A 54786-nucleotide genomic window follows, 5' to 3' on the forward strand; every position below is an offset into this window, starting at 1 on the left:
AGCCCGGGTCGCCAGGGTGGTGGCGACTGAGCCACCCTGGCACGTTCACCGGTCATGTCGTTACAGAGTAGCAAGGAACATAAAGTGAACGGAATGACCGCCACCGCCGTATGTTCCCCTCACCCTAACCCTCTCCCCGGAGGGGCGAGGGGATTGCTCAGTGCCGCGTCAGCCCGGCGGGAGGGGACAGCTTAAGTCGCCCTCTTCACACTGCATCAGCGTGGCCAGAAACGCTTCGCGCTCCACGGTTTTTTCCGCCAGACACTGGTTCACAATCATTGGCTGAACGCTCCCGCCTTCCGTACCCGAACCGATAAACGCACAGTCCGCGTCGCGCAGGCTGATCCACGCCTGCTGCGCCTTTTTCAGCAGATCGCGCTGAGGTGCAGCCGCACGTTTGATGGCGGCCTGATAGGTCTCGTTGAGCTTTTTATCGGCGGCCTGGTACTGCTGCGCGCTACAGGTGTTCAGTTCAAGCTGGGTGGTCGCGTTATCGCACTCGTCGGCCAGCGCGCTGGCGCTCATGAGCAGGGCTGCACCTGCGAGAAATACTCTTTTCATCATCCCCTCCATGTAAAAAAGCCGGATACGCTGTGCTTATCCGGCCTGGGCTATTTTGTAGCCCCGGTAAGCGTAGCGTCACCGGGGAAAGTTTACACGATTAACCGATTGTCATCAGGCTGGCGTTACCGCCTGCCGCCGCGGTGTTGACGCTGAGCGAGCGCTCCACGTACAGACGCTCCAGCAGCAGGTTGGTTTCCCCGCGCGCAAAGCCCTGCACGGAAACGATGGCACCGCTGCGGGCCGCAACCTGCTCACACAGTTCGCGCAGCTGGTCGGAATCACCGTGGTAGATCACCGCGTCAAACGGCTGGGTCAGCAGGGCATCGGCCTTCGCAAAGCGAATGCGAGCCGAGACCGCTTTTGGCAACTGTTTGGCGAGGTCGCGATGCAGCGCATCTTCCGGCCACAGCACCTCACAGCCCGTTGCTGTAGCGGCTGCCAGCTGCACCAGCGCATCCTGCTCGTCATCCGCCATGCACAGCACACGCTCGCGCGGCATCAGCGTCCAGGTGTTGCGCTCACCGGTTGGACCCGGCAGCAGACGCTGTGTTCCCGCCTGTGCCAGTTCGCCGTACTGCCGGGCGACGGCACGCAGTTCAGGACGTTTTTCCGCCCAGGCGATCAGCGCCTCCAGCGGCTGGGTCAGCACGGTTTTCACCTGCGTATCCACCGGATAGTGTGCGTCCTGACGCGCCAGGGTCACGCCCAGGGCGTTCTCCGGACGGTTAGCCAGCAGACGGTACAGGTAGAGCGGGCCACCCGCTTTCGGACCGGTGCCGGAGAGGCCTTCACCGCCGAACGGCTGCACGCCCACGACTGCGCCGACCATATTACGGTTGACGTACAGGTTGCCGACTTTAGCATTGCCGGTCACCTGGGCAATGGTTTCGTCGATACGGGTATGCACGCCGAGCGTCAGGCCGTAACCCGAGGCATTGATCTGATCGATCAGCTCGTTGAGGTTGTTACGGTTGTAGCGCACAACGTGCAGTACCGGGCCGAAGACCTCTTTTTTCAGCTCGTCGAAGCTTGCCAGCTCAATCAGCGTTGGCGGCACGAAGGTGCCGGTCTGCCACTCGCGGGCATCTTCGCTGTTCTCACGCACCGCCTGGAACACCGGACGGCCTTTGGCACGCATGGTCTGAATGTGGTTTTCGATGTTGGCTTTGGCTTCCGCGTCGATCACCGGCCCGATATCGGTGGTGAGACGGCCCGGGTTGCCCATGCGGCATTCCGCCATCGCACCGCGCAGCATCTTCAGCGTGTGGTCAGCCACGTCATCCTGTAAGCACAGCACGCGCAGGGCGGAACAGCGTTGACCCGCGCTGTCGAAGGCAGAGGCCAGCACGTCAACGACGACCTGCTCAGTGAGCGCGGAGGAGTCCACGATCATGGCGTTCATGCCGCCGGTTTCAGCGATCAGCGGCGTTGGACGGCCCTGCGCATCCAGACGGGTGGCGATGTTGCGTTGCAGCAGGGAGGCTACTTCGGTCGAACCGGTAAACATCACGCCGCGCACGCGGTTATCGGAGGTCAGTTTGGCACCCACCGTTTCACCGCGCCCCGGCAACAGCTGCACCACGCCCGCCGGTACGCCCGCTTCCAGCAGAATGTTGATGCCCTGAGCGGCAATCAGCGGAGTCTGCTCTGCCGGTTTTGCCAGCACGCTGTTGCCTGCGGCAAGGGCCGCGGCAATCTGGCCGGTGAAGATTGCCAGCGGGAAGTTCCACGGGCTGATACAGACCACCGGGCCGAGCGGACGGTGCGTTTCGTTGTCGAAATCATCACGCACCTGACCGGCGTAGTAGTGCAGGAAGTCGACCGCCTCACGCACTTCGGCGATGGCGTTGCTGAAGGTTTTACCCGCTTCACGCACCAGAATGCCGATAAGCTGCTGCATCTGATCTTCCATCAGCACCGCCGCGCGTTCCAGAATGGCGGCACGCTCCTGCGGCGGGGTGGCAAACCAGATTGGCGCGTTGTTCACCGCGCTCTCCAAAGCCTGATCCACTTCCGCTTCTGTGGCTTCGCGCACGTAGCCGACGATATCCTTCGGCTCTGCCGGGTTGATCACCGGCTGCATTTCACCGTCTTCAACGGACTGCTCAAGGATCGGTTTGGCCTGCCACTTCTGCAATGCGCTGTTAAGCAGGGCAGAAGAGAGCGACGCCAGACGGTGTTCGTTGGCGAGATCCAGACCCGCCGAGTTGACGCGACCTGCACCATACAGCTCGCGCGGCAGGGCAATCTTCGGATGCGGCAGACCAATCTGGCCTTCCTGTGCCGCCATCTTCTCTACGGCCTGTACCGGATCGGCCACCAGTTCGTCCAGCGGCAGGGTGGTATCGGCGATGCGGTTAACGAAGGAGGTGTTCGCCCCGTTCTCCAGCAGACGACGCACCAGGTAGGCCAGCAGGGTTTCGTGAGTACCTACCGGGGCATAAATACGGCACGGACGGTTCAGCTTGCCGTCGGCCACTTTACCGGTCACCTGTTCGTACAGCGGTTCACCCATGCCATGCAGACACTGGAACTCGTACTGGCCCGGATAGTAGTTCTGACCCGCAAGGCTGTAGATCGCCGCCAGGGTGTGGGCGTTGTGGGTGGCGAACTGCGGATAAATCAGGTTCGGCACGCCGAGCAGTTTTTTCGCGCAGGCGAGGTAAGAGACGTCGGTGTAGACCTTGCGGGTATAGACCGGATAGCCTTCCAGTCCTTCCATTTGGGCGCGTTTGATTTCGCTGTCCCAGTAGGCACCCTTCACCAGACGGATCATCAGGCGGCGACGGCTACGGCTGGCCAGGTCGATCAGGTAGTCAATGACGAACGGGCAGCGTTTCTGGTAGGCCTGGATAACGAAACCAATCCCGTTCCAGCCCGCCAGCTCCGGCTCGAAGCACAGTTTTTCCAGCAGATCGAGGGAGATCTCCAGACGATCCGCCTCTTCGGCGTCGATGTTGATGCCGATGTCATACTGGCGCGCCAGCAGGGTCAGGGACTTCAGGCGCGGATAGAGTTCTTCCATCACCCGGTCGTACTGCGCGCGGCTGTAGCGCGGGTGCAGGGCGGAAAGCTTGATAGAGATGCCTGGCCCTTCATAAATACCGCGACCGTTGGACGCTTTACCGATGGCGTGGATCGCCTGCTGGTAAGAGACCATGTAGGCCTGCGCGTCGGCGGCGGTCAGCGCCGCTTCACCCAGCATGTCGTAGGAGTAGCGGAAGCCTTTGTCTTCCAGCTTACGGGCGTTCGCCAGCGCTTCGGCAATGGTTTCCCCGGTGACGAACTGCTCGCCCATCAGGCGCATCGCCATGTCCACGCCCTTGCGGATCAGCGGCTCGCCGCTCTTGCCGATAATACGGTTCAGGGAGCGCGACAGGTTGGCTTCGTTATGGGTGGAGACCAGCTTGCCGGTAAACAGCAGGCCCCAGGTGGCGGCGTTCACAAACAGGGACGGGCTGCGGCCAATGTGGGAGTGCCAGTTGCCGTTGCTGATTTTGTCGCGGATCAGTGCATCGCGGGTGGCTTTATCTGGGATACGCAGCAGCGCTTCCGCCAGACACATCAGCGCCACGCCTTCCTGCGAGGAGAGGGAGAACTCCTGCAACAGACCCTGCACCATACCGGCGCGTCCGCTGGCGGTTTTCTGATTACGCAGCTTGTCGGCGAGCTGATACGCCAGGCTGTGCGCCTGAGCGGCAACGGCTTCCGGCAGGCGCGCCTGCTCCAGCAGCATCGGCACGGCGTCGGTTTCGGCACGGCGATAGGCGCCGGTAATGGCGGCGCGGCTGACGGACTGCGGCAGGATCTGCTCGGCAAATTCCAGGAACGGCTGGTGGTTCTCATCAGCGGCCGTCGCGGCCTCTTCGCCTTCGTTCGCAGCGCCCGCCAGCAGGGCAGGCAGCTCCGGCAGACCTTCTTCACTCTCCAGTCTTTCCAGATAGTTAAAAATCGCCTGCTTGATTAACCAGTGCGGCGTGCGGTCGATACGGGTCGCAGCGGTTTTAATCCGTTCGCGGGTAGCGTCATCCAGCTTAACCCCCATGGTGGTCATCCCCATGCCAAAACTCCTGTTGTTCTGTAATAGCGTTCTGTTGATAGCGTGAAATATCCACCATGTTGCAACTTTGTGCAACCGTGTTAAATGTGACCTGGTCTGCAAGCTGGAAAATGAATGGATTGTTAACGATTAGTTAGCTGTGAAAAAGAACGCACGGCGGTTTCTGAGCCCAGTTTTTATGCGGTGCTTAACACTTTTTAAAGGTGCAACCCATAAAAGCGTGAGCGAGTGCAACCTATAGGAAAGACGTATAAAGCCAGGGATGAAATTCATGTAAATGCAGTGTTAAATCGTTTGTCAGTGGGATGCGTATACGGCAGGATAGCGCGCCCAACGGAAACACATACACACATCACTACGTTCCGGTGATGACATAACAAGGCAACCCGGACGGTTGTCGCTCGACATTTTGGAGAATTTGAATGGCTATTAGCACACCGATGCTGGTGACATTTCTCGTTTATATTTTTGGCATGATCCTGATAGGGTTTTTGGCATGGCGTTCCACTAAAAACTTTGACGACTACATCCTCGGCGGGCGCAGCTTAGGCCCGATGGTCACCGCGCTCTCAGCGGGCGCTTCCGACATGAGTGGCTGGCTGCTGATGGGGCTGCCGGGCGCGATTTTCATCTCCGGTATCTCCGAAAGCTGGATCGCCATCGGCCTGACCGTTGGCGCGTGGATTAACTGGAAGCTGGTAGCAGGCCGTCTGCGTGTGCATACCGAAGCCAACAACAACGCCCTGACGCTGCCGGATTACTTCACCGGACGCTTTGAAGATAACAGCCGCATATTGCGTATTATCTCTGCGGTGGTGATCCTGCTGTTCTTCACCATCTACTGTGCCTCCGGCATTGTGGCGGGCGCGCGCCTGTTCGAAAGCACCTTCGGCATGAGCTATGAAACGGCGCTGTGGGCCGGTGCGGCCGCGACCATCCTCTATACCTTCGTGGGCGGATTCCTGGCGGTAAGCTGGACCGATACCGTGCAGGCGAGTCTGATGATTTTCGCCCTGATCCTGACCCCGATAATTGTGATTTTTACCGTCGGCGGCTTTGGCGAATCGCTGGAAGTGATCAAGCAGAAGAGCATCGAAAACGTCGATATGCTGAAAGGGCTGAACTTCGTGGCCATCGTCTCCCTGATGGGATGGGGCCTGGGCTACTTCGGTCAGCCGCACATTCTGGCGCGCTTTATGGCGGCGGATTCTCACCACACCATCGTTCACGCGCGTCGCATCAGCATGACGTGGATGATCCTGTGTCTGGCGGGGGCGTGCGCGGTCGGTTTCTTCGGTATCGCCTACTTCAACAACAACCCGGCGCAGGCGGGCGCGGTGAACCAGAACGCCGAGCGCGTGTTCATCGAGCTGGCGCAGATCCTGTTCAACCCGTGGATTGCCGGTATCCTGCTCTCCGCGATCCTGGCGGCAGTCATGTCCACCCTGAGCTGTCAGCTGCTGGTGTGCTCCAGTGCCATCACCGAAGACCTCTACAAAGCGTTCCTGCGTAAGGGCGCGAGCCAGAAAGAGTTAGTGTGGGTAGGGCGTTTTATGGTGCTGCTGGTGGCGCTGGTGGCGATTGCGCTGGCGGCTAACCCGGAAAACCGCGTGCTGGGGCTGGTGAGCTACGCGTGGGCGGGCTTTGGCGCCGCATTTGGTCCGGTGGTGCTGTTCTCCGTTCTGTGGTCACGCATGACCCGCAACGGCGCGCTGGCGGGGATGATCATCGGTGCGGTTACCGTTATCGTCTGGAAACAGTTCGCGTGGCTGGGCCTGTACGAAATCATCCCGGGCTTCATCTTCGGCAGCCTCGGTATTGTGGTGTTTAGCCTGCTGGGTAAAGCGCCGTCTGCATCTATGCAGAAGCGCTTTGCGGAAGCGGATGCGCATTACCACTCAGCGCCGCCGTCTAAGCTCCAGGCTGAGTAATTTCCCCCTCACCCTAACCCTCTCCCCGGTGGGGAGAGGGGATAGTCCTTTCACCTATGTGAGTCTTCATCAATGAGAATTAAAACAGGGCTAATGGTGGCAGCATGCGTGATGCTGGCGGGCTGTAACGCACCCGCGCAGCATGCGGCGGTGGAAACCTGCAAAGCCGAAAATCAGATGCAGCAAACCACGCTCTATTTCGGCTTAAACCGTCCTGCCGGGGCGCAAATTACAGGCAACGAATGGCAGCAGTTTGTCGACCAGGACGTGACGCCGCGCTTTCGCGATGGCTTAACGGTGTTTGATGCCCGCGGTCAGTGGCTGGGCAACGACGGCAAGGTGGCGCGCGAGCCGAGCAAGGCGCTGATGCTGATCCACGGCAAAGACGCGCAGAGCGAGAAAAACATTGAGGCTTTACGCGGTATTTATAAATCCCGCTTCGCACAGGAGTCGGTGATGCGGGTCGACCAGCCGGTGTGCGTACAGTTTTAATAAAAAACGGCGGGAAATCCCGCCGTTGTTGTATCGTAGGCCCGTGTAAGCGAAGCGCCGCCGGGCATTAACCGCACAAAACTTACAACACCAACCCCGCAAAGCTCGCCGACAGCAAACTCACCAGCGTTGCCCCGTATACCAGGCGTAAACCAAACCGCGACACCACATTACCCTGTTGCTCGTTCAGACCTTTTATTGCCCCCGCCACAATACCAATGGAGGCAAAGTTAGCGAACGACACCAGAAATACGGATAAAATGCCCAGCCCGCGCGGTGACATTTGGTGGGCTATTTTTTGCAGCTCGATCATCGCCACAAATTCATTCGCCACCAGTTTGGTTGCCATAATACTGCCCGCGCTTAAGGCATCGCTCAGCGGAATACCAATAAGCCACGCCAGCGGATAAAACACGTAACCCAGAATCTGCTGGAAGCTCAGGCCAAATACGCTGGAGAAGAGGGCATTAACGGCGCTAATAAGGGCGATAAAGCCAATCAGCATCGCCAGAATAATCATCGCCACCTTAAAACCGGCCAGAATATATTCGCCCAGCATTTCAAAGAAGCTCTGGGATTCATGCAGCTTTTCCAGTTTGATATCGGATTCGGCTTCCGGGCGGGCCGGGTTAATGACCGAAAGGATAATAAAGGTGCTGAACATGTTCAGGATCAGTGCCGCGACGACAAATCTGGCGTCGAGCATGGTCATATAGGCACCGACAATCGACAGCGAAACCGTCGACATCGCCGTTGCAGCCATCGTAAACAGGCGGCGTGAGGAGAGATCGCCCAACACGCCCTTGTAGGCAATGAAGTTTTCAGACTGACCGAGTATCAGTGAGCTCACCGCGTTAAAGGATTCCAGCTTGCCCATGCCGTTCAGTTTAGACAGCAGCGTCCCGATAACCCGAATAAAGATCGGCAGAATACGCCAGTGCTGCAGAATACCAATCAGCGCCGAGATAAAAATAATGGGGCAGAGCACGCCAAGGAAAATGAACGCCAGCCCTTTTTCACCCATCCCGCCAAAGACAAAATTCGTCCCTTCGGCAGCGAATTTAAGCAGTGATTCAAAGAAACCGGAGACATGTTTAATAATGAACAGGCCGCTTTCTGCATGCAGAAAAAAGAATGCCAGCGCGATTTCAATCACGATCAGCTGTAAAACGAAACGAATGCGAATTTTTCGGCGGTCGAAACTCACCAGCCAGGCAAGCGCAAGAATAATCACCAGCGCCAGCAGGAAATGGACAATTTTAAACATGGTTTATTTTCAGTTGGTTTTCGAGGCGGACATTTAGCCACAGCCCCGGTTAACCGTAAATGGGCATTTTCGTTATACCTTATAAACGCAACGGTTACTCAGGCAATTATTATTCCGCAATGCGTTTACATCTGGTCATCAAAACTCCACATATTTCGCTTGTTTTTCTTGTAGCCGTAATGATAATCACTATCACAAGAATTTACCTTTCTTTGCATCAGTTGACCGCGATAAACATTTAAGGTGTCTGCATGTTTGTTCCTTTTCTCATTATGTTACGTGAAGGCCTTGAAGCGGCCCTGATTGTTAGCCTTATCGCCAGTTATCTGAAGCGCACCCAGCGTGGACGCTGGATCGGCGTGATGTGGGTTGGCGTCTTCCTGGCCGCGGCGCTCTGCCTGGGGCTGGGTATTCTTATCAACGAAACCACCGGAGAATTTCCTCAGAAAGAGCAAGAGCTTTTTGAAGGCATTGTTGCCGTAATAGCGGTGGTGATCCTCACCTGGATGGTGTTCTGGATGCGCAAGGTCTCCCGTAACGTGAAGGTACAGCTGGAGCAGGCGGTGGATAACGCCTTGCAAAAAGGCAACCAACACGGCTGGGCGCTGATCATGATGGTTTTTTTCGCCGTGGCGCGTGAAGGCCTGGAGTCAGTGTTCTTCCTGCTCGCGGCTTTTCAGCAGGACGTGGGCATCTGGCCGCCGCTGGGCGCGATGCTTGGGCTGGCCACGGCGGTTGTGCTTGGCTTCCTGCTCTACTGGGGCGGAATTCGTCTTAACCTGGGCGCGTTCTTCAAGTGGACCAGCCTGTTTATTTTGCTGGTGGCCGCGGGGCTGGCGGCAGGGGCGATCCGCGCCTTCCATGAAGCGGGCCTGTGGAACCACTTCCAGAACGTGGCGTTTGATCTTAGTAACGTTCTCTCCACCCACTCACTGACCGGCACGCTCCTTGAAGGTATCTTCGGTTATCAGGAAACGCCGAGCGTCAGCGAGGTGGCGATGTACTTTATCTATCTTATTCCGGCGCTGGTGCTGTTCTTCATGCCATCGCGCCCCAGCGCTCAGCCGTCGCGTACTGCGCCGTGAAGCGCTTTGTTTAGTTACAACATACTTTAAAGGGAAGAGACATGGCTATTCAATTCCGTCGTAGCGCGTTACAGGTTGGTGTGGCAGCGCTGTTCGCGTCTGCCTTCGCCGCTCAGGCAGCAGATATTCCGCAGGTAAAAGTCACCGTCAACGATAAACAGTGCGAGCCGATGACCATCACGGTTAACAGCGGTAAAACCCAGTTTATTATTCAGAACCACAGCCAGAAGGCGCTGGAGTGGGAGATCCTGAAAGGCGTGATGGTGGTAGAAGAGCGTGAAAATATCGCGCCTGGCTTCAGCCAGAAAATGACCGCTAATCTTCAGCCGGGGGAATATGACATGACCTGCGGCCTGCTGACTAACCCGAAAGGTAAGCTGATCGTCAAAGGCGCAGCGACGGCGGACGCGGCCAATGGCACCGCGCTGCTGAGCCTCGGTGACGCCATTACCGCCTATAAAGCCTACGTCACCAAAGAGACGGCTGACCTGGTGGCAGGCACCAAAGCCTTTACCGACGCGGTGAAAGCGGGCGATATCGAAAAAGCGAAATCCCTGTATGCGCCTACACGTCAGCACTACGAGCGCATCGAGCCGATTGCCGAGCTGTTCTCTGACCTCGATGGCAGCATTGACGCCCGCGAAGATGACTACGAGCAGAAGGCCGCCGATCCGAAATTCACCGGCTTCCACCGCCTGGAAAAAGCCCTGTTTGGCGATAGCTCCACCAAAGGGATGGAAAAATACGCCGATCAGCTCAATAGCGACGTGCTGGAGCTGCAAAAACGCATCAGCGAGCTGGCCTTCCCGCCGTCGAAAGTGGTGGGTGGTGCAGCGGGTCTGATTGAAGAAGTGGCCGCGAGCAAAATCAGCGGTGAAGAAGATCGCTACAGCCACACCGACCTGTGGGACTTCCAGGCAAACGTCGACGGCGCACAGAAAATTGTCGATCTGCTGCGGCCCCAGCTGCAAAAAGAGAACGGCGAACTGCTGGCGAAAGTGGATGCCAACTTTAAGAAAGTTGACGCCATCCTGGCGAAATACCGTACCAAAGACGGGTTCGAAACCTACGACAAGCTGACCGATGCTGACCGTAACGCGCTGAAAGGCCCGATTACGACGCTGGCGGAAGATCTCTCCCTGCTGCGTGGCGTTCTGGGTCTGGACTAAGCGATGAACAAGCATGATGAGTACGACGTGGCGGAACCTTCCCGACGTCGGTTGTTAAAAGGGGTAGGGGCGCTGGGCGGCGCGTTTGCCCTGGCGGGCGGCTGTCCGGTGGCGCATGCGGCAAAACCGCAAAGCGCCCCCGGGACGCTCTCCCCGGATGCGCGTATGGAAACGCAGCCATTTTATGGTGAGCACCAGGCAGGAATCCTGACGCCGCAGCAGGCCTCGATGATGCTGGTGGCTTTCGATTCGCTGGCGAGTGAAAAGGCAGACCTTGAGCGTCTGTTCAGGCTGTTGACCACGCGCATTGCCTTCCTTACGGCGGGCGGTCCGGCACCGGAAACACCGAATCCGCGCCTGCCGCCGATGGATTCCGGGATCCTCGGGGCGTTTATCGCTCCCGATAATCTGACCATCACCGTGTCGGTGGGGGAATCGCTGTTTGATGATCGCTACGGTCTGGCGAAGCAGAAGCCGAAAGCGCTGCAAAAAATGACGCGATTCCCGAATGACTCTCTCGACGCGGCGTTGTGCCACGGCGATCTGCTGTTGCAGATCTGCGCCAATACCCAGGATACGGTGATCCACGCCCTGCGCGATATCATCAAGCACACCCCGGATCTGCTCAGCGTGCGCTGGAAGCGGGAAGGTTTTATCTCTGACCACGCCGCGCGCAGTAAAGGGAAAGAGACGCCGGTCAACCTGCTGGGCTTCAAAGACGGTACCGCCAACCCGGACAGCAGCAATACCGTGTTGATGAAAAACGTGGTCTGGGTGACGGCGGATCAGGGCGAACCGGCCTGGGCGGTGGGTGGCAGCTATCAGGCGGTGCGTATCATTCAGTTCCACGTGGAGTTCTGGGACCGCACGCCGCTGAAAGAGCAGCAGACGATCTTCGGCCGCGATAAGCAAACCGGCGCACCGCTCGGCATGAAGCACGAGCACGATGAACCCGACTACGCCCGCGACCCGAACGGAGATGTCATCGCGCTGGACAGCCATATTCGTCTCGCCAATCCTCGCACCAAAGAGACCCAGTCCAGCCTGATGATGCGCAGGGGCTACAGCTACTCGTTGGGGGTGACCAATTCCGGTCAGCTTGATATGGGACTGCTGTTTGTCTGCTATCAGCACGATCTGGAGAAAGGGTTCCTCACCGTGCAGAAGCGGCTCAACGGCGAAGCGCTGGAGGAGTACATCAAGCCCATCGGCGGCGGCTATTTCTTTGCCCTGCCCGGCGCGCGTGACGCGAAGACCTGGCTCGCTCAGGGTCTGATAGAAGCCTGATAATCGTCCCTGCGACAGTTCGCGGGGACATTATTTTTCCATATGACTATCTTGTTGTTATATTTCTGTAATATTCATATATGAGACTGATTCCGCTGCAGGAGCAGTCTTAAAGGTTGCATCTAGGTAAAATAAATGTTGCATTTATGATAATTCCTGATGTACTTAAGATAAGACAGCGGTAGTTCCCGGCAGTGATATTGACTCACTATGGAGATCGCGAATGGTTGCGTCCTGTACTGGACAAGGTAAACACATCAACCGCAGCACCCGGCGCGGAGGCTCAGACTCCGGCAGCGATTTCCTCACCACAAAATTCTCCCCTCCACCTCTAAATACGATTTCTACCGACGTGCATAACGGTGCGCGTAGCCGTTCTGTATCGTCATCCGGTAATGCAAGCAATGGCTTACAAGGAAGCCAACCCTCTGATGTTCGTGCGCATAATCGTGCCGATGCTGGCGCGTGTGATGAATACCAACAACTCAAGGTGCTATCCATGGGAAGACAGAAAGCAGTGATCAAAGCTCGTCGCGAAGCAAAACGTGTGCTGAGACGGGATTCACGTAGCCATAAACAGCGTGAAGAAGAATCGGTCACCTCGCTTGTGCAGATGAGCGGCGTAGAATCCATTGGCATGGCGCGGGACAGCCGCGATGCATCGCCAATAGTGGCGCGGAATGAAGCTCAGGCGCACTACCTGAATGCTATCGAGAGTAAACAGCTCATCTTTGCAACCGGGGAAGCCGGATGCGGGAAAACCTGGATCAGTGCCGCCAAAGCGGCGGAGGCGCTGATTCATAAGGACGTGGAAAGGATCATCGTTACCCGTCCGGTACTGCAAGCGGATGAAGATCTGGGCTTCCTGCCTGGCGATATTTCTGAGAAGTTTGCCCCGTACTTCAGGCCCGTCTATGACGTGCTGGTGAAGCGGTTGGGCGCTTCCTTTATGCAGTACTGCCTGCGACCAGAGATTGGCAAGGTGGAAATCGCGCCGTTCGCCTATATGCGCGGACGTACATTTGAAAATGCGGTCGTTATTCTTGACGAGGCTCAGAACGTGACCGCTGCGCAAATGAAGATGTTTTTAACGCGCCTCGGGGAGAACGTGACGGTTATCGTCAACGGCGATATTACCCAGTGTGACCTGCCGTCGGGCGTGAAGTCTGGCCTGAGCGATGCCATGTCACGTTTTGAGGAAGATGAGATGATAGGGGTGGTCCGCTTCACAAAAGAGGACTGCGTCCGCTCAGCGCTGTGTCAACGAACGCTGGAAGTGTACTCCGACTAAGATCATTTCACATTTTAAGTCATTTCTTCCCGGCGTCATGCCGGGAAGCTTCTTTTATTCCCTCTGCTCGCATGGCTTTTTTTAAATCATATTTATTTCCTATAGCATTCAACGGCATTTACGCACCGTTTTGCGGTAATAATAATATTACTGTTAATTTGCTGCGAACGCTTTTTATACAGTTAGAAAAAATGTGATATGTATTTACAATACCCACAAAATACCTGTGAATATAATGATCGCGCTAATTGTTAGGTGAAAATTAAACGTGAATGTTGTCACAGAACATGACTAAGCAGTAAAAATTAAGTTGGTGTCTTTTGGGTAATTATCTATGTTTCGTACTTCTTCAAATTAAATTCTAAGAAGAAACACACCAGGGGATCGTTTCCTCTGGAACATCACGCTGAGGGTCATACATGAACGAACTGGTTAGTGCAATTAACGGTGTTATCTGGAGCCCTGCGTTAATATTTTTATGTCTGGGTGTCGGTCTCTATTTCTCTCTGCGTAGTCGTTTTCTGCAATTACGTCATATAAAACATATGATTACCCTGATGTTTCAGGGCGGGGCTACCGATGCCGGCGTATCATCTTTTCAGGCGTTGACGATGACGCTGGCGGGCCGCGTAGGGACAGGGAATATCGCCGGTGTGGCGACCGCCATTACCTTTGGTGGCCCCGGTGCGCTTTTCTGGATGTGGGTAGTGGCATTTTTAGGCGCCAGCTCTGCTTTTGTTGAATCCACGTTAGGTCAGGTTTATAAAGAAAAAATTAACGGCGAATATCGTGGGGGACCTGCCTTTTATATTGAAAAAGGGTTGGGGGTGAAGTGGTACGCATGGTTATTTGCTATTGTGACCATTTTCTCCTGCGGTTTATTACTTCCGGGCGTACAGGCAAACTCAATTGCCGCCAGCCTGGATATTGCCTTCGGTCTTAACCCAAACGTTACGGCGGCAATACTGGCTGTACTGTTAAGCTTCATTATTTTCGGTGGTGTAAAAAGGATCGCCAGCTTTAGCAGTATGGTCGTTCCGTTTATGGCGCTCGGCTATATTATTGTTGCCTGCGTTATTATCGCGATCAATATTGAAAAACTGCCTGCTGTTATCCTGCTGATCTGGAAAAGTGCTTTTGGCCTTGAAGCGGGATTTGGCGCTATTCTGGGCCAGGCTATCATGTGGGGCGTTAAACGCGGCGTCTATTCCAACGAGGCGGCGCAGGGCACCGGGCCACATGCATCCTCGGCAGCAGCCGTAAGTCATCCGGTGAAACAAGGGCTGGTTCAGGCGTTCTCCGTATATATCGACACGCTGTTTGTCTGCTCCGCGACCGGGTTTATGCTGTTGATCACCGGGCTTTATAATGTTCAGGGCGTCGACGGCGCAGCCCTTTATACCGGTATTGCAGGCGTGGCGGCGGGTCCTGGCTATGTGCAGACAGCGATGGAAAGTATGATGCCGGGCTTTGGTAATTACTTTGTCGCCATTGCGCTATTCTTCTTTGCCTTCACCACCATCATTGCCTATTACTATATCGCTGAAACCAATATCGCCTACATCAACCGTAAAATTCACCGTCCGTGGCTGACATTCCTGCTTAAATTATGTCTGATGGCTTCCACGGTATATGGCACAATCCGCACCGCGGATCTGGCATGGGGATTAGGGGATATCGGGGTAGGGCTGATGGCCTGGCTCAACATTATTGCCATTGTCCTCTTGCATAAAAAAGCCTTTGCCAGCCTGAAGGATTATGAAACCCAGAATGCGCAGGGAATTGATCCACAGTTTGATCCGGTTCGGCTTGGGATTAAAAATGCGGATTACTGGCTGGGGGAGCGCAGAGATGAAGAGGGGGGATTGCCGGGGCAGGTTTCTTCTCCTGAAGGAAAGCAGCCGGCGGGGAAGTTGAATAACTGAGGAATAGTTTAAAACGGGCCCGTGCTTATGCGCGGGCTTTTTTTATGGGTGAGGCGGTATCACCCGCACCGGCGGGGATTGACTCGCTTCGCTCTCAGTCTGTCCAACTGGCTGCGCCAGTTGTCGAACCCCGGTCGGGGGTTCTCATCCCCCCGCAGACGTGCAACATGCGAAAAAAAAGCCCGCATTTTCATGCGAGCTCTTCTTAAAATATGGCGGTGAGGGGGGGATTCGAACCCCCGATACGTTGCCGTATACACACTTTCCAGGCGTGCTCCTTCAGCCACTCGGACACCTCACCATATTGTTTTGCTGCCTGACCGCTTGGGGGGCAACGGGGCGCTACTATAGGGAGTTGCGCGAAAGCGGTCAAGCAGATTTTCTCCATTCGTGCCTGTTCGGTTAAGCCTTAATCAGCTTATGGCGCACCGCGCAGGATCAACGCTGCGAATCGAGCACTTCGCTGTTTTTCACGACGTCCTGCGCTTTGCTGTAACTTTCGATCAGCAGCTGGTAGGCAGGGAAGATGTGTGTGTACACCTCTGCCCATTCTCCCGCATCTTCACGGTTCCACGTGCGCTGGATCTCTGAGGCCACTGCCGCTGTGTCCATCGGTACCACGCCTGCCTGCACCACGCGCGCCAGGGTGATCTCTTGCGCCATTTTGCTGTAGGTGCCGGAGGCATCAATCACCGCAAACACTTTATATCCGTCCGCCACCGCGCTGATGGACGGGAAGGCCATGCAAACGCTGGTAATCGTCCCCGCGATAATCAGCGTTTTGCGTCCGGTGGCTTTCACCGCCGCCACGAACTCCGGATTATCCCAGGCGTTGATCTCACCCTTGCGTGCCACATACTGTGCGTGCGGCGCATTGGCGTGGATCTCCGGGATAAGCGGGCCGTTCGGTCCCTGTGGAACCGACGCCGTGGTGATCACCGGGATCTTCGCCAGCGAGGCGATCTTTGCCAGCGCTGCTGCACGAGCGCGCAGCTCAGGCATTGGCATGTCTCCAACAGTCTGGAACAATCCGCTCTGGTGATCGATAAGCAGCATAACGGCATCATTGACGTCAATAACGGGACGTGCACCGTTGAAGTTTGCAGGGGTAGACATAATGCGCTCCTTTATTACGTTTAGATTTGGCCAAAGCGGCCGGAGTTGAAATCGCGAATAGCTTCGGCGATTTCAGTTTTACTGTTCATCACAAACGGGCCATAGCCCACGATGGGTTCATTCAGTGGCTCCCCGGCCATCAGCAACACTTTGGCATCGCTGCTGGTTTCGAGATGCAGCTTGTCGCCGCTCTGACTCAGCACGACCAGCTGCGCCTCACCCGCAGGCGTGGTGCCGTTCACTGTCACGCTGCCCTCAACAACAACCAGCGCCGTGCTCCAGCCTTCGGGCTGATTGAGCGTCAGGTGGCTGCCCTGGTGCAGCGCGAGATCCCATACGTTAAGCGGTGAGAAGGTATGCGCCGGGCCGGTTACCTCTCCAAAGCGGCCAGCAATCACGCGCATTGTTCCGCTGTTATCCGGCAGGGTGACCACCGGGATATCCGCCTGAGTGATGCTCTGGTAGCCAGGCGTCGCCATTTTGTCTTTGGCGGGCAGGTTGACCCACAGCTGCATCATTTTCAGTTCACCGCCTTTCTGCGAGAACGCGCTGGAGTGGAACTCCTCGTGCAAAATGCCTGCGCCTGCCGTCATCCACTGCACATCGCCTGGACCAATAACGCCGCCTCTGCCGGTGGAATCACGGTGCTCAACTTCGCCTGAGTAGACGATGGTCACCGTTTCAAAACCGCGATGAGGATGCTCGCCCACGCCGCGTTTTGCGCCATCCGCCGGGAAGGTATGTGGTCCGGCGTAGTCAAGCAGCAGGAACGGGCTCAGCGGTTCGCCGTGCGTCTGGTAAGAAAACATCGAACGAACCGGAAAACCATCACCGACCCAGTGCGGACGAGGTGCGGTATACACGCCTGTTACGTTTTTCATGATTAACTCCTGATGTCCTGTTGATGTAATTAGCTTATATTCAAGGTTAATATCCCGGTAGATAGCAAAAATGACATTCACTGTTCCTTAAATAGAACAATGGGGGCGTATGCAGGATCTCAATGATTTCGTATGGTTTGTGAAGGTGGTGGAGCATGGCGGCTTTGCGGCGGCGGGGCGGGCGCTCGATCAGCCAAAGTCGAAACTGAGCCGTCGGATTGCGCAGCTGGAAGAACGCCTGGGTGTTCGGTTGATACAACGTACCACGCGGCAGTTTGCGGTGACTGAAGTGGGGCAGACGTTCTATCAGCACTGTAAAGCCATGCTGGTGGAGGCTGAAGCTGCGGAGGAGGCGGTGGCTGCTTTACAGGCTGAGCCGCGCGGTATGGTCAGGATCACTTGCCCCGTAACCCTACTGCACGTTCACGTGGGGCCCATGCTGGCGAGGTTTATGGCGCGCTATCCGGGGATCAACCTCCAGCTTGAAGCCACCAACCGCCGGGTCGATCTGGTGGGGGAGGGGGTGGATGTGGCGATCCGCGTTCGTCCGCGCCCGTTTGATGACAGCGATTTGGTATTAAGGGTGCTGGCGGACAGGGGTCACTGTCTGGTTGCCGGGCCGACACTGATTGAACGGATGGGCAACCCGGCGATGCCTTCTGAGCTCAGCGAATGGCCGGGTTTAAGTATGGGCGCTGGTAAACACCTGCATAAGTGGGAGCTGAGCGGGCCGGAGGGGGCGAAAGCAGACATTCACTTCACGCCGCGCCTGGTGACTACCGATATGCTGGCGCTGCGGGAGGCAGCGATGGCGGGCGTGGGCGTGGTACAGTTGCCCATTTTGATGGTGAAGGATCAGCTGGCTTCAGGTGAGCTTGTTCGGGTGCTGAATGCCTGGGAACCCAGAAGGGAAGTGAACCATGCGGTGTATCCTTCCCGGCGCGGCCTGCTGCCATCGGTCAGGACGCTGGTGGATTTTCTAACCGAAGAGTATGCAAAGATGGTTGAGGACTAGCTTTTCGTAGGTCGGGTAAGCGTAGCGCCACCCGACATAAAGAGCGCAGGGAGCGAATAGAATATAAAAGAAAAAAGCCCGCATTTTCATGCGAGCTCTTCTTAAAATATGGCGGTGAGGGGGGATTGACTCGCTTCGCTCGCCCTGCGGGCAGCCTGTTCGCTACGCTCACAGTCTGTCCAACTGGCTGCGCCAGTTGTCGAACCCCGGTCGGGGGTTCTCATCCCCCCGCAGTCGTGCAACATGCGAAAAAAAAGCCCGCATTTTCATGCGAGCTCTTCTTCAAATATGGCGGTGAGGGGGGGATTCGAACCCCCGATACGTTGCCGTATACACACTTTCCAGGCGTGCTCCTTCAGCCACTCGGACACCTCACCATATTGTCATCCCGTTGTTGTCGGGACGGGCGCTAATGTAAGGAAAAGCCGTACTGCCGTCAACCCACTTTTTCAGTAATTTAGCGTGTTTAGACAAACTTCAGGCAACCTGATTTCGAAATGTGCGAAAAGCGCCTCTTTTATCAGCAACGCGGTTTAGCGATAAATTTGTTATGCTGACAAGCCAGTTGAAAATGAAAATAAAACAGCGCACTAAAAGGCAATGACTATGGATATTATCTTCTATCACCCCACTTTTGATACGGCTTACTGGATTAAGGCGCTCACGGCGGCATTGCCTGGCGCACGCGTTCGCGAATGGAAACAGGGCGATAATGAACATGCCGACTACGCGCTGGTCTGGCATCCCCCGGTCGAAATGCTTCAGGGACGCCGTTTGAAGGCGGTGTTTGCTCTTGGTGCGGGGGTGGATTCCATTCTCAGTAAGCTGAAGGCTCACCCTGAAATGCTGCCGGAAGATATTCCCCTGTTTCGTCTGGAAGATACCGGTATGGGGGAGCAGATGCAGGAATACGCCGTAAGCCAGGTGCTGCACTGGTTCCGCCGCTTCGACGATTATCAGGCGTTTAAACAGCAATCCCACTGGGAACCGCTCCCGGATTATCAGCGTGAAGATTTCACCATCGGCATCCTCGGGGCGGGTGTGCTGGGTTCGAAAGTCGCCGAAGCGCTCGCCCCGTGGGGCTTCCCACTGCGCTGCTGGAGCCGGAGCCGTAAGGATTATCCGGGCGTCGAGAGCTTTGCCGGAACGGACGAACTCCCGGCGTTCCTGAAAGGGACACGCGTTCTCATTAACCTGCTGCCGAATACGGCGGAAACGGTCGGCATTATCAATGGCACGCTCCTCAACAAGTTGGCAGAAGATAGCTACTTAATGAACCTGGCGCGCGGGGTACACGTTGTGGAAGACGATCTGCTGAAAGCGCTGGATAGCGGTAAACTGAAAGGTGCAATGCTGGATGTGTATAGCCGCGAACCGCTGCCGACAGACAGCCCGCTTTGGGCACATCCACGCGTGGCGATGACGCCCCATATTGCGGCCGTGACGCGACCGGCGGAGGCCGTGGCGTATATCTCGCATACCATCAGCGAAATAGAGAAGGGCAACGCGGTGACCGGACAGGTCGACAGACAGCGAGGCTACTGAGAGAAACCCGGCGTTCGCCGGGTTTTTGCTAATATTCGCCGCTGATAACTGCTATCCTTTGGAAAAACCGCAGAGGAGAGAAAGATGTATCCCGTTGACCTGCATATGCACACCGTCGCCAGTACTCACGCTTACAGTAACCTCCATGATTATATCGCTCAGGCGAAGCTGAAAGGCATCAAGCTGTTTGCGATAACCGATCACGGTCCGGATATGGCGGATGCGCCGCACTACTGGCATTTTGTGAATATGCGTATCTGGCCACGTCTGGTTGACGGTATCGGGATACTGCGAGGCATCGAAGCGAACATCAAAAATACCGACGGTGAAATTGACTGCACCGGCCCGATGCTGACCTCGTTAGATCTGATCCTCGCCGGCTTCCACGAGCCGGTCTTTGCGCCCCAGGATAAAGAGACCAACACCGCGGCGATGATTGCCACCATTGCCAGCGGCAATGTGCACATTATCAGCCACCCGGGAAATCCGAAATACCCGATCGATATTCAGGCCGTGGCACAGGCCGCAGCGAAGCACCGCGTGGCGCTGGAGATCAACAACTCCTCGTTCGTGCATTCGCGTAAGGGCAGTGAGGCCAACTGCCGCGACGTTGCGGCGGCCGTGCGTGACGCGGGCGGAATGGTGGCGCTGGGCTCTGATTCACACACGGCCTTCACGCTGGGTGATTTTAGCGAGTGCCTGAAAATATTGCGGGACGTGAATTTCCCGGAAGAACAGATCCTGAACGTCACGCCGCGTCGTATGCTCGACTTCCTTGAGTCGCGCGGCATGGCGCCGATTGATGAATTTGCCGATCTTTAATTAATAACGGAATAAAAACATGAATGAGTTTTCCATCCTTTGCCGCGTGCTGGGCACCTTATATTACCGCCAGCCGCAGGATCCGCTGCTGGTTCCGCTGTTTACCCTGATTCGTGAAGGTAAACTGGCGCAGAGCTGGCCGCTGGAACAGGATGAGTTGCTGGAACGCTTGCAAAAAAGTTGCGATATGCAGCAGATTTCAACGGATTACAACGCGCTGTTCGTGGGGGAAGAGTGTCGCGTGTCGCCGTATCGTTCTGCCTGGCAGGAAGGTGCGACCGAAGCGGAAGTTCGGGCGTTTCTTTCAGAACGCGGCATGCCGCTGACGGATATGCCTGCCGATCATATCGGTACCCTGTTGCTGGCGGCCTCATGGATTGAAGATAAAGCAGGTGATGATGAGAATGAGGCGATTGAAACCCTGTTCGAAACGTATCTGCTGCCGTGGGTCGGAACCTTCCTGGGTAAAGTTGAAGCCCACGCCACCTCTCCGTTCTGGAGAACGCTGGCTCCGCTGACGCGTGACGCTATCGCTGCCATGTGGGATGAGCTGGAAGAAGAGAGTGAAGAGTGATTTTAATCACAAAAATCCTGCAACGATACATTTCAACTTGCACGTAACGTGCTTCTGATCTCATTTCTTGGGTGCGCATCTGCTAAGATGCGCACCATGAACATATTACTTTGTATTGCAATAACGACTGGCATCCTCTCCGGCCTCTGGGGTTGGGTGGCGGTATCTCTCGGTTTGTTGAGCTGGGCCGGTTTTCTTGGCTGCACGGCCTATTTCGCCTGTCCGCAGGGTGGTTTTAAAGGGCTCTTTATTTCAGGCAGCACGTTACTGAGTGGCGTGGTCTGGGCGCTGATCATTATGAAGGGCAGCGCGCTGGCGCCGCATGTGGAAATCCTGGGGTACGTCATGACTGGTATTGTGGCTTTCCTGATGTGCGTTCAGGCAAAACATCTGCTGTTGTCCTTTGTGCCCGGCACGTTCATGGGTGCCTGCGCGACCTTTGCAGGCCAGGGGGACTGGAAGCTGGTGGTCCCTTCGCTCATGCTGGGATTACTGTTTGGCTACGCTATGAAGAACAGCGGTCTCTGGCTTGCAGCCCGACGCGAGAAGAGCCAGAACGTTCCTGTGGTAAGTAAATAAAAAAAAGGCGAGACGAAAATCTCGCCTTTTTATACGCCGCCAATCATGACTCCGGCGGAACCGACATCTCACGGTATTTCACCAGCACCGCATTACTCACGTCACTTTTATTCTGAAGATCCCACAAGCCGCGATCGATGCCGTCATTAATCAGGAAAATCACCCCGGTTTCGATGGCCGACATCAGACACAGCATGACCGGCTCGTTAGAGGTATAGCCAATTTCAGCCTCCAGCAAACGCTGGTAGTCGATAAAGCGGAATACCCCCGCCTGCACTTCATATGAGAGAATCGTTTTGCTGGTGGTCACGGAGGATAAAATTTCACCCGTGCTCACGTTAACCACGCGCAGGTTGACGGCAATCTGATCCAGCTGATACTGCGTGTCGGCCCCGATACCAAAGTAACGGGCACCCGCGCCGCCCGATTTCACGTTACTTTCGTAGCCGATAATCGAGCCTTCCACCATGATATTGGCTGCGGTGAGAGACTGTAGCGGCATGCGGTTATTGACGCCAACGGTACCATTCTCCTGTGCAGCACGAATGATTTTTCGTTCGTTAAGCAGGTTTTGCAGCCCCTGGCGTTCCAGCGGGATAAACCAGCGCGAATCTTTCAGGGCGGTAACCAGCATCGCGGTGGCGCTCTGCGGTACGGCCGTGGAGAAGTTACTGGCCGGATACGGTTTGAACTGGCCCGTCTCATCCTGAATGTTATAGACCGAGACGAATATCTTCCCGGTAGGGCCCGGCAGATGCGTCAGATCCCGATAGCTCTGGGCACGGGGCATTAGGGTGGGTTTAGCGGCTTCTTTTGGCGGGGCAGTTAAACAACCGCTTAATAAGCACACTGCAACTAAAATAAAAAAGCGCTGCATAATAATTGTCCTTATTTCGGGGTTGTTTAGAAATCAGTTGAACTGGTCTGCAAACCGGAAACCTGGATTGTCGACGTCTTACCGGTTTTTCGGTCTGTCACATTTAACTGAAGCTGCCCGTCTTTATTGGCAATATCGACGATAAAGTCATTAGTGACCATCCGGCCGGGTTTTCCGGTATTAATGTTGGTTAATAAGCCACCTAATATTTGCGACTGGATGGCCTGAGTAAAATTATCCAGAGCTGACGGGGTCTCGATACCGAAATCATCGTCATAGCTGGGGTCTTTATAGGAATTTTGAGCCTGCGCCTGGTTAAGCATAAAGGCTCCGTTATTCGGGTTGCCGCCAAAATTAGGGTTGCGGAACTGGAATGTCATATTTCCGGCCCAACTCAACGGCGCAATGAGCATTAACGAAATCACTGTGTGTGCGAGACGCATTACAGCCTCCGAAATAGGTGTCGTTGCTAGAACTCATCTTTTGCTAAATCGCCTGTGCTCAAAAGGGCTTTATCTAACTGTAGGCGGTTAATAGCTTCTTCTGTTTGTGCCAGTGCGAAAGCGACGTTCTGATCGAAGTCTCTTTTCGTTGGGAATAAAAAAGTCTGGTAAATAACGTCCTGATTAGCGGTTATTGTGATCCAGCTTCCCCACCGCGCACTGGGCCGTTCGTTGATGGTTAAATTACCCGGATAATCGCTTTCCCACTTATCGCTGAAGGCACGATAAAAATCGTGTCCGACAGAGGTGACGGTGTGGTCGGTCAACAGTCCAGGAACTTCCACCTCAACAGCCTGAAGGTTTCCGGCAGCAAGCATAATGCCTGCGGCGGCAATCCAACTTAGGGTGCGTTTCATGCTATTAACGCCTGAGGTTATCGTTTGCCCACGACACCGCCTGCGTGCGATTTTTAACAGCTATCTTTTTGAAAAGATTATAAAGATGCGTCTTAACCGTATTTTCGCTGATAAATAACGAACGGGCGATTTCAATATTTGAAGCACCAATACGCAGTTTGTTCAGGATCTCTTTCTCACGGTGCGTCAGAAGGGCCGATTCCGAACTGTTATAGCGATAATTTCCGGAGTGGGTAATGAGGTAGCTGGCCAGTTTTTGCGAGAAATAACACTCCCCCCGCAATATGCCCTGCAAACCCTCCACGACACGGTTTTCTTCTTCTGTAACGTAAAACACGCCGTTAATATGCGGCCAGCTCTCAATTTCGCGGAAAGGATACTCATCAGGCGTATTCAATAACAACACGCGGATATTATTGTTTTTCCTGCTTAAATTATCTTGCCAGTAATGGATCAGTTTTTTATCCGCTTCCATCATATCGAGAAGAATGATGCTGCTAGGAGCGATATCATCAAAAGAACGTTGAATGTTATGAAGTTTCCCGTTAAGTGACAGGCATTGTTTTAAATGCTGCAATAACGCTGTCGCTTGTAAGGAAGGTTTTGTGATCAACAATAATGTATGACCGGGTAAGCTATGGACTTCATTAAACATGATGAAACCCCACGTTATTTATGACACCCGGCAGTTGCCCTCGTTTTATTGAAAAGGGCACCAGAAGTACTGACAGGTGTGGCACTGCTGTGTGTAGTTAAAAAACCTTCCTCCAAAGGAGGCGGTAAAATTAAAAACAAATAACGTACTGCTGTTTTCAATCTAGCTATTGCAAACTTTAAAGCAAGTGTTAATCCTGTAACAAAATGTAAAATTCAATATTTATTTGTGTATTTTGCAGGGTTAATAGATTTTAAGATAAGGGGAAAGTTGTACAGGTGTATAAACGTGCACAGATTTTAAAAACCATACGGTATATTATAATGAGTTGTATTATCTGGTTTTTTATTATTGTAAACCAGCCGGTAAAAAGTATGAACCCTGCTAAAAACATAAGACTTCCCTAAGCCGGAATTTTTTCTTAAGAAAACTTGCTTCGTGTCACGCGCGTGACAAAGGGCATTGTCGTTTTTGTCTGAAGAAGCCGGTACAGGTTGGACAGCCTGTCTCGCTGTTGTACAAGCGCAGGAAGACATTTTTGGTTTCTGCTTTAGGCGAGTATCCCGTCGTTTCAGGCGAGATTTACGACTTTGAGGTGAAGGGGAATATAAAAATAAGGCGCACGGGTGAGATATTAAACATGTTTCGGCAGACATACTCTTTTCCGTAACGCGGCGTTAACAAAACGAATCGCGTTAACGGAGTAAGGAATACCTTTTTTATAGCCAGGTCCAGGGTGACAGCATGAAAAACAAAACGTTGTTTATGATGTTTACATTACTGGGTGCGCCTGGGTTTGTAATCGCAGGTGATTCAGATTTAGCCAGTTCTGAATATAATTTTGCGATAAATGAATTAAGTAAAGCTTCATACAATCAGGCAGCCATTATTGGTCAACAGGGTTCAGGAAATAATGCTGATGTACGCCAGGGCGGTTCTAAATTGCTGTCCGTTATTTCCCAGGAGGGCGGGAATAACCGCGCGAATGTTGATCAGTCAGGGACGTATAACCTTGCTTATATCGATCAGACCGGCAACGGCAACGATGCGAGTATTAAGCAGGGCGCTTTTGGCAACACCGCCATGATTATCCAGAAAGGCTCGGGTAACAGGGCGAATATAACGCAGTATGGTACGCAGAAAACAGCAGTTGTAGTACAGAGACAGTCGCAGATGGCTATTCGCGTTATTCAACGCTAGCGATGTGTGACGCCTTAATCAATCCGATGGGGGTTTACCATGAAACTTTTCAAAGTGGCAGTTATTGCAGCAATCGTAGTTTCTGGCAGTGCTTTCGCAGGTGCGGTACCACAATTTGGCGGCGGCCACGGTGGTGGCTGGGGTGGCGGCAATAACGGCCCTGACTCAACCCTGAGCATTTACCAGTACGGCGGCGGTAACTCCGCGCTTGCTTTGCAGACGGACGCCCGAGATTCTGAATTGACCATTACCCAGCATGGTGGCGGTAACGGCGCAGACGTTGGCCAGGGCTCTGATGACAGTTCTATCGATCTGCTGCAAAAAGGCTTTGGTAACAGCGCCACCATCGACCAGTGGAATAGCAAAGATTCTGTTATCAACGTGAAACAGTTCGGCGGCGGCAACGGCGCGGCGGTAGACCAGACAGCGTCCGGCTCAACGGTGACTGTGCACCAGGTTGGCTTCGGCAACAACGCGACCGCACACCAGTACTGATTCATTTCTGTACCAAAAAACAGGGCATGCGCCCTGTTTTTTTTCGGGAGGATCTCATGAGCACCTTCATTCTCCTTGCCGCGCTTGCCAGCCAGATAACGTTCAGTACTTCACAGCAGGCAAATGTGACAACCATTATTCCTCAGGTCACGCTGGCAGACGCCTGCGAATGTCAGGTTGAGGTGTTATCTGTCCGGCAGGGGCAGGGGGGACAAAGTACATCGCGGCAGAAAAATACTCTTTTTATACCCGCTAATCAGCCGATTGATTTAACGCGAATCAGTTTAAATATTCGCTCAGGGGATGCGGTAAAAATAATCGTCACCGTTTCCGATGGAAAATCGCTTCATTTATCACAGCAGTGGAACGCACCGGCAAGTACGCTTTAATCATTCATAAAATCAATGATTTAATAAAGTGGCGGCGCTGCACAGGTAAGCTATGCTGATATCAAGAACCCAGCAAACGGGTTGCTTAAACTGATACGTCATAACGGAGCGTTTTTACCCCTCAAGGACGAATTTCATTGAGGAGTACAAATAATGTTCAAATCCGCAGCGTGTATTATTTCTGGTCTGGGACTGATCCTGTCCTCTTTTTTTTCTCCGGCTTATTCAGCAACTATAGAGAATGGTGGGGTGATTCATTTTCGTGGCGCGGTGGTCGCTGACCCGTGCGAAGTCACGCCCCGGCATCGGCAGTTTGCGATTTCCTGCCCGGAAAATAACCGTATGAAAACGCATACCATCAGTTATGACGAGGCGCTCCGGGGCCATCATCCTCACTCAGCGCTGGCCGCTGTCACCATGAAATACCTGAATGAAAAGAAAACGCTTGCGGTCGTTCAGGTGGATTACCGTTAACCGCCGTTTTTTTCGCGACAGTTTTTCTCCTTCTCCCTCTGCGATACACTGATGAAAAAGGCGGGTTGCAGAGGGTGTTTATGAGACCGCAAATCGACGTTATTCATGGCGATATCACGACGGTGCACGTTGACGTGATCGTCAACGCAGCCAATTCCTCCCTCTTGGGTGGGGGCGGGGTGGATGGTGCCATTCACCGGGCCGCGGGCCCTCAGCTCCTTGAAGCATGCAAAACCGTGCGCCAGCAGCAGGGAGAGTGCCCGCCGGGGCATGCTGTTATTACGCTTGCGGGCGATCTCCCGGCCAAAGCGGTGATCCATACCGTTGGACCCGTCTGGCACGGTGGCGACCGCCATGAGGCTGAGATTCTGGAGCAGGCTTATCGTAACTGCCTGCGGCTTGCGGCAGATAACGGCTATAAGACCATGGCATTCCCCGCCATTAGCACCGGGGTTTACGGTTATCCAAAGGAAGCGGCAGCTACGATCGCTGTGAATACCGTTTATCACTACCTTTCCCTCAAACCCATGCCGGAAAAAGTCATTTTTGTCTGTTTCGATGAGCACACCGCCGACCTGTATCAGCGGATTTTGACCGCGCGCAGCCAGGCATTTTGATGCGTGTAATGCAAAAACGGCGCCCTGGAGGCGCCGTTTTGTTATCCCGCTTTAACCTGAGGTTTACCTGAGAACAGGAAACGCAAAAGCGGGATCCGCAGGTGGATTTCATACAACACGATGGCAATGCCAACCACAAAGACCAGACCGGTGAAGAAGCCCAGCGCATTCGATTTGATATGCGGCGTAATGTACGCCCCGAAAAACAGCGTCAGCGGATGGTGGACCAGGTAGATAAACAGTGAAGCATTAACGAAATAGGTGACGCGACTTGATTTAAAATTCAGCAGACGATGGCCAAGGGCGAACACCACGTTAACCATCCACAGGCCCATCAGCATCGTTATCACGCTCTCTGTCTCATACATCCACGCGTCCCCGCTGCCAAAGCGCTGATTGAGAAGATAGGCGGCAAAGGCCAGCGCAGCACCCACCGCACACCAGGGGGAGGGGGTGGTAAACAGCGCTTTAAGCCGGGGATGAATAAATGCCAGCGCCCCAATCAGGAAGAAGGGAATGTAGAACAGGGTCTGCATCACCACGAAATTAAACAGCCCATCGCTCAGAATGGGAGGGTAGACAATGAGCAGCGTACGCCTGACGGCGGCATACGCGACCCCCAGGGCAAGAAACAGCAGCGACAGCTTGCCCAGGGTGATGTTGGCGAAGAAGGTCGAGGTTGCGGCGCTCGCGCGCTGGCGCAGTTGAGTGAAGATCAGCAAACTCACCGTGGTTAGCACCACCAGTACCAGCAGGAACCAGAGGTGGGAAATCAGCTCCCAGACCAGGGTGTTGTATTTCTCATAGAACGAGAGATTAGGCCAGTTTTCCGCCTTGCCTTTAACATGCTGCAACATGATGAACTGCGGCAGCGTCAGCAGCGGAATGGCCGTCAACATGGGTATGCCCACGCGCTCCACGCGCACTTTCCACCACCGCTTGAGGGGATAGCGCAAGAAGAGCATGTAAGAGAAATAGCCTGAAATGACGAAAAACACCTGCATGCGGAAGGCATGGATAAAATCATTGAACAGCGTCAGCCACCAGGAGGGCATCTGGCTGTTCACATGCCAGGTGTGGCTGGAATAGATCAGTGAAATATGAAAAGGGATCCCCAATAGCATGAGCCATGCGCGGATCGAGTCGAGGAAATATTCACGTTGTACAGGGGTTGTGCTCATATAACTTTGCGCATTCTCAGACTTTTCGCCTTATCCCTAAGGCTCATAATGGTTACATTCGGAGCCAACCCTACACCAAGACCGACACCCTGTCTCCAGGATAAGCACGCAAAGTGAAAAGCGGGTTCTTTCATTTGCTTAATCCATGAGCCAGCGAGCTGAACAAAGCAGTGATAATGTTGTCGGATTGCCTGAGTTTCCATTAAAATGGATCGGATCGATATAAGCACACAAAGGGGGAAGTGCTTACTTATTATGAAACATAAACCACAAATGATGAAAATGCGTTGGTTGGGTGTAGCAGTGCTGTTGTCACTGTATACCTCATCTGCACTGGCCTTTAACATCGATGATGTCGCAAAACAGGCTAAATCGATGGCGGGCAAGAGCTACGAAGCGCCAAAAAGTAACCTGCCCTCCGTTTTCCGCGACATGAAATACGCGGACTATCAGCAGATCCAGTTCAATCACGATAAAGCGTACTGGAACAATATTAAAACCCCGTTCAAGCTTGAATTTTACCACCAGGGTATGTACTTCGACACGCCGGTTGCCATCAATGAAGTGACGGCGACCGCGGTACGTAAAATCAAGTACAGCCCGGATTATTTCAATTTTGGCGATGTGCAACACGATAAAGACACGGTGAAAGACCTCGGCTTCGCAGGCTTCAAGGTGCTTTACCCGATTAACAGCAAAGATAAAAACGACGAAATCGTCAGCATGCTTGGCGCCAGCTACTTCCGCGTGATTGGCGCGGGGCAGGTGTACGGGCTTTCTGCGCGCGGTCTGGCAATTGATACCGCGCTGCCATCAGGTGAAGAATTTCCACGTTTTCGCGAGTTCTGGATCGAACGTCCAAAACCAACCGACAAACGTCTGACAATTTATGCGCTGCTGGACTCCCCTCGTGCGACAGGCGCTTATCGCTTCGTGATCATGCCAGGGCGTGACACGGTGGTTGACGTGCAGTCTAAAGTTTACCTGCGCGATAAAGTGGGCAAACTGGGCGTCGCGCCGCTGACCAGCATGTTCCTGTTCGGGCCGAATCAGCCGTCTCCGGCGACTAACTTCCGCCCTCAACTGCATGATTCTAATGGCCTTTCCATTCATGCTGGTAACGGCGAGTGGATCTGGCGTCCGCTGAACAACCCGAAACACCTCGCCGTCAGCAGCTTTGCGATGGAAAACCCGCAGGGCTTTGGTCTGCTGCAACGTGGCCGTCAGTTCTCCCGCTTTGAAGATCTGGACGACCGCTACGATCTGCGCCCAAGCGCCTGGGTTACACCGAAAGGCGACTGGGGTAAAGGCAAGGTTGAGTTGGTTGAAATTCCAACCAATGATGAAACCAACGATAACATCGTGGCGTACTGGACACCGGATCAGCTGCCTGAAGCCGGTAAAGAGATGAACTTCAAGTATGCGATCACCTTCAGCCGTGACGAAGACAAACTGCACGCACCGGATAACGCGTATGTGATGCAGACGCGTCGTTCTACGGGGGACGTGAAGCAGTCCAACCTGATTCGTCAGCCGGATGGCACGCTGGCATTTATCGTGGACTTCACCGGGCAGGATATGAAAAAACTGGCGCCGGATACTGCCGTGACGGCACAGGCCAGCATTGGCGATAACGGTGAAATCGTTGAGAACGCCGTGCGTTACAATCCGGTCACCAAAGGGTGGCGTTTGACCCTGCGCGTGAAGGTGAAAGATCCGAAACAGACCACTGAAATGCGCGCCGCGCTGGTCAGTAACGATAAGCCGCTGAGTGAAACCTGGAGCTATCAGCTACCTGCCAATGAATAATACATCTGAATATATTGATGCCATGCCGCTAACGGACATTGAAAAAGCGGCACTCCCTGCGAGCGACATCCGCGCGGTTCACACCGCGCTGGATGGTGAACATCGTCACTTTTCCCGTGATGATGATACGCCGCTGGGGTCAGTGAAGGCACGTCTGGAGCAGGCATGGCCAGACTCGCTGGCAGAAGGGCAGTTAATCAAGGATGACGAAGGGCGTGACCAGCTACAGGCGATGCCGAAGGCCACGCGTTCCTCTATGTTCCCCGATCCGTGGCGCACCAACCCGGTGGGTCGCTTCTGGGATCGCCTGCGTGGGCGTGACGTGACGCCGCGCTATCTGTCACGTCTGACCAAAGAACAACAGGCGTCCGAGCAGAAATGGCGTACCGTGGGAACGATTCGTCGTTACATTCTGCTGCTGCTGACGCTGGCACAGACGGTTGTCGCCACCTGGTACATGAAAACTATTCTGCCGTACCAGGGCTGGGCATTGATTAACCCTGCTGACATGATTGGCCAGGATATCTGGGTCTCCTTCATGCAGCTGCTGCCGTATATTTTACAGAGCGGCATCCTTCTGCTGTTTGCCGTGCTGTTCTGTTGGGTCTCCGCCGGGTTCTGGACGGCGCTGATGGGCTTCCTGCAACTGCTGATGGGGCGTGACAAATACAGCATTTCCGCGTCGACGGTCGGGGATGAACCCCTCAATCCTGAGCACCGTACCGCGCTAATCATGCCTATCTGTAACGAAGATGTTGACCGCGTATTCGCCGGGCTGCGTGCCACCTGGGAGTCCGTAAAGGCGACCGGTAACGCGGCGCATTTCGACGTCTACATCCTGAGCGACAGCTACAACCCGGATATCTGCGTGGCAGAGCAAAAAGCCTGGATGGAGCTGATTGCTGAAGTGCAGGGCGAAGGGCAGATCTTCTACCGTCGTCGTCGTCGTCGTGTTAAGCGTAAGAGCGGGAACATCGATGACTTCTGCCGTCGTTGGGGTAACCAGTACAGCTACATGGTGGTACTGGATGCGGACTCCGTGATGAGCGGCGACTGCCTGAGCGGGCTGGTCCGTCTGATGGAAGCCAATCCGAACGCGGGTATTATTCAGTCCTCGCCAAAAGCGTCCGGTATGGACACGCTGTATGCGCGCTGCCAGCAGTTTGCGACCCGCGTCTACGGGCCGCTGTTTACTGCCGGTCTGCACTTCTGGCAGCTGGGTGAATCTCACTACTGGGGCCACAACGCCATTATCCGCGTGAAGCCATTCATTGAGCACTGCGCCCTGGCGCCGCTGCCGGGTGAAGGATCGTTTGCCGGGTCCATTCTGTCGCATGACTTTGTGGAAGCCGCGCTGATGCGTCGCGCAGGGTGGGGCGTCTGGATTGCCTACGATCTGCCGGGCTCGTATGAAGAGCTGCCGCCGAACCTGCTGGATGAGCTTAAGCGCGACCGCCGCTGGTGTCACGGTAACCTGATGAACTTCCGCCTGTTTCTGGTGAAGGGGATGCACCCTGTTCACCGTGCGGTGTTCCTGACGGGCGTCATGTCCTATCTGTCTGCGCCGCTGTGGTTTATGTTCCTGGCACTCTCGACCGCGTTGCAGGTTGTGCATGCCCTGACGGAGCCGCAGTACTTCCTGCAACCGCGCCAGCTGTTCCCGGTGTGGCCGCAGTGGCGTCCGGAGCTGGCGATTGCGCTGTTCGCGTCGACCATGGTGCTGCTGTTCCTGCCTAAGCTGCTCAGTATCATTCTGATCTGGTGTAAAGGTTCGAAGGAGTACGGTGGTTTCTGCCGCGTAACCCTTTCACTGCTGCTGGAAGTGCTGTTCTCGGTCCTGCTGGCACCGGTGCGTATGCTGTTCCACACGGTATTCGTGGTGAGCGCGTTCCTGGGATGGGAAGTGGTGTGGAATTCACCGCAGCGTGACGATGACTCTACGCCATGGAGTGAAGCCTTTATGCGCCACGGCTCTCAGCTACTGCTGGGCCTGGTGTGGGCCGTTGGTATGGCCTGGCTGGATCTGCGTTTCCTGTTCTGGCTGGCGCCAATCGTCTTCTCGCTGATCCTGTCGCCATTTGTGTCGGTGATCTCCAGCCGATCTACGGTGGGCCTGCGTACCAAACGCTGGAAGCTGTTCCTGATCCCGGAAGAGTATTCTCCGCCGCAGGTGCTGGTGGATACCGATACCTATCTGGAGCAGAACCGCAAACGCACGCTGGATGATGGCTTTATGCACGCCGTGTTTAACCCGTCATTCAACGCGCTGGCAACCGCGATGGCGACTGCGCGTCACCGCGCCAGCCAGGTGCTGGAGATCGCCCGCGATCGCCACGTTGAGCAGGCGCTGAACGAGACGCCAGAAAAGCTTAACCGCGACCGTCGTCTGGTGCTGTTGAGCGATCCGGTGACGATGGCACGGCTTCACTACCGCGTGTGGACTTCTCCGGAGAGATACTCTTCGTGGGTGAACTACTACAAGGACGTGAAGCTGAATCCGCTGGCCCTGAAGACGAAGTAAGTTGTTAAGTAGGGCGGGTAAGCGAAGCGCCACCCGCCAAATAAAATACCGGCTGTGAGGCCGGTATTTTTTTAGAGGTAAGAAATGAAAGTAATCATCGTCGTCATGATGGCATGCCTGCTCAGCGGCTGCGGCAGCATTATCAGCCGCACCATCCCCGGACAGGGCCACGGGAATCAGTACTACCCCGGCGTACAGTGGGATGTCCGCGATTCCGCATGGCGCTATCTCACCGTGCTCGATCTGCCGTTTTCACTCATTTTCGACACGCTACTGCTGCCCATCGATGCCAGTCACGGCCCCTACGAGTAGCGGTGACTTATCGCTCGTCCCATTCGTCCGCTGCGGCCTGACCCTCTTCGGTATCCAGCGGCGGTTCGAGCTGAAACTCACCTTCATCCCATTCATGCAGCGTATTTTCTTCCAGCCACTCCTGACGTAACTCAATTTCGTCATAGTCGCCGTCGAATACCGCCTGCGCACCTTCACCACTCAGTATCGGCAGACATTCTCCGTCTTCACCTTCATCAGCAAAGAATTCGGCCTGCCACATAATATCGCCGTCCTGTAGGACGTATTTTTGGATATTGAGTTGTTGCACGTCAGCATCTTCTTCCTCAATGCCGGGATTATCGGCGAGGAACTCTTCGCGAGCGGCATCAATTGCTTCTTCCAGCGTACTATAGAATACATATTCTGTATCGGACATAATGAGTTCCTCAATGATTATGTTTATCAAATGTATAGGTGCATGAATGCGAACTGTCAAAGCCTACATCTATAGTAGGGTATCGAGTTTGCAGCAGGTTGATGCTTTTGGCTTAGAGCGCCAGATTAGTACAGTATTAGACTTCCTCGAAAACGCTAAATTACCCGCTGAATTAGGGTATCAGCTTGATCCAGGCAATCATGAAGTACTGGAAAGTGATAAAGGCTTGTCAGGCTACGCCGGACACAACTTCACGAAGGGCTCATTGGGGCGGTTCAAGGAACGTGTAAGATCAGAAGAAATTACTGAAGGTTGTTTGCTGATCGAGAGTGTTGACAGGTTTTCCAAGAAGCAGGGCTATGATGCAATCGATGAGTTTACTTTTCTGATCAAACGTAACATTGATATTGTTGAAGTTGAAACGGGGCAAATCTACAGCTATAAGCTCGATCACAAGTTATCTGCATTATCCACAAGTATTGAACGTGCTCACCAGGAATCGAAGCGAAAAGCCCGTATTAGTATGAAGTCATGGAAGCATCGCAAAGAAGCATCTTTAGCAAATGGGGGAGCTTTAAACAACAACACACCAGATTGGTTGTCACTCAGTACTGATAAACTATCATATGAGATTGACTATCACAGAGTAGAAACTATTAAACGAATCTTTCAGATGTATCGTGATGGGTACGGGGTGACTCATATCGTCAAGGTACTCAATGATGAAGGTAACAGGTACAACGGCATAGGTTGGAACACTGTCACTGTATATAACAAATTACGTGATCGTCGTCTTAATGGCTTTCTTGAGGGTAAGTACAAAACCATACCAAAAAAAATAAATGAAATTACTAATGAAACCGAAAAACGAATTTTAGAGAATTTAAAGATCAAGAAAGAAGCACACGATAATGCTAAGCGTATCTATCCGGTAGTTGTTGATGATGATCTTTTTCTAAAAGTCCAATCATTGATGGATAGGAATGTTTCAAATAAAAAGCAAAGAAGCACTACAACAAAACAACGGAATTTATTTAACGGCCTAACTAAATGCTATGAGTGCGGTAGTCCTATGATCGTTCAGAGTATGTCTAATGGGTGGTTACGTTGCTATAGACAACGTACTAAAGATGAAAAGTGTAATTCAAAGATGCTAAGGTACAGCGTTACCTACTCGTCGTGAACTCCTCGTAGTATTGGTTAGAAACGTTCCTTTTTTCTCGCTGTACTCGAAAAGGCGGAAGACGTTTCTTCTCGCTTTGCTCGATAGGTGTTAGTACAGCAAGTGAAGTACCTAAAATGAATTGGTAAGTACGAAATGCCCCGCCAGTTTCACACCTCTCGCTCCGGTCATTTCCCCTTACTATGATGCCATTTGATAACTACATAAAGTACTGGATCAAGTGTGCAATTTTTGTGTACAAAGAGGTACTTAAGAGAGGGATAACATGAACAGAAAACAATTTATCCAGTCGCATGGTGCTACTTGTAGTAACTGGAATTGGAGTTGGTCATTTGTTAATCACGACAAGAAAATGGTGATCTTTGGTGCTTGGGATGTTCAGAAAGAGCAAGAAAGATCAGTTATACTAAGGGAGCGGTGGAAAACCAAAGTAGTTGATGGTAGGACAAGAAAAAATCTGGGATACATTCAAGCTATTGAACACATCCGGTTGATAGCTGAAGGTTATGATCTTTTCACGTTTGATATGGAGCAGGGGCGAAACGATGAGGATAGAGATGTAGCTGTTATCAAACGTTTTACCCCTAAACTTGAAAAGCGTTACCTTCGAAAAGAAGGTACTGTCTGGTATGCAGACTTCTTACCTAATCTGTTTCCTGATGAAATTACCTCACCTGAAAACTTCGCTGAAGGTGCAAAAAAGCAAGTTACAGTAAACTCCTACGAACGTGATCCAAAAGCACGGCAGGCGTGTATTGACCATCACGGTACTTCTTGCAAGTGTTGTGGGTTTGACTTTGAGAAAGTCTATGGCGAACACGGTAAAGGATTTATACACGTTCATCATATCAAACCACTGCATACAGTAGGTGAGAACTATGTAGTAAACCCGATTGAAGATATGGTTCCCCTTTGTCCAAACTGTCATGCAATGATACATAGGGGAAGTGAAGTCTTAAGTGTCGAAAGATTAAAAATAATAGTTGAGAAAAAATGAGCATATTAACAGTAGCAGCTAAATACAAAGATGTGTTAACTATTTGTTTTTCTGTACTTTCATTTATCATAGCATGTACTTCCTTATTTTTTTCAGGTCGAACGGCATGGCATGATAGATCAAGATTGAAAATTACAGGGCGAGTTGTATACGAACCGGTTTACGAAAAGGCTTATAAAATTGAAGTGACCGTTCTTAATGTTGGTAGGCGTGATGCTGTATTAGAAGGGATTCTATGCCATTATGAAGGGAATAATACCAGACATATTTTTGAAAAAAATGGTTTTATACTTAAAGAAAAGCAAAGGGAAAGGTTTCAAATCGAATTCAGGGATTTAGTAATTACAGATGATGATGGCAATGCTTATGAGTTAGAAAACATTACCGTATTAGATGTTGAAGGGAAAGAGCATGACATTCCTAACTCAAAAAATATTATTTCAAAGTTTTCAAAAAATGCATAATATATCGAAAATAAAGATAGCTAAACAAATACGATTGAATGACATAGCATTCTTATGAAATAAGATAATTTAAGTTGATTTTTAGACTCACTACATTTAGGAGGCTATTTGTTTAGATAGCATATGTTAGAATCGTTATATGCAAAGAGCAGGGAAAAGAAAATGCAAATAATGAGGATGACATACGACGATATTGATAATAATGGCTACGCCAAATTACACGTCTATGGAATAGGAACTTTCTCGGTTTTTAGTGGGCAAAACCCATATACCAATGATCCAAACTGTGCGTACTTACCAAACAGTGCAATACCTACTGGACGGTACTGGTTAGTTGATAGGCCAACTGGCTCTACATTGAATAAGATCCGGGCCTGGGGCGTTGATACAATCACAGGTAATGACCACTCCGAATGGTTTGCACTCTTCAGTGCTCAAACCATGACAGATAGTATAATGATTAACGGTGTATCTCGTGGTAGCTTCCGGTTACATCCACTCAGGCCAGATGGTTCTGGTTTCTCAGAGGGGTGTATTACATTCGTCAATCGACCCGATTTCTATACTGTACGTAGTCAGTTGCTCCGTACTAAAAAGGTTAAAGTACCAGGATCAAGGACTGGAGTGATGGCATATGGTTATGTTGATGTACAAGGGGGGAGCGACTATGCGAAGTGCAGGATTCGTTAAGAATGCGGCCATATACAGTATCTGTATTGTCTTTGCATGGTGGCTATCAAGTTTCGGTAAGCCTCTCAATGGACTAACTCAATGGGTTATGGATACCACCTATAGTACTTTCGGTTCTGGCCTGAGTGGTTCATATGAAGCTGATGCAGATCCGGTAAGGTTCATCGCCTTAATCCTGATGGTACTTATCTACGCTACCATACTGTTCTTGGTCGCACGCTTAGTACTAAGAAAGTTTCAGGCCAATCGCTAATACCTCATTTTATTTAGTATTGTGCTGGACTGTTTATAGGGATTTTACATCTGACTCAGACGAATTAGATGCACGTATTTCTACCGTTGAAACGAAAGTTGCTTTGATGGATCAGTCTCTAACTTCGCTTGAGCAGGAACAAGATCAAATGAAGAAGACATTAAAAAACTTAGAAGATAGTGTACATATGCTTGATATTAAAATTGAGCGTGTAATTACAATGCTTAAAACGCTAAAAAATAAAAAGCCCCATCAGGGGCTTTTATGCTTAACCTAAGCTATTCTTCTTAAACTTCATTACTTTTTTGTTGTATCGGATTTCACAATTATCAAATCTTTTTCTTGTTGCAGCTTCAATCTCATCACATTTTTTTCTAACTGATGCTTCTGTTGGATTTGAATTCTTCATAAGGTATAAAATTGTTTTGATAGTACTATATTTGTCCTTAGTATTTGCACAGGCATAATATAGATTAAAGATGTTTTCTTTTCTAATGAAGTCTTCAGTGTTTTTGTGATGTTTGTTAAAAGAAGTCTCTAATTCTGAGAATTCGGAAATGCTTTTTACGTAACTTTTCAATTTTGGCGTTCCAAGTTCATCTATTTTTTTTGAACAGGCCTCGTTGAAAATAGATTGCAAGCTCTCAATTTTCCCTAACAAACTTTTAATTTCTTGTTGAGACGGCAAGGGTGGAAAAGTACAGAGTTTTTCAATATACCAATTACTCGTCATTCCCTTTTCACCACGAGTATGACGCAACACATCAATATATAAATCCCAATTTTGTGTTCTTTGGGCTTGATAAAGATAAGTAAGTACTATGTCAGGAAAGCCTTTATATAAATAATTGATTTTATTTTTTATGTTGTGAGTTTCTTTCAATAAATTAGCGTACGTAGAAGATAAGGCTAAAAAATTATCTTTATAAGATATTAGTTTCTCTATGCTCTCACGCCTGTCAAGCTCAGCATCAATACGATTTCTTTCCTGTATATATTGCGTGTGCTCACCAAAGTACTTATCCCCACAAATGCCTCCAATTAAACCTTCATATCCAGTATCATCAACACCAAGATATCCATGCTGATGTTTTTGACCACAGTTCCCATGCTCGGTTTTTACCTGGCACTTCACACTCTCACTAAGATGATAGCGTCCTACAAGAGAACGAAAACTTTTAACAGTAATTTCTAAATCAGAAGAAAAATTAGGGCGTGAGGTAATTTGTTCTATTGATGCAAAAGATTCTGAATTATCTGCCATTACATTTCCTTATCTTTGCGTACTGTTTGGATGAACAGCTTGTGAGAATATACACCCCTAATAGGGAGCTTTCAATGACGTATGAAGTATAAGGTTATAGGTGAAGCGTGTTTAAAACGAACCCGGGGATTTTGAAAGGACGGACTGATACAGCCGAAGGCTAAAGTACGTACTTATGACCGTAAATGTAATGACATAAAACATCTATGTATTTTACTTTACGCTGCTTCCAGCGTGGCGTACATGGTCATTGGTGTCTCCCTGTTTTTCGTGAAGGTATTCAGGGAAAGAATAGCTGATTATATGATTGTGCAAGTATGAATGCGTAAATTAGCCGTCACGATGTTGTGTTATGCGCGCCGGGCGTAGCGCCCGGGATAAGCTGAGCCAGGAATAAACAGCGTTGAACAGCACGACGCCTGCCGTCACGATAAAGACCGCCCGGAAACCGAAACTGGCCGAAACCCCCGCGCCGACCAGCGGCCCGGTGACGTTACCCAGATCGCGAAACGACTGGTTGTAGCTGAAAATACGTCCGGCAATCTGGTTGGTGGAGTTATAGACCAGCAGCGTCTGCACCGCCGGAAGCAACGCGCCGTCCGCTGCGCCCAGCAGAAAGCGCAACACGCCGAGCTGCCAGGGAGACTGCACCATCGACATGGGGATCAGCAGCAGAACGGAGAGGATCAGGGCGCAGATCAGAATTTTCTCCGGGCCGATGCGATCGCCCAGCTTGCCGAGCCGCGGCGCGCTCAGCAACGCGGCCACGCCGGGAACAGAGGCGATCACGCCGCTGATAAAGGCGATATTGCTGACGTTTCCCGCCAGATCGCGGACATAGAGCGTCAGAATAGGCGCGATTGAACCGGTGGCCACCTGAATAATCATGGTGGTCACAAACAGGCTCAGCACCAGCTTTGGGTTTTTCAGCGAGGCCAGCACATCCCGGGCGTGCAGCATCTCTTTTTTGGCTACCGGCGTGAAATTCTCGCGGATGCAGATAAGCGTCACGAGGAAGCAGAGAAACAGCACGCTGGCGGTAATGAAGAATACCGGCCGCAGTCCGTAGTGGTCGGCCAGCAGCCCGCCCGCCAGCGGACCCAGCAGTGCGCCGCTTACGCCGCCAGTGGAGAGCGTACCCAATGCCCAGCCGCTTTTATGGCGTGGGATTTGGGTTGCGATCAGGGCGTTGGCATTGGGGATAAATCCCCCGAGCAGACCCAGGAGCGCGCGTAATATCAGGAACTGCCAGACATTTTGCGCCACCCCCATCAACAGCATTATGATCGCCATGCCGAGCGCGGAGCGCAGCAGCATAATTTTGCGGCCTTTGCGATCCGCAAGCCCGCCCCAGAAAGGCGACGCAATGGCGGAGAACAGGAACGTAATGCTGAACACCAGGCCGGACCACATATTCAGTGCGCTATGGCCGGTGACGCCGAGCTGTTCAACGTAGAGGGGCAGGAAGGGCATTACCAGGCTAAAGGCGGCGCCAGTAAGAAAACAACCCAGCCATGCAACCGTCAGGTTGCGTTTCCAGTTTATGGGAGCATCTGTGGAGGACATAACTATCCGCATAATGAGGTGCAGGGCACCGTGACCAGTGAGGTAATAAGCCTGCTAATTATGCGCCTGGGGTATGATTGACGCAATGACGGGGAGCTTTTAAAGCTAAAACAGCTTGCGGCCCGGAAGACCGCATGCAGATTAATAACGAGAAGGGACGCCCTGAGGCCGGGTTTTGAAGCGGCGATGCAGCCACATGTACTGCTCGGGAGCGAGCATAATGCATTTCTCCACAATGCCGTTCATCCAGCGCGCGGTAGTTTCCGCGTCGTCGAGCGGCGGAGCGAGTTCCGGCTCCAGCATGATAAGCTGATAGCCTGAACCGTCCGGCTTACGGCGCGGCACAAACGGCACGATAGCCGCTTTGGACATCCGCGCCAACATCCAGGTCCCGGTGGTCGTCGCGGCCTCTTCCACCGCAAAGAACGGGACAAACACGCTGGATTGCGGGCCATAGTCATGATCCGGGGCATACCAGACCACTTCACCTGATTTGAGGGCGCGGATCATCCCTTTAAGGTCTTTGCGGTCGATCATGCTTTTATTCGAGCGCATGCGTCCGTTGGTCTGTATCAAATCGATCACCGGATTATCGTTGGGACGATAAACGCCAATACCCGGCGCCTGCATGCCGAACATGCGCGCGCCAATTTCGAGCGTCAGGAAATGAACGCCAATCAGCAGGACGCCAGTCTGGTTGGCCTGGAGATTATGCACCGGATCCATGCCGGTTCCGGCCACTTCCGTCCAGCGCGCCATGCGCTTATCCGACCAGAACCAGGCCATACCGGTCTCCATCAGTCCCATGCCGACAGATTCGAAGTTTTTAACCACCATGTCGTGACGCTCAGATTCGCTCATCTGAGGAAAGCAAAGCTCAAGATTTCGATACGCGATCCTGGCGCGACGCTTCATAAACTGTTGAGCAATGCGGCCCAGTCCTTTACCCATGCGGAAAATTACGGGATAAGGCAGCTGTACAATTAGCCACAACAAGCCAATGCCTGACCATGTTAACCAATAGCGTGGGTGTAAAAGCGCGGCAGTAAATTTCGGTAACTGGGTCATGTCTGTCCTGTGTTCTAACGTCCTGAAGGGCTATTGTCTCATTTTTTGAGGCATAGCCAAAATGTCTGTCATCGAAACATGAAAGAATATGCAAGTGTTAAGTCTGATTAATCAGGTTGACTGAAATGTAGCGTAAATTGTGTGGATGTAAATTGTCTTTGTTTGCTATATCATGCCGACCGATTTTTATTTCTCAACGATTGCAGGACTTGTACACCATGCCAGTGTTACACAACCGCGTTTCGAATGAGATGTTGAAAGCGCGTATGTTGGCCGAAACCGAACCGCGCACAACGATCTCTTTCTATAAATATTTTACCATCAACGATCCACAGGCGACCCGCGATGCGCTTTACCAGGCTTTCACCGCCCTGAACGTGTTTGGTCGCGTCTATCTGGCGCGTGAGGGTATTAACGCGCAGATCAGCGTGCCGGAAAGCAAAGTCAGCGCCTTCCGCGATCTCCTTTATGGTTTTGATCCGGCGCTTAACGGCTTACGCCTGAACATTGCGCTGGATGATGACGGCAAATCGTTCTGGGTGCTGCGCATGAAGGTGCGTGAGCGTATTGTGGCGGATGGCATCGACGATCCGAACTTCAATGCCGCTAATGTGGGGGAGTACCTCAAGGCCGCTGAAGTGAACGCGATGCTCGACGATCCGGATGCAGTGTTCATCGATATGCGTAACCACTACGAATATGAAGTGGGCCACTTCGAGAATGCGATGGAAATTCCTGCCGACACTTTCCGTGAACAGTTGCCGAAAGCGGTTGAGATGATGCAGGAGCATAAAGACAAAAAGATCGTTATGTATTGCACCGGGGGGATCCGCTGCGAAAAAGCCAGTGCCTGGATGAAACACAACGGTTTTAATAAAGTCTGGCATATTGAGGGTGGGATCATTGAATATGCCCGCCGCGCCCGCGAGCAGGGGTTACCGGTGCGTTTTATCGGTAAAAACTTTGTGTTTGATGAGCGTATGGGCGAGCGAATTTCAGAGGACGTAATCGCTCACTGCCACCAGTGCGGTACGCCGTGCGACACGCATACCAACTGCAAAAACGACGGTTGTCATCTTCTGTTTATTCAGTGTCCTGCATGTGCCGAGAAGTTTAATGGCTGCTGTAGCGAGCTGTGCAGTGAAGAGAGTATCCTGCCTGAAGAAGAGCAACGTCGTCGCCGTGCCGGGCGCGAGAACGGGAATAAGATCTTTAATAAATCCCGGGGCCGACTGAATACCAAACTGGGTATTCCGGACCCGGAGTAAAACATTGCCCGGCGGCGTAAAAGCCTGCCGGGCCTGTTTTATGACTTCTGCTGAACGCCTTCCACCGAAATAATCAGCTCTACATCCTGCGATGCCGGTCCTAAATCTGTGGTGATATTAAAATCTTTCAAATGAATTTTGCCGGCGGCTTCAAAGCCAGCACGTTTTCCGCCCCACGGATCGTCGCCCTGGCCGATTAATTTCGCATCCAGTGTTACCGGTTTTGTTACGCCGTTCAGCGTAAGATTACCGGTAATAGCGAGCTTATCACCGTCTTTCTTCACTTCTGTCGACGCGAAAGTAGCTTGCGGGAATTTGCCTACGTTCAGGAATTCAGCGCTGCGCAGATGTTTATCACGCTCGGCGTGATTAGTGTCGACGCTGTTAGTATTAATGGTGACGTTTACTTTATCGGCAGCAGGGTTTTTCTCGTCGAAACTAAATGTGCCATCGAAATCATTGAACGTACCATATAACCAGCTGTAACCCAGATGCTGAATACGGAAATTGACGAAGGCATGCTGGCCTTCTTTATCAATTTTATAGTCGGCGGCAATGGCCGAACCGGTGGTAAATAACAGCGAACCTAATGCGATACCCAACAGGCGTTTTTTCATTTTATGCTCCAGAGTCAACTGACGAACGGCCAAGCATGCGCTTCAGCGTATCGTCTTTATCAATAAAGTGGTGTTTCAGGGCCGCAAGGCCATGCAGAACAGACAGGATCACCACGCTCCATGCCAGCCACAGATGAACCACACCTGCGGTGTCAGCCTGTGAACCGGCGTCAGCCAGCGTGGCAGGGACGTCAAAGAGCCCAAACACGCTGATCGGTTTGCCGTCTGCGGTCGAAATGAGATAACCGCTGATCAGAATGGCGAACAGCAGGGCATAGAGTGCGATATGTGCGCCAACAGCGCTTATGCGGGTAAGACGGCCATGGCTTTTGGGGGCAGGAGGGGGCGGAGAGAGATGTCGCCAGATCACGCGAAAAACCAGACCCATCATCAGCAGAACCCCAATGCTTTTGTGCAATTCGGGGGCCTGATGATACCAACCGTCATAATAGCTTAATGTCACCATCCAGAGGCCGAGACCAAACATGGCATAGACAGCAAGTGCAAATAGCCAGTGTAAACACATGGATATTATTCCGTAGCGGCTGGAGGAGTTACGCCATTGCATATGAATTTCCGTTCTCAAATGACTGAGCAATAAAAATGGCCGGATTAATTAAATAATGCAACTGAAAAAAAGGAATAATGTTATTTAGTTATTTTATTTCAGCGAATTTGAATATGTTTCCGCAATGTATTTCAATCGCTTCGTTCAATAAATTTGAGATGACTTTTTATAAAAACTATAAGTTAAATAAGTTTAAAGGAGTGTCAATAAACGTCAGTGATGGTTTTCAGAAGAATACAATAAAGATGACGTCAACAATCGCCAGCAGCGACCAAAGGACAATGTAGAGCATGAAATGCTCGCGGATGTTATTGATAAGGTAATTCACCAGTCTGCGCATCATGATCCTCTCGCAAATCAGGCTCCGGTTATTCGGAGCCTGTAGCGGTATTATCGGCTAAAGCGCGAGAGCGCGAAGGGTTTGAGATCAAACGAAGGCGCAATCCCCTGAGCAAACTGGGCGGCGATTTCACCTAACACAGAGGCAAATTTAAACCCGTGACCGCTGAGCCCGGTTACGATCAGGGTGTTGTCGTGCCCAGGCAGGGTGTCGATGATGAAGTCTTCATCTGGCGTATTGTCATAGGTGCACGCTGCGCCATAAAGCAACCCGCCTACGCCCGGCAGAATATTACGCAGGAACGTGAAGGCTTCGGAACCATCCTGCGGATAGGCTCCGTACGGCTTGCGTTCTTCCGCAGAGGAAATTACCTGTCCGCCGTTATGTTTGCCAATCTTGAGCGCGTCTTTTTCCGAGGGGAAACCGTAGTACTGGTCGCCATTAGGTAACTCGCCCGTGAACGCCGGGAATTTGTTCTGGCTGCTGTAACGCCCGTCAGACTGGAACCAGGAGAAGACTTTGCGTACCGGCTGGATGGGCAGATCCGGCAGCAGTTTCGTCACCCACGTTCCCGCACTCACCAGCAGGCGCGTGGCGGTATATTCACCTTCAGACGTGGTGACGGTTGAACCCCCGGCATGGTGGGTGATACCCGTGACCGGACAGTTAAACAACTGCGCGCAGCCCGCTTTGGCGGCGAGATCAATCCAGGTCTTAATGGCCGTTTCGCTGTGCAGTACCCCGGGATTGGCTTCAAACAATCCAATGTAGTCTTCAGGGACAGAAATTTCCGGCCAGCGCGCCATTATGTCGTTCGCATCCAGACGCTCAACGTCCAGACGGTAGGCTTTCGCGCTCTCCTCGACCGTCGCCAGAAACGTGGAGTTGGCGGGCCCCAGATTAATAACCCCGGTGCGCTCAAAAATGCGTTCTTCGGTGAGTGCGGCCAGCTCATCCCACAGCGTCTGAGCCCGAAGCACCAGCGGTACATAGCGCTCACCTTCGCCGTAAGCGTGACGGATGAGACGGGTATCGCCGTGATGGCTTCCTTCAGAATGAGGGGGTAGGTGGGCGTCAATCATCAGCACATTCAGACCCGCCTGCGTGGCGTAATAACCGGCTGCAGATCCAACGGAGCCGCTTCCGATAATGATCAAATCGTATTTCATAGGCTTCTCTTTACTAACGCTTTGTTAGCAGAGTAATTAACTATGTAGGCTTATACAAGAGCGAAATAAATAAGGCACCGCGAGGGTGCCTGTTGAGTGAAAAGGGGCATAAGGTCAATGCCGTTTATACTCATTTTCCTGGTAGTCGCCAGATTCTATTTTTGCGATGCCTGCTTCCAAAATAGAAATAAACTGACGGGCGACGTCTGTTGTAAGCCACAGCGTCTGTCCAACTTCCGCTTCGTCACGGTTTAGCTGATTCGGGGTCTGGTAGTGCAAACGCAGCATCAGCGCATCGTAGCTGTCTACGGTGCTGATATCCCAGCCAACGAGTGGATGGGTCTGGATGACTTCATTATTCTTTTCCATTATAACCCCCTTAATGCGTGTTAGAAGACAACGACTTTGAGGTTCAATGCATGTTTTTCTGAAAGCTTTTTCAGTATATCAATTAATAAGGGTTCCGCAGGAAAAAATAAACGGGTAGCAACACATTTTTCTGCTTTTTAGGATTGTTCGAACAATAAAACGTCATCTTGTTCACGATTTTCTAAGAAGATACTGAAATATTTTGAACTTTCAGGAGACGAAACGAAAAAAAGCCGGGGCGACCCGGCAAAAAAACACAATGAGGGAGCAAATTTTAATCAGTGATAAACCAGTCGTCGGCGCTTTCCCATGTTTCCTGCAAAATTTCGCTGATGCGGTCTTTGTCTTCTTTCGCGCCGCCAATGACGGAAAGATGGTTTGCTGTCGCATAACGTACCGTTATGGCGCCATCGTTTTCAGGAAAAGTGCTGTTAATACGTCGGGATAGCTCACCCGCCAGAGCGTCGAGTGCGCCAGCAGGCAGGACGGTGGTTTTGGCAATGGTGACTTCAATACGCATAAATGCCCCCTGTGTAATATACTGTTTATTTATACAGTTATATTGGCGGTTTGACAACAGGGGGATGACAATTTTTTAGCTTTTTACCGTCCAGCTTACGGTTTCACCGGCCAGGAAGGGGATCAGCGTATCGTCGGTGAGCGCAATCGACGCTTCAACCTGGCTTTCTTTGCGCTCCAGCTCAATGAACGTGTCATTAACCGGCAGACCGTAGAAACGCGGGCCGTTAAGGGAGCAGAAGGCTTCGAAATGGCCTAACGCATTCATCTCGTCAAAGACGGTTGCGTAACTTGCCAGGGCGGTCGGGGCGTTAAAGCAGCCTGCACAGCCGCAGCTCGCCTCTTTTCGGTGACGGGCATGCGGGGCGGAATCCGTGCCGAGGAACGCGCGCGGGAAGCCGCTGGCGACCAGCTCACGTAGCGCCTGCTGGTGGATATTGCGCTTGAGGATCGGCAGACAATACAGATGTGGACGAACGCCACCCACCAGCATGTGGTTACGGTTAAACATCAGGTGCTGCGGGGTGATGGTGGCGGCAATCAATTCGTTTCCATCCCGGACATACTCTGCGGCATCTTTGGTCGTAATGTGTTCAAACACTACCTTCAGCCCAGGAAGACGCTGGCGCAGCGGCTCCATGACCGTTTCGATAAAACGCGCTTCGCGATCGAAAATATCAATGTCAGCGTGGGTCACTTCCCCGTGCACCAGCAGTGGCATCCCCAGTTTTTGCATACGCTCCAGAACGGGCATGATGGCGTCGATGCTCGTCACCCCATGGCTGGAGTTGGTGGTGGCGTTTGCCGGGTAGAGCTTCGCGGCGGTGAACACACCTTCGTTAAATCCGCGCTCAACCTCATTGGGATCCAGCGAGTCCGTCAGATAGCAGGTCATCAACGGAGTAAAATCGTGCCCGGCCGGAACGGCGTCAAGGATACGCTGGCGATAGGCGATCGCGGCCTCGACGGTGGTGACTGGCGGAACCAGGTTAGGCATAACAATCGCACGGCCATAAATTTCGCTGGTATACGGCACGACGGTTTTCAGCATGTCGCCATCACGAAGATGGATATGCCAGTCGTCTGGGCGGCGGATTTTGAGAACCTGGGATTGTACAGTCATGGAAGCTCCGGCTTGAAAGGGATCAGTCATAAGATGGCTGTTTTTGCCGGACACAAATCATAAGCGGAAACGTTTTCGTTTGCACACTATTCCGTTAAAAAAAACGGGCGCCTGAGCGCCCGGAGTATTTAGTCGGTGAAAGGAATGATGATTTCACCCGGTTTCACCTCTATCCCTTTGGCATATTTTTTCGCCAGAGATTCGCCCTTACTCTTGTCTTCGCTCAGAACGTAGGCGGGCTGCTGGTTGAAATAGTTCTGTAACGACTGGTTGAGATAAGGCATCAGCGTTTGCAGCACCGGTTTCATTTTATCCGGCGTGACGACCGCATCGACGATTTCCATCTCTTGCAGGAAAATTGCCCCTTTCTCTTTATTGAAGACCGGCAGCGCCTTGAGCTTCAGCTTGATATCCGCTTTCTGATTGCCGAAGAGCGAGGTCATGTCGAGGCTGGCATCGCCGGACAGGGTGACTTTGTTAGGCTCCTCGCGCCCAATCTGGCTGGCGAGATTCGTCAGGACGATATGTGCATCCGCAAGGCCGGGCACGCCGATATCTTTTGAAAAGTTATTATGTTTTTCCAGCGCCTGATTAATTTCCTGCTCACTGACGGTGTACTGCGTAAGCTGGTTACATCCCACCAGCAGCCCACTGACAATTAACGCAGCGGCAATAACGATCTTTTTCATGGTGTTCCTCAACATAAAATCGGCGCATCTGTCCTGATACGCCAGTATGTCAGGGTGATCCTGGAGAAACCAGCAGAAAAAACTGATAATGAAGGGAGGTAAATATCCTCCCCCAGAAGGTCAGGCGCCAGGTTCCAGCATCCCGCGGGTGCTGCGTTTATCACTGAACTGCCACCAGAGGGCAATCAGCGTCATAAAGCCGACCATACCGAGCATGACCCACGGCAGCTCCGGCTGATGGAGCGCTTTTCCGGCATCAAACAGCCAGCCGCCACCGGTGTAACCCAGCGCGCCGCCAAGCGCCAGTCCGAGACGGCTGAAGCCCATGTAGCTGCCACGGGCCCGGGCGTCGGCAAGTGACGCGCTCAGGGTTTCACGGGCCGGCTCGGCAATGATTGAGCCAATATAGAAGGTGCAAATCAGCATAAACAGCTGCTGGAGTGAGCTCACCAGGCCGATGGGCATCATGCTCAGCGTCATCAGCAACAGCCCGGCCATCAGACGGTGCTCAAGCCGGAAACGGCGCTCGCTCCACCGGGCAATCGGATAGAGCAGAGTCAGAGAAAGGCAGGCCTCAATGGCATACATCCATTTTACCGCCGCCGGCGTGCCGGCAATATCGTTAACCATAATCGGCAGCATCAGCATGACCTGCACGGCGAGCATGTAGTAGCCGGTCAACGTTAAAACATAGGTGACGAAGCGTTTATCGCTCAGCACGCGGTCAAGCCCTTCCCGCACCGGCGCTTTTACCGTCGACAGCTTCCATGCAGGCAGAAACAGACCGTTAAACAGCGCGCAGAGAATAAACAGCACCGCGCCGGTGGCGCAGACAAGGCGGAAATCGTATTGCAGCAGCCAGCTTCCCAGCAGGGCGCCCACTACCGCGCCAGCGCTGTCCTGCATCATCAAAATTGAGAAGAAACGACCCCGGTGTTGCGGACGGATAAGCTTAACCACCAGCGCGGTACGCGGTGGGTCGAAAAGGGTGCCGCCAATCCCGGAAAGGAAACAGGAGAACCACAGCAGCCAGGGGTCATGAGCGATTGCCATCGTGGCGAATCCCGCCGCACGTAATAGCATGCCGGTGACGATCATCGGTTTCGCACCAAAGCGGTCGGCTATTGCCCCGCCAAACACGCCAAGACCCTGTTGTACAAACTGGCGTAAGCCCAGCGCGATCCCGACCATTAGCGCCGCCCAGCCCATTTGATCGACAAAACGAATCGATATAAGTGGAAAAACGACAAAAAAGCCGAGCACGACCAGCATGTTATCGACGAGCAGGAAATATTTACCCAGGCTCCTGGCCTGTGATACGCGGGACATTTTCCCTCCAGGGAAAATAAAAGGTGAGCACGCTAATATTCTGCGGTGTCGCCGCGCTTTTTCACATACCTGCTGGCGACAATATTTTTTTATCAAAAAGGTGCTTTGATAGAGAGTTCTCATCGAAAAATGTGAAAAGCGATAAAAATGGTATGTCACTGTTTTCACAGAAGGCACAGGCGCAGGTATAGTAAAGCTAACAGGCAGAGCAGAAGCGACGGGAAGGAGTGGTATCGATGTTTGGCTATCGCAGTAATGTGCCAAAAGTGCGTCTGACGACGGACAGGCTGGTCGTTCGTCTGGTGCATGAGCGTGATGCCTGGCGTCTGGCGGATTATTACGCCGAGAATCGCCAGTTTTTAAAACCCTGGGAACCCGTTCGGGACGAGAGCCATTGCTACCCCTCTGGCTGGCAGGCGCGCCTCAGTATGATTGCGGAATTTCACAAACAGGGAAGTGCGTTTTATTTCGCGCTTCTCGATCCGGAAGAGAAAGAGATCGTTGGCATTGCCAATTTTTCAAACGTAGTACGCGGGTCGTTTCACGCCTGCTATCTCGGGTATTCCATCGGCCAGAAATGGCAGGGGCAGGGGCTCATGTTTGAGGCGCTGACGGCGGCGATTCGCTACATGCAGCGCACGCAACATATCCATCGCATTATGGCGAACTACATGCCGCACAATAAGCGCAGCGGCGATCTGCTGGCCCGCCTGGGGTTTGAGAAAGAGGGCTATGCCAAAGATTATCTGCTGATTGACGGCGAGTGGCGGGACCATGTCCTCACCGCGCTCACCACGCAGGAGTGGACCGCGGGTCGTTAAGGAGAAAAGATGAAATATCAGTTAAATGGCGCCGAAGCGCGCGTGATTGGCTGCCTGCTGGAAAAGCAGGTTACGACGCCGGAACAGTATCCTCTTTCCGTGAATGCCGTCACGATGGCCTGCAACCAAAAGACGAACCGTGAGCCGGTGATGAACCTTGGCGAGTACGAGGTGCAGGATATCCTTGATGAGCTGGTGAAGCGCCACTACCTGCGCACCGTCAGCGGCTTCGGTAATCGCGTCACTAAATATGAACAGCGCTTTTGTAATTCCGAATTTGGCGATTTAAAACTCAGCGCCGCAGAAGTGGCGGTTATCACCACGCTGCTGCTGCGCGGGGCGCAGACGCCGGGTGAACTGCGCACACGCGCCTCCCGCATGCATGAGTTTCAGGATATGCAGGACGTTGAACAGACGCTGGAGGGATTAGCCTCACGCGAGGACGGTCCTTACGTGGTGCGTCTGGCCCGCGAGCCGGGCAAGCGTGAAAGCCGCTACATGCACCTGTTTAGCGGCGACGTGGAGACCTCTACGCTGGCCGTCGAATCCGACACGCCAGCATCAAACGACAGCCTGACTGCGCGCGTGGCAGCCCTGGAAGACGAGGTTGCCGGGCTGAAGCAGCGTCTGGATGCTTTACTCGCACACCTGGGAGATTAACCGTGACTACATTACGCATTGGAGTGGTGGGGCTGGGCGGGATTGCGCAAAAAGCCTGGCTGCCCGTTTTAGGCGCCGCGTCAGACTGGACGCTGCAAGGGGCGTGGTCGCCCACTCGCGAGAAAGCAGAGCGCATCTGCAAAACCTGGCGCATCCCTTATGCTGGCTCACTCCAGGATTTAGCCCGTGAATGTGATGCGGTATTTGTGCATACCTCAACCGCGACGCACTTCCAGGTGGTGAGCGAGTTGCTGAACGCAGGCGTTCACGTCTGCGTTGATAAGCCGCTGGCGGAAAATGTGCAGGATGCTGAACGACTGATTGAGCTGGCCGCGCGTAAAAAGCTGACGCTGATGGTCGGCTTCAACCGCCGTTTTGCGCCGCTCTATCAGCAGCTTAAAGCGCAGTCCGGCTCGTTTGCCTCTCTGCGTATGGATAAGCACCGTACCGACAGCGTGGGGCCGAACGATCTGCGGTTCACGCTGCTGGATGATTATCTCCACGTCGTGGATACGGCCCTGTGGCTGAGTAACGGAAAAGCCCAGCTGCAAAGCGGCACGCTGCTGACCAACGAGCAGGGTGAAATGGTTTACGCCGAACATCATTTTGCCGTTGAGCATTTACAGGTGACGACCAGCATGCATCGTCGGGCGGGCAGCCAGCGCGAGTCCGTGCAGGCTGTTACGGATGGCGCGCTGTATGACGTCACCGATATGCGAGAGTGGCGGGAAGAGAAGGGCAATGGCGTGCTCGCGTTACCCGTTCCCGGCTGGCAGAGCACCCTGGAGCAGCGTGGCTTTGTGGGCTGCGCGCGTCACTTCATTACCTGCGTGCAGAATCAGACGGTTCCTGAAACGTCCGGGGAGCAGGCCATTCTGGCGCAGCGCATCGTGGAACGACTCTGGCGCGAAGCGATGTCGGAATAACTCGCTGTAACATCTGCCGATAGTAATTCGTTGAAATCCGGTTAGACTAAGCGCCGCTTGTTGGCTTTGCCGGGTGGCGCTTTCGCTTATCCGTCCTGGAAATCCGTAGGGTTGTGGAACTTCACGTTAATGAACTTATTAAAATCGCTGGCGGCCGTCAGCTCGATGACCATGTTTTCCCGCGTGCTTGGCTTTGCGCGCGATGCCATTGTGGCAAGGGTTTTTGGCGCAGGGATGGCGACTGACGCCTTTTTCGTTGCGTTCAAGCTGCCGAACCTGCTGCGCCGTATTTTTGCCGAAGGGGCTTTCTCACAGGCATTTGTCCCGATCCTCGCGGAATATAAAAGCAAGCAGGGCGAAGATGCCACCCGCGTCTTTGTGGCTTACGTTTCCGGTTTACTGACGCTGGCGCTGGCGATCGTGACCGTACTGGGGATGCTGGCAGCGCCCTGGGTAATCATGGTAACGGCGCCGGGCTTTGCCGACACGGCGGATAAATTTGCCCTGACGACGCAACTGCTGCGGATAACCTTCCCCTATATTCTGCTGATTTCGCTGGCGTCGCTGGTGGGTGCCATCCTGAATACCTGGAACCGCTTCTCCGTGCCGGCCTTTGCCCCCACGTTCCTTAACGTCAGCATGATTGGCTTTGCGCTGTTCGCCGCGCCGCATTTTAACCCACCGGTGCTGGCGTTGGCCTGGGCCGTGACCGTCGGCGGGGTGTTACAGCTTGCTTACCAGCTTCCGCACCTGAAAAAGATCGGCATGCTGGTTCTGCCGCGCATTAATTTCAAAGATGCGGGCGCAATGCGCGTTATCAAACAGATGGGACCGGCAATACTCGGCGTGTCCGTCAGCCAGATCTCGCTCATCATCAATACCATCTTCGCCTCTTTCCTGGTGTCGGGCTCGGTGTCCTGGATGTACTACGCCGACCGGCTGATGGAGTTTCCATCCGGGGTGCTGGGCGTGGCGCTGGGGACTATTCTGCTGCCGTCGCTGTCGAAAAGTTTCGCCAGCGGCAACCACGATGAATACTGCCGCCTGATGGACTGGGGTCTGCGTCTCTGTTTTCTGCTGGCGCTGCCAAGCGCGGTGGCGCTGGGGATCCTGGCGAAACCGCTGACGGTGTCGTTGTTCCAGTATGGAAAATTCACCGCCTTTGATGCCTCCATGACCCAGCGTGCGCTCGTAGCCTACTCGGTGGGGCTGATGGGGCTGATTGTCGTGAAGGTGCTTGCGCCCGGCTTCTATTCACGTCAGGACATCAAAACGCCGGTTAAGATTGCCATTGTGACGCTGATCATGACGCAGCTGATGAACCTGGCGTTTATTGGTCCGCTGAAACACGCGGGTCTGTCACTGTCGATTGGTCTGGCGGCCTGTCTCAACGCCGGGCTGCTGTACTGGCAGCTGCGTAAGCAGGATATCTTCACCCCGCAGCCGGGCTGGGCAAGCTTCCTGCTGCGTCTGGCGATCGCGGTAGTAGTGATGGCGGCCGCGCTGGTTGGCATGTTGTATGTCATGCCTGAATGGGCGCAGGGCACCATGCCTTACCGCCTGATGCGTCTGATGGCCGTGGTGGTGGTCGGGGTGGTGGCGTACTTTGCCACGCTGGCGGTGCTTGGCTTCAAGGTGAAAGAGTTTACCCGCCGCACGGTATAAACGCCAAAAGGGGAGTCACCAGAAGGTGCTCCCCGCTTCATGACATGCCGCTAGTGCGTCAAATCGAAATCTTTTTCCCGCCCGTGATACGTGCCGTGGCCGTTTGACCATCCGCACCGTACAGCCCCGGCTCTTTATAGGGCTTTAACACCTCAAGCGCCTGCTGATTACGGATAATCTGACCTTCCAGCAGCCAGCCGTTATGCTGGTTGAGATCGCGAAGATGCTGGGTTTTTTCTGTAATGGTCTGCCAGCGTTCGTTGATCTCATCATTGGCGCTGCGTTTCGTGTCTTGCTCAGCGCGTCGCTGTTTTTCCAGATAATCCAGGGTCGCCAGCAGCGAGCTTTTATCTTCAGTAATGCGTTGCAACGCGCTGCCGTTGATTTGACCAGAAGAGAGGTGGTGCTGTTCTGCGTCCATCACCGTTTTCAGGTCGTTCAGGACCACCGTCATCTGATCCAGTATTTCTGACAGTCGACTCATACGGTTAGTTACTCTGGAGGAAACTCTGTGCGTCCTGAATCAGCGCATCAGCGATTTTGCTGGTATCCATTTTCAGTTCGCCGTTACGGATAGCCGTTTTCAGCGCTTCAACTCGTTCCATGTTGATATCGCTGCTGCCTGGCTGCATCAGCTTCGACTGCGCATCGCTCAGCGTGACGCTGGTGCTGTTAGCCGTCGAGGTTTTTTCCAGACGCGTTTTTTGCGGGGCAGCCTCATTCGTTTCGCGAGGTTGTACAGTGCTAACCGGCTTCAGGGCTGATGTACGATCAATGCTCATAGTGTTGTCCTCATCGAGGGTTCGCGGCGTTTGCGCCTGACATCATCATTTGTTGAATATTTATCGGCAGTCGCCGCGAAATCTTTAAAAAGATTACAGGTTAATCAGAATATTCCCATCAGGACCGACCGTGCCGCTGACCACCTGGCCTGAGGACATTCTGACCCGGGCATTTTGTGCTACTGCGGCATTATTCAGCGCTTTTCCTTCACTGTTGATACTAAAGCCTTCGCCATTGGCGACCACCATCACCTGTTGTCCCGCCTTCACCCGCCACGCCTGGCGCAGCATAGAGAGCTGTATCGCCTGTCCAGGGGCGACATCGCGCAGGCTGACTGCCTCCTGAGCCTGGTTAATATCCAGCATCGTCCGCGGTGGAAGCTGATCCAGACGGCCTCGCTTCAGCGTTACGCTGTCTGGTTGCAGCAGGCTGCCCCGGGGAATGGGAACGGCGGCGACAACATAATTGCCTGTCGCCTGAACCGCAACCTGTAAATAACGTTTTTCGTTGGCGCAACGCGCCAGCACATTCACGTTGCCCCATAATCGGGTGCTGCCGGTCACGCTAAATGACGGGGCTTCGCAGGAAGGGTAAAGGTTAGGCGGGGTGCGTACGGTCACGCGTACGTCATCGCTGAAACCGGCCAGCTTCTGCGCAAAGAATGCATTGAGCTGGTTCTCTAACCCCTCAGCCTGCACAAGAGGGCTCAAAAGCAGCAGGGTCGCCGCAAGGCCACGTTTAAAAGTCCGCATCGCACGTTCCACCATGTCCAGAATTAAGCAAATTCTACCCGCAGTGGTTTTCCATCAACGCAACAAATAGCGACGCATTTTGCGCTTATTCCGTCGATAGGGGAGACGGGGTGAGATTTAAGCTGTGAACTGAAATTTTCTCATCAGCGGAGGAGACATGCTCGATAAACTCGACGCCGCGTTACGTTTTCAGCAGGAAGCGCTCAACTTACGCGCCCAGCGGCAGGAAATTTTAGCCGCCAATATCGCCAACGCGGACACCCCCGGGTATCAGGCGCGCGATATTGATTTTTCCAGTGAACTCAAAAAAGTGA

Annotated in this window: 57 protein-coding genes, 2 tRNA genes and 1 other RNA gene (1 of these 60 only partly in view); 31 read left to right on the top strand and 29 right to left on the bottom strand. The window is 52.9% G+C overall.

What is annotated here, in order from left to right:
* Positions 1-168 precede the first annotated feature (168 nt).
* Both ACNQ0T_RS07875 and putA read right to left on the bottom strand, forming a co-directional pair.
* On the bottom strand, positions 169-561 hold the full coding sequence (locus ACNQ0T_RS07875; RefSeq protein WP_063853802.1) for a lysozyme inhibitor LprI family protein: 393 nt from the start codon (positions 559-561) through the stop codon (positions 169-171).
* A gap of 100 nt (positions 562-661) precedes the next feature.
* Positions 662-4624: a trifunctional transcriptional regulator/proline dehydrogenase/L-glutamate gamma-semialdehyde dehydrogenase gene (gene putA / locus ACNQ0T_RS07880; protein WP_417929853.1), complete on the bottom strand. Its 3963-nt coding sequence runs from the start codon at positions 4622-4624 to the stop codon at positions 662-664.
* A 422-nt stretch (positions 4625-5046) separates the two neighbouring features.
* Between putA and putP the strand changes: the two genes are divergently transcribed.
* Positions 5047-6555, top strand: coding sequence for a sodium/proline symporter PutP (putP, locus tag ACNQ0T_RS07885; RefSeq protein WP_022647686.1), 1509 nt, complete (start codon positions 5047-5049; stop codon positions 6553-6555).
* A 72-nt stretch (positions 6556-6627) separates the two neighbouring features.
* The gene (locus tag ACNQ0T_RS07890) at positions 6628-7047 is read left to right on the top strand and encodes a DUF3574 domain-containing protein (protein ID WP_193132097.1); all 420 of its coding nucleotides are present in this window, start codon (positions 6628-6630) and stop codon (positions 7045-7047) included.
* 82 nt (positions 7048-7129) lie between these two features.
* Here the strand turns inward: ACNQ0T_RS07890 and ACNQ0T_RS07895 are convergent, their stop codons facing one another.
* The gene (locus ACNQ0T_RS07895; protein ID WP_045307918.1) at positions 7130-8314 is read right to left on the bottom strand and encodes a NupC/NupG family nucleoside CNT transporter; all 1185 of its coding nucleotides are present in this window, start codon (positions 8312-8314) and stop codon (positions 7130-7132) included.
* 251 nt (positions 8315-8565) lie between these two features.
* Between ACNQ0T_RS07895 and efeU the strand changes: the two genes are divergently transcribed.
* The 5 genes from efeU (at position 8566) to ACNQ0T_RS07920 (ending at position 15071) form a co-directional block, all read left to right on the top strand.
* On the top strand, positions 8566-9399 hold the full coding sequence (gene efeU / locus ACNQ0T_RS07900) for an iron uptake transporter permease EfeU (protein WP_063849347.1): 834 nt from the start codon (positions 8566-8568) through the stop codon (positions 9397-9399).
* Between the two features lie 41 nt (positions 9400-9440).
* Positions 9441-10568, top strand: coding sequence for an iron uptake system protein EfeO (gene efeO / locus ACNQ0T_RS07905; protein WP_417929854.1), 1128 nt, complete (start codon positions 9441-9443; stop codon positions 10566-10568).
* Between the two features lie 3 nt (positions 10569-10571).
* Complete coding sequence (efeB, locus tag ACNQ0T_RS07910) at positions 10572-11855, top strand: iron uptake transporter deferrochelatase/peroxidase subunit (RefSeq protein ID WP_417648472.1); 1284 nt, start codon at positions 10572-10574, stop codon at positions 11853-11855.
* 499 nt (positions 11856-12354) lie between these two features.
* On the top strand, positions 12355-13146 hold the full coding sequence (gene phoH, locus ACNQ0T_RS07915; RefSeq protein ID WP_017384762.1) for a phosphate starvation-inducible protein PhoH: 792 nt from the start codon (positions 12355-12357) through the stop codon (positions 13144-13146).
* 419 nt (positions 13147-13565) lie between these two features.
* Complete coding sequence (locus ACNQ0T_RS07920) at positions 13566-15071, top strand: alanine/glycine:cation symporter family protein (RefSeq protein ID WP_022647693.1); 1506 nt, start codon at positions 13566-13568, stop codon at positions 15069-15071.
* A 213-nt stretch (positions 15072-15284) separates the two neighbouring features.
* Here ACNQ0T_RS07920 and ACNQ0T_RS07925 read toward each other — a convergent pair.
* The 3 genes from ACNQ0T_RS07925 to ACNQ0T_RS07935 all read right to left on the bottom strand — a co-directional run bounded on the left by ACNQ0T_RS07925 (position 15285) and on the right by ACNQ0T_RS07935 (position 17068).
* A tRNA-Ser gene (locus tag ACNQ0T_RS07925) sits at positions 15285-15372 on the bottom strand.
* A gap of 137 nt (positions 15373-15509) precedes the next feature.
* On the bottom strand, positions 15510-16187 hold the full coding sequence (locus ACNQ0T_RS07930) for an isochorismatase family protein (protein WP_003858068.1): 678 nt from the start codon (positions 16185-16187) through the stop codon (positions 15510-15512).
* A gap of 20 nt (positions 16188-16207) precedes the next feature.
* Positions 16208-17068, bottom strand: a complete 861-nt coding sequence (locus tag ACNQ0T_RS07935) for a pirin family protein (RefSeq protein WP_417929856.1) — start codon at positions 17066-17068, stop codon at positions 16208-16210.
* A 109-nt stretch (positions 17069-17177) separates the two neighbouring features.
* Between ACNQ0T_RS07935 and ACNQ0T_RS07940 the strand changes: the two genes are divergently transcribed.
* Entirely contained in the window at positions 17178-18083 is a 906-nt protein-coding gene (locus ACNQ0T_RS07940; protein ID WP_417929857.1) for a LysR family transcriptional regulator, read from the top strand.
* A gap of 109 nt (positions 18084-18192) precedes the next feature.
* Here ACNQ0T_RS07940 and ACNQ0T_RS07945 read toward each other — a convergent pair.
* A non-coding RNA gene (locus ACNQ0T_RS07945) (RtT sRNA) lies at positions 18193-18328 on the bottom strand.
* Positions 18329-18372: 44 nt separating this feature from the next.
* Positions 18373-18460: transfer RNA gene (locus ACNQ0T_RS07950), tRNA-Ser, on the bottom strand.
* Between the two features lie 229 nt (positions 18461-18689).
* Between ACNQ0T_RS07950 and ghrA the strand changes: the two genes are divergently transcribed.
* The 4 genes from ghrA to ACNQ0T_RS07970 all read left to right on the top strand — a co-directional run bounded on the left by ghrA (position 18690) and on the right by ACNQ0T_RS07970 (position 21603).
* On the top strand, positions 18690-19628 hold the full coding sequence (gene ghrA / locus ACNQ0T_RS07955) for a glyoxylate/hydroxypyruvate reductase GhrA (RefSeq protein WP_192970489.1): 939 nt from the start codon (positions 18690-18692) through the stop codon (positions 19626-19628).
* Positions 19629-19712: 84 nt separating this feature from the next.
* Complete coding sequence (locus ACNQ0T_RS07960; RefSeq protein ID WP_022647697.1) at positions 19713-20450, top strand: phosphatase; 738 nt, start codon at positions 19713-19715, stop codon at positions 20448-20450.
* Positions 20451-20469: 19 nt separating this feature from the next.
* Complete coding sequence (locus ACNQ0T_RS07965) at positions 20470-21024, top strand: TorD/DmsD family molecular chaperone (RefSeq protein WP_022647698.1); 555 nt, start codon at positions 20470-20472, stop codon at positions 21022-21024.
* Positions 21025-21120: 96 nt separating this feature from the next.
* Positions 21121-21603, top strand: a complete 483-nt coding sequence (locus ACNQ0T_RS07970) for a DUF1097 domain-containing protein (protein ID WP_072202167.1) — start codon at positions 21121-21123, stop codon at positions 21601-21603.
* A 43-nt stretch (positions 21604-21646) separates the two neighbouring features.
* Here ACNQ0T_RS07970 and csgG read toward each other — a convergent pair whose 3' ends face one another.
* Genes csgG through csgD form a run of 4 tightly spaced genes read right to left on the bottom strand, consistent with a single transcriptional unit; the run spans position 21647 to position 23994 of the window.
* Positions 21647-22480: a curli production assembly/transport protein CsgG gene (gene csgG, locus ACNQ0T_RS07975; RefSeq protein ID WP_023299773.1), complete on the bottom strand. Its 834-nt coding sequence runs from the start codon at positions 22478-22480 to the stop codon at positions 21647-21649.
* Between the two features lie 26 nt (positions 22481-22506).
* Positions 22507-22923 (bottom strand): curli production assembly/transport protein CsgF, encoded by a 417-nt coding sequence (csgF, locus tag ACNQ0T_RS07980; protein WP_003858054.1) that lies wholly within the window; start codon positions 22921-22923, stop codon positions 22507-22509.
* A gap of 26 nt (positions 22924-22949) precedes the next feature.
* Complete coding sequence (gene csgE, locus ACNQ0T_RS07985; RefSeq protein ID WP_003858052.1) at positions 22950-23339, bottom strand: curli production assembly/transport protein CsgE; 390 nt, start codon at positions 23337-23339, stop codon at positions 22950-22952.
* A gap of 4 nt (positions 23340-23343) precedes the next feature.
* Positions 23344-23994, bottom strand: a complete 651-nt coding sequence (gene csgD / locus ACNQ0T_RS07990; RefSeq protein WP_417929860.1) for a biofilm master transcriptional regulator CsgD — start codon at positions 23992-23994, stop codon at positions 23344-23346.
* Between the two features lie 744 nt (positions 23995-24738).
* On the opposite strand from csgD, the gene csgB reads away from it, so the two are divergent.
* From csgB to ymdB, 5 genes are all read left to right on the top strand, one after another.
* Positions 24739-25194 carry a curli minor subunit CsgB gene (gene csgB / locus ACNQ0T_RS07995; protein ID WP_023299774.1) on the top strand — a complete coding sequence of 152 codons (456 nt, stop codon included), beginning with the start codon at positions 24739-24741 and terminating at the stop codon, positions 25192-25194.
* A 39-nt stretch (positions 25195-25233) separates the two neighbouring features.
* A complete protein-coding gene (gene csgA / locus ACNQ0T_RS08000) occupies positions 25234-25689 on the top strand; it encodes a curli major subunit CsgA (protein WP_003858043.1) in 456 nt (151 codons plus the stop codon).
* Positions 25690-25745: 56 nt separating this feature from the next.
* Positions 25746-26078, top strand: coding sequence for a curli assembly chaperone CsgC (csgC, locus tag ACNQ0T_RS08005; protein WP_023299776.1), 333 nt, complete (start codon positions 25746-25748; stop codon positions 26076-26078).
* Between the two features lie 153 nt (positions 26079-26231).
* Positions 26232-26552 (top strand): type 1 fimbrial protein, encoded by a 321-nt coding sequence (locus ACNQ0T_RS08010; RefSeq protein WP_045307928.1) that lies wholly within the window; start codon positions 26232-26234, stop codon positions 26550-26552.
* 80 nt (positions 26553-26632) lie between these two features.
* On the top strand, positions 26633-27169 hold the full coding sequence (ymdB, locus tag ACNQ0T_RS08015; RefSeq protein WP_154051630.1) for an O-acetyl-ADP-ribose deacetylase: 537 nt from the start codon (positions 26633-26635) through the stop codon (positions 27167-27169).
* Between the two features lie 41 nt (positions 27170-27210).
* Here ymdB and mdoC read toward each other — a convergent pair whose 3' ends face one another.
* Positions 27211-28350, bottom strand: coding sequence for a glucans biosynthesis protein MdoC (gene mdoC / locus ACNQ0T_RS08020; RefSeq protein ID WP_032624492.1), 1140 nt, complete (start codon positions 28348-28350; stop codon positions 27211-27213).
* Between the two features lie 255 nt (positions 28351-28605).
* Between mdoC and mdoG the strand changes: the two genes are divergently transcribed.
* From mdoG to ACNQ0T_RS08035, 3 genes are all read left to right on the top strand, one after another.
* The gene (mdoG, locus tag ACNQ0T_RS08025; protein WP_032622136.1) at positions 28606-30159 is read left to right on the top strand and encodes a glucans biosynthesis protein MdoG; all 1554 of its coding nucleotides are present in this window, start codon (positions 28606-28608) and stop codon (positions 30157-30159) included.
* On the top strand, positions 30152-32680 hold the full coding sequence (gene mdoH, locus ACNQ0T_RS08030) for a glucans biosynthesis glucosyltransferase MdoH (protein WP_022647707.1): 2529 nt from the start codon (positions 30152-30154) through the stop codon (positions 32678-32680). Before mdoG ends, mdoH begins: the two co-directional genes overlap by 8 nt.
* A gap of 84 nt (positions 32681-32764) precedes the next feature.
* Positions 32765-32992, top strand: coding sequence for a YceK/YidQ family lipoprotein (locus ACNQ0T_RS08035; RefSeq protein ID WP_003858030.1), 228 nt, complete (start codon positions 32765-32767; stop codon positions 32990-32992).
* A gap of 7 nt (positions 32993-32999) precedes the next feature.
* Here the strand turns inward: ACNQ0T_RS08035 and ACNQ0T_RS08040 are convergent, their stop codons facing one another.
* Complete coding sequence (locus tag ACNQ0T_RS08040) at positions 33000-33389, bottom strand: MysB family protein (RefSeq protein ID WP_417929862.1); 390 nt, start codon at positions 33387-33389, stop codon at positions 33000-33002.
* 88 nt (positions 33390-33477) lie between these two features.
* On the opposite strand from ACNQ0T_RS08040, the gene ACNQ0T_RS08045 reads away from it, so the two are divergent.
* The 5 genes from ACNQ0T_RS08045 to ACNQ0T_RS08065 all read left to right on the top strand — a co-directional run bounded on the left by ACNQ0T_RS08045 (position 33478) and on the right by ACNQ0T_RS08065 (position 37253).
* Positions 33478-34572, top strand: a complete 1095-nt coding sequence (locus ACNQ0T_RS08045; RefSeq protein ID WP_417929863.1) for a recombinase family protein — start codon at positions 33478-33480, stop codon at positions 34570-34572.
* Between the two features lie 265 nt (positions 34573-34837).
* The gene (locus tag ACNQ0T_RS08050; protein ID WP_105322633.1) at positions 34838-35569 is read left to right on the top strand and encodes an HNH endonuclease; all 732 of its coding nucleotides are present in this window, start codon (positions 34838-34840) and stop codon (positions 35567-35569) included.
* Complete coding sequence (locus ACNQ0T_RS08055) at positions 35566-36033, top strand: hypothetical protein (RefSeq protein ID WP_417929864.1); 468 nt, start codon at positions 35566-35568, stop codon at positions 36031-36033. Before ACNQ0T_RS08050 ends, ACNQ0T_RS08055 begins: the two co-directional genes overlap by 4 nt.
* A 177-nt stretch (positions 36034-36210) precedes the next feature.
* Positions 36211-36723, top strand: coding sequence for a DUF2778 domain-containing protein (locus tag ACNQ0T_RS08060; protein ID WP_417929962.1), 513 nt, complete (start codon positions 36211-36213; stop codon positions 36721-36723).
* Positions 36724-37124: 401 nt separating this feature from the next.
* Entirely contained in the window at positions 37125-37253 is a 129-nt protein-coding gene (locus ACNQ0T_RS08065; protein ID WP_417929865.1) for a hypothetical protein, read from the top strand.
* On the opposite strand, the gene ACNQ0T_RS08070 is transcribed toward ACNQ0T_RS08065, so the two are convergent.
* From ACNQ0T_RS08070 to ACNQ0T_RS08080, 3 genes are all read right to left on the bottom strand, one after another.
* Positions 37245-38240, bottom strand: a complete 996-nt coding sequence (locus ACNQ0T_RS08070; RefSeq protein WP_417929866.1) for a hypothetical protein — start codon at positions 38238-38240, stop codon at positions 37245-37247. The two genes, ACNQ0T_RS08065 and ACNQ0T_RS08070, sit on opposite strands and share 9 nt — an antisense overlap.
* 330 nt (positions 38241-38570) lie before the next feature.
* Complete coding sequence (gene mdtG / locus ACNQ0T_RS08075; protein WP_023305851.1) at positions 38571-39806, bottom strand: multidrug efflux MFS transporter MdtG; 1236 nt, start codon at positions 39804-39806, stop codon at positions 38571-38573.
* A gap of 141 nt (positions 39807-39947) precedes the next feature.
* Positions 39948-40874 carry a Kdo(2)-lipid IV(A) acyltransferase gene (locus ACNQ0T_RS08080; protein ID WP_022647709.1) on the bottom strand — a complete coding sequence of 309 codons (927 nt, stop codon included), beginning with the start codon at positions 40872-40874 and terminating at the stop codon, positions 39948-39950.
* A gap of 218 nt (positions 40875-41092) precedes the next feature.
* Between ACNQ0T_RS08080 and ACNQ0T_RS08085 the strand changes: the two genes are divergently transcribed.
* Positions 41093-42142: a rhodanese-related sulfurtransferase gene (locus tag ACNQ0T_RS08085; RefSeq protein ID WP_023299780.1), complete on the top strand. Its 1050-nt coding sequence runs from the start codon at positions 41093-41095 to the stop codon at positions 42140-42142.
* A gap of 38 nt (positions 42143-42180) precedes the next feature.
* Here the strand turns inward: ACNQ0T_RS08085 and ACNQ0T_RS08090 are convergent, their stop codons facing one another.
* The 9 genes from ACNQ0T_RS08090 to mdtH all read right to left on the bottom strand — a co-directional run bounded on the left by ACNQ0T_RS08090 (position 42181) and on the right by mdtH (position 48865).
* On the bottom strand, positions 42181-42759 hold the full coding sequence (locus ACNQ0T_RS08090; RefSeq protein ID WP_022647711.1) for a YceI family protein: 579 nt from the start codon (positions 42757-42759) through the stop codon (positions 42181-42183).
* A 1-nt stretch (position 42760) separates the two neighbouring features.
* The gene (locus ACNQ0T_RS08095) at positions 42761-43327 is read right to left on the bottom strand and encodes a cytochrome b (protein WP_022647712.1); all 567 of its coding nucleotides are present in this window, start codon (positions 43325-43327) and stop codon (positions 42761-42763) included.
* Between the two features lie 226 nt (positions 43328-43553).
* Complete coding sequence (locus ACNQ0T_RS08100; RefSeq protein WP_022647713.1) at positions 43554-43667, bottom strand: YceO family protein; 114 nt, start codon at positions 43665-43667, stop codon at positions 43554-43556.
* Between the two features lie 50 nt (positions 43668-43717).
* A complete protein-coding gene (gene solA, locus ACNQ0T_RS08105; RefSeq protein ID WP_276349915.1) occupies positions 43718-44836 on the bottom strand; it encodes an N-methyl-L-tryptophan oxidase in 1119 nt (372 codons plus the stop codon).
* 114 nt (positions 44837-44950) lie between these two features.
* Positions 44951-45205, bottom strand: coding sequence for a biofilm formation regulator BssS (gene bssS, locus ACNQ0T_RS08110; RefSeq protein ID WP_023299782.1), 255 nt, complete (start codon positions 45203-45205; stop codon positions 44951-44953).
* A 274-nt stretch (positions 45206-45479) separates the two neighbouring features.
* Positions 45480-45725 carry a DNA damage-inducible protein I gene (gene dinI / locus ACNQ0T_RS08115; protein WP_022647715.1) on the bottom strand — a complete coding sequence of 82 codons (246 nt, stop codon included), beginning with the start codon at positions 45723-45725 and terminating at the stop codon, positions 45480-45482.
* Between the two features lie 75 nt (positions 45726-45800).
* Positions 45801-46847 (bottom strand): dihydroorotase, encoded by a 1047-nt coding sequence (gene pyrC / locus ACNQ0T_RS08120; RefSeq protein ID WP_022647716.1) that lies wholly within the window; start codon positions 46845-46847, stop codon positions 45801-45803.
* A gap of 128 nt (positions 46848-46975) precedes the next feature.
* Positions 46976-47536: a lipoprotein gene (locus ACNQ0T_RS08125; RefSeq protein ID WP_023305855.1), complete on the bottom strand. Its 561-nt coding sequence runs from the start codon at positions 47534-47536 to the stop codon at positions 46976-46978.
* A gap of 120 nt (positions 47537-47656) precedes the next feature.
* On the bottom strand, positions 47657-48865 hold the full coding sequence (gene mdtH / locus ACNQ0T_RS08130) for a multidrug efflux MFS transporter MdtH (RefSeq protein ID WP_022647718.1): 1209 nt from the start codon (positions 48863-48865) through the stop codon (positions 47657-47659).
* Between the two features lie 236 nt (positions 48866-49101).
* Between mdtH and rimJ the strand changes: the two genes are divergently transcribed.
* The 4 genes from rimJ to murJ all read left to right on the top strand — a co-directional run bounded on the left by rimJ (position 49102) and on the right by murJ (position 52937).
* Positions 49102-49686, top strand: coding sequence for a ribosomal protein S5-alanine N-acetyltransferase (gene rimJ / locus ACNQ0T_RS08135; protein ID WP_003858007.1), 585 nt, complete (start codon positions 49102-49104; stop codon positions 49684-49686).
* Between the two features lie 9 nt (positions 49687-49695).
* Positions 49696-50346, top strand: a complete 651-nt coding sequence (locus ACNQ0T_RS08140) for a YceH family protein (RefSeq protein ID WP_023305856.1) — start codon at positions 49696-49698, stop codon at positions 50344-50346.
* A 2-nt stretch (positions 50347-50348) separates the two neighbouring features.
* The gene (locus ACNQ0T_RS08145; RefSeq protein ID WP_023305857.1) at positions 50349-51272 is read left to right on the top strand and encodes a Gfo/Idh/MocA family protein; all 924 of its coding nucleotides are present in this window, start codon (positions 50349-50351) and stop codon (positions 51270-51272) included.
* Between the two features lie 129 nt (positions 51273-51401).
* Positions 51402-52937, top strand: a complete 1536-nt coding sequence (murJ, locus tag ACNQ0T_RS08150) for a murein biosynthesis integral membrane protein MurJ (RefSeq protein WP_063146116.1) — start codon at positions 51402-51404, stop codon at positions 52935-52937.
* 58 nt (positions 52938-52995) lie between these two features.
* Here murJ and flgN read toward each other — a convergent pair whose 3' ends face one another.
* The 3 genes from flgN to flgA form a co-directional block, all read right to left on the bottom strand.
* Positions 52996-53421: a flagella biosynthesis chaperone FlgN gene (gene flgN, locus ACNQ0T_RS08155; RefSeq protein WP_022647721.1), complete on the bottom strand. Its 426-nt coding sequence runs from the start codon at positions 53419-53421 to the stop codon at positions 52996-52998.
* A 4-nt stretch (positions 53422-53425) separates the two neighbouring features.
* Positions 53426-53719, bottom strand: a complete 294-nt coding sequence (flgM, locus tag ACNQ0T_RS08160) for a flagellar biosynthesis anti-sigma factor FlgM (protein WP_003858002.1) — start codon at positions 53717-53719, stop codon at positions 53426-53428.
* A gap of 93 nt (positions 53720-53812) precedes the next feature.
* Positions 53813-54472: a flagellar basal body P-ring formation chaperone FlgA gene (gene flgA / locus ACNQ0T_RS08165; RefSeq protein WP_022647723.1), complete on the bottom strand. Its 660-nt coding sequence runs from the start codon at positions 54470-54472 to the stop codon at positions 53813-53815.
* A gap of 157 nt (positions 54473-54629) precedes the next feature.
* On the opposite strand from flgA, the gene flgB reads away from it, so the two are divergent.
* A protein-coding gene (flgB, locus tag ACNQ0T_RS08170) for a flagellar basal body rod protein FlgB (RefSeq protein WP_022647724.1) crosses the window boundary here: on the top strand, positions 54630-54786 show its 5' portion. 260 nt of this gene lie beyond the right edge of the window; only the first 157 of its 417 coding nucleotides appear in the window; it begins with the start codon at positions 54630-54632; the stop codon falls past the right edge of the window.

Source organism: Enterobacter cloacae complex sp.6700776, from assembly GCF_048284255.1.
GTDB lineage: Bacteria > Pseudomonadota > Gammaproteobacteria > Enterobacterales > Enterobacteriaceae > Enterobacter > Enterobacter intestinihominis.

Excerpts from the sequence above, each read along its gene's own strand:
- putP (WP_022647686.1), top strand. The coding sequence starts at position 5,047 with ATGGCTATTAGCACACCGATGCTGGTGACATTTCTCGTTTATATTTTT.
- ACNQ0T_RS08060 (WP_417929962.1), top strand. The coding sequence starts at position 36,211 with ATGACATACGACGATATTGATAATAATGGCTACGCCAAATTACACGTC.
- csgE (WP_003858052.1), bottom strand. The coding sequence starts at position 23,339 with ATGAAACGCACCCTAAGTTGGATTGCCGCCGCAGGCATTATGCTTGCT.
- ACNQ0T_RS08125 (WP_023305855.1), bottom strand. The coding sequence starts at position 47,536 with ATGAAAAAGATCGTTATTGCCGCTGCGTTAATTGTCAGTGGGCTGCTG.
- ACNQ0T_RS08055 (WP_417929864.1), top strand. The coding sequence starts at position 35,566 with ATGAGCATATTAACAGTAGCAGCTAAATACAAAGATGTGTTAACTATT.
- ACNQ0T_RS07940 (WP_417929857.1), top strand. The coding sequence starts at position 17,178 with ATGCAGGATCTCAATGATTTCGTATGGTTTGTGAAGGTGGTGGAGCAT.
- pyrC (WP_022647716.1), bottom strand. The coding sequence starts at position 46,847 with ATGACTGTACAATCCCAGGTTCTCAAAATCCGCCGCCCAGACGACTGG.
- ACNQ0T_RS08070 (WP_417929866.1), bottom strand. The coding sequence starts at position 38,240 with ATGGCAGATAATTCAGAATCTTTTGCATCAATAGAACAAATTACCTCA.
- csgA (WP_003858043.1), top strand. The coding sequence starts at position 25,234 with ATGAAACTTTTCAAAGTGGCAGTTATTGCAGCAATCGTAGTTTCTGGC.
- mdoG (WP_032622136.1), top strand. The coding sequence starts at position 28,606 with ATGAAACATAAACCACAAATGATGAAAATGCGTTGGTTGGGTGTAGCA.
- ACNQ0T_RS08040 (WP_417929862.1), bottom strand. The coding sequence starts at position 33,389 with ATGTCCGATACAGAATATGTATTCTATAGTACGCTGGAAGAAGCAATT.
- ACNQ0T_RS08035 (WP_003858030.1), top strand. The coding sequence starts at position 32,765 with ATGAAAGTAATCATCGTCGTCATGATGGCATGCCTGCTCAGCGGCTGC.
- bssS (WP_023299782.1), bottom strand. The coding sequence starts at position 45,205 with ATGGAAAAGAATAATGAAGTCATCCAGACCCATCCACTCGTTGGCTGG.
- flgN (WP_022647721.1), bottom strand. The coding sequence starts at position 53,421 with ATGAGTCGACTGTCAGAAATACTGGATCAGATGACGGTGGTCCTGAAC.
- solA (WP_276349915.1), bottom strand. The coding sequence starts at position 44,836 with ATGAAATACGATTTGATCATTATCGGAAGCGGCTCCGTTGGATCTGCA.
- csgF (WP_003858054.1), bottom strand. The coding sequence starts at position 22,923 with ATGCGTCTCGCACACACAGTGATTTCGTTAATGCTCATTGCGCCGTTG.
- ACNQ0T_RS08095 (WP_022647712.1), bottom strand. The coding sequence starts at position 43,327 with ATGCAATGGCGTAACTCCTCCAGCCGCTACGGAATAATATCCATGTGT.
- csgC (WP_023299776.1), top strand. The coding sequence starts at position 25,746 with ATGAGCACCTTCATTCTCCTTGCCGCGCTTGCCAGCCAGATAACGTTC.
- ACNQ0T_RS08100 (WP_022647713.1), bottom strand. The coding sequence starts at position 43,667 with ATGCGCAGACTGGTGAATTACCTTATCAATAACATCCGCGAGCATTTC.
- ACNQ0T_RS07970 (WP_072202167.1), top strand. The coding sequence starts at position 21,121 with ATGAACATATTACTTTGTATTGCAATAACGACTGGCATCCTCTCCGGC.
- phoH (WP_017384762.1), top strand. The coding sequence starts at position 12,355 with ATGGGAAGACAGAAAGCAGTGATCAAAGCTCGTCGCGAAGCAAAACGT.
- flgA (WP_022647723.1), bottom strand. The coding sequence starts at position 54,472 with ATGCGGACTTTTAAACGTGGCCTTGCGGCGACCCTGCTGCTTTTGAGC.
- mdoH (WP_022647707.1), top strand. The coding sequence starts at position 30,152 with ATGAATAATACATCTGAATATATTGATGCCATGCCGCTAACGGACATT.
- ACNQ0T_RS08085 (WP_023299780.1), top strand. The coding sequence starts at position 41,093 with ATGCCAGTGTTACACAACCGCGTTTCGAATGAGATGTTGAAAGCGCGT.
- ACNQ0T_RS07875 (WP_063853802.1), bottom strand. The coding sequence starts at position 561 with ATGAAAAGAGTATTTCTCGCAGGTGCAGCCCTGCTCATGAGCGCCAGC.
- ACNQ0T_RS07895 (WP_045307918.1), bottom strand. The coding sequence starts at position 8,314 with ATGTTTAAAATTGTCCATTTCCTGCTGGCGCTGGTGATTATTCTTGCG.
- csgB (WP_023299774.1), top strand. The coding sequence starts at position 24,739 with ATGAAAAACAAAACGTTGTTTATGATGTTTACATTACTGGGTGCGCCT.
- csgD (WP_417929860.1), bottom strand. The coding sequence starts at position 23,994 with ATGTTTAATGAAGTCCATAGCTTACCCGGTCATACATTATTGTTGATC.
- ACNQ0T_RS07960 (WP_022647697.1), top strand. The coding sequence starts at position 19,713 with ATGTATCCCGTTGACCTGCATATGCACACCGTCGCCAGTACTCACGCT.
- efeU (WP_063849347.1), top strand. The coding sequence starts at position 8,566 with ATGTTTGTTCCTTTTCTCATTATGTTACGTGAAGGCCTTGAAGCGGCC.
- flgM (WP_003858002.1), bottom strand. The coding sequence starts at position 53,719 with ATGAGCATTGATCGTACATCAGCCCTGAAGCCGGTTAGCACTGTACAA.
- ACNQ0T_RS07920 (WP_022647693.1), top strand. The coding sequence starts at position 13,566 with ATGAACGAACTGGTTAGTGCAATTAACGGTGTTATCTGGAGCCCTGCG.
- mdtG (WP_023305851.1), bottom strand. The coding sequence starts at position 39,806 with ATGTCCTCCACAGATGCTCCCATAAACTGGAAACGCAACCTGACGGTT.
- ACNQ0T_RS07965 (WP_022647698.1), top strand. The coding sequence starts at position 20,470 with ATGAATGAGTTTTCCATCCTTTGCCGCGTGCTGGGCACCTTATATTAC.
- ACNQ0T_RS08010 (WP_045307928.1), top strand. The coding sequence starts at position 26,232 with ATGTTCAAATCCGCAGCGTGTATTATTTCTGGTCTGGGACTGATCCTG.
- ACNQ0T_RS07935 (WP_417929856.1), bottom strand. The coding sequence starts at position 17,068 with ATGAAAAACGTAACAGGCGTGTATACCGCACCTCGTCCGCACTGGGTC.
- rimJ (WP_003858007.1), top strand. The coding sequence starts at position 49,102 with ATGTTTGGCTATCGCAGTAATGTGCCAAAAGTGCGTCTGACGACGGAC.
- ACNQ0T_RS07930 (WP_003858068.1), bottom strand. The coding sequence starts at position 16,187 with ATGTCTACCCCTGCAAACTTCAACGGTGCACGTCCCGTTATTGACGTC.
- putA (WP_417929853.1), bottom strand. The coding sequence starts at position 4,624 with ATGGGGATGACCACCATGGGGGTTAAGCTGGATGACGCTACCCGCGAA.
- efeO (WP_417929854.1), top strand. The coding sequence starts at position 9,441 with ATGGCTATTCAATTCCGTCGTAGCGCGTTACAGGTTGGTGTGGCAGCG.
- ACNQ0T_RS07890 (WP_193132097.1), top strand. The coding sequence starts at position 6,628 with ATGAGAATTAAAACAGGGCTAATGGTGGCAGCATGCGTGATGCTGGCG.
- mdtH (WP_022647718.1), bottom strand. The coding sequence starts at position 48,865 with ATGTCCCGCGTATCACAGGCCAGGAGCCTGGGTAAATATTTCCTGCTC.
- ACNQ0T_RS08090 (WP_022647711.1), bottom strand. The coding sequence starts at position 42,759 with ATGAAAAAACGCCTGTTGGGTATCGCATTAGGTTCGCTGTTATTTACC.
- mdoC (WP_032624492.1), bottom strand. The coding sequence starts at position 28,350 with ATGAGCACAACCCCTGTACAACGTGAATATTTCCTCGACTCGATCCGC.
- murJ (WP_063146116.1), top strand. The coding sequence starts at position 51,402 with ATGAACTTATTAAAATCGCTGGCGGCCGTCAGCTCGATGACCATGTTT.
- csgG (WP_023299773.1), bottom strand. The coding sequence starts at position 22,480 with ATGCAGCGCTTTTTTATTTTAGTTGCAGTGTGCTTATTAAGCGGTTGT.
- ymdB (WP_154051630.1), top strand. The coding sequence starts at position 26,633 with ATGAGACCGCAAATCGACGTTATTCATGGCGATATCACGACGGTGCAC.
- ACNQ0T_RS08065 (WP_417929865.1), top strand. The coding sequence starts at position 37,125 with ATGAAGAAGACATTAAAAAACTTAGAAGATAGTGTACATATGCTTGAT.
- ACNQ0T_RS08050 (WP_105322633.1), top strand. The coding sequence starts at position 34,838 with ATGAACAGAAAACAATTTATCCAGTCGCATGGTGCTACTTGTAGTAAC.
- ACNQ0T_RS08080 (WP_022647709.1), bottom strand. The coding sequence starts at position 40,874 with ATGACCCAGTTACCGAAATTTACTGCCGCGCTTTTACACCCACGCTAT.
- efeB (WP_417648472.1), top strand. The coding sequence starts at position 10,572 with ATGAACAAGCATGATGAGTACGACGTGGCGGAACCTTCCCGACGTCGG.
- ACNQ0T_RS08140 (WP_023305856.1), top strand. The coding sequence starts at position 49,696 with ATGAAATATCAGTTAAATGGCGCCGAAGCGCGCGTGATTGGCTGCCTG.
- ghrA (WP_192970489.1), top strand. The coding sequence starts at position 18,690 with ATGGATATTATCTTCTATCACCCCACTTTTGATACGGCTTACTGGATT.
- dinI (WP_022647715.1), bottom strand. The coding sequence starts at position 45,725 with ATGCGTATTGAAGTCACCATTGCCAAAACCACCGTCCTGCCTGCTGGC.